Source organism: Exiguobacterium sp. s7 (assembly GCF_018618195.1).
In the GTDB taxonomy this organism is placed as follows: Bacteria; Bacillota; Bacilli; order Exiguobacteriales; family Exiguobacteriaceae; genus Exiguobacterium; species Exiguobacterium mexicanum_A.
In genome coordinates, this window is the sequence record NZ_JACSLO010000001.1 from 346,030 (window position 1) to 402,674 (window position 56,645).

The 56,645-nt window shown below is 53.0% G+C and carries 61 protein-coding genes (2 of these 61 only partly in view); 49 read left to right on the forward strand and 12 right to left on the reverse strand.

Going from position 1 to position 56,645, the window contains the following annotated elements; all coding sequences use genetic code 11:
• The 5 genes from KNP79_RS01790 to KNP79_RS01810 all read left to right on the forward strand — a co-directional run.
• A protein-coding gene (locus tag KNP79_RS01790) for a pyridoxal phosphate-dependent aminotransferase (protein ID WP_215190183.1) crosses the window boundary here: on the forward strand, positions 1–1,116 show its 3' portion. The gene continues 72 nt to the left of window position 1, outside the view; 1,116 of the gene's 1,188 nt are visible here — the last part of the coding sequence; the start codon falls outside the window, past its left edge; its stop codon occupies positions 1,114–1,116.
• A gap of 20 nt (positions 1,117–1,136) precedes the next feature.
• Complete coding sequence (asnS, locus tag KNP79_RS01795; protein WP_215191180.1) at positions 1,137–2,438, forward strand: asparagine--tRNA ligase; 1,302 nt, start codon at positions 1,137–1,139, stop codon at positions 2,436–2,438.
• Positions 2,439–2,497: 59 nt separating this feature from the next.
• Positions 2,498–3,085, forward strand: a complete 588-nt coding sequence (locus KNP79_RS01800; RefSeq protein ID WP_215190930.1) for a DnaD domain-containing protein — start codon at positions 2,498–2,500, stop codon at positions 3,083–3,085.
• The gene (nth, locus tag KNP79_RS01805) at positions 3,085–3,747 is read left to right on the forward strand and encodes an endonuclease III (RefSeq protein ID WP_034777352.1); all 663 of its coding nucleotides are present in this window, start codon (positions 3,085–3,087) and stop codon (positions 3,745–3,747) included. The genes KNP79_RS01800 and nth overlap by 1 nt, the downstream gene beginning before the upstream one ends.
• Before the next feature lie 104 nt (positions 3,748–3,851).
• Positions 3,852–5,072 (forward strand): MFS transporter, encoded by a 1,221-nt coding sequence (locus KNP79_RS01810; RefSeq protein WP_215190936.1) that lies wholly within the window; start codon positions 3,852–3,854, stop codon positions 5,070–5,072.
• Between the two features lie 40 nt (positions 5,073–5,112).
• Here the strand turns inward: KNP79_RS01810 and KNP79_RS01815 are convergent, their stop codons facing one another.
• Positions 5,113–5,964 (reverse strand): DUF3800 domain-containing protein, encoded by an 852-nt coding sequence (locus KNP79_RS01815; RefSeq protein WP_034777355.1) that lies wholly within the window; start codon positions 5,962–5,964, stop codon positions 5,113–5,115.
• A 352-nt stretch (positions 5,965–6,316) separates the two neighbouring features.
• On the opposite strand from KNP79_RS01815, the gene recU reads away from it, so the two are divergent.
• From recU to KNP79_RS01855, 8 genes are all read left to right on the forward strand, one after another.
• Positions 6,317–6,913, forward strand: a complete 597-nt coding sequence (gene recU / locus KNP79_RS01820; RefSeq protein WP_084592793.1) for a Holliday junction resolvase RecU — start codon at positions 6,317–6,319, stop codon at positions 6,911–6,913.
• Between the two features lie 21 nt (positions 6,914–6,934).
• Entirely contained in the window at positions 6,935–9,562 is a 2,628-nt protein-coding gene (locus KNP79_RS01825; RefSeq protein ID WP_215190944.1) for a transglycosylase domain-containing protein, read from the forward strand.
• 89 nt (positions 9,563–9,651) lie between these two features.
• Complete coding sequence (locus KNP79_RS01830; RefSeq protein WP_251132841.1) at positions 9,652–10,212, forward strand: hypothetical protein; 561 nt, start codon at positions 9,652–9,654, stop codon at positions 10,210–10,212.
• 14 nt (positions 10,213–10,226) lie between these two features.
• Complete coding sequence (locus KNP79_RS01835; protein ID WP_215190946.1) at positions 10,227–12,476, forward strand: DEAD/DEAH box helicase; 2,250 nt, start codon at positions 10,227–10,229, stop codon at positions 12,474–12,476.
• Complete coding sequence (locus KNP79_RS01840; RefSeq protein WP_215190952.1) at positions 12,473–13,630, forward strand: ribonuclease H-like domain-containing protein; 1,158 nt, start codon at positions 12,473–12,475, stop codon at positions 13,628–13,630. The genes KNP79_RS01835 and KNP79_RS01840 overlap by 4 nt, the downstream gene beginning before the upstream one ends.
• Positions 13,627–14,172, forward strand: coding sequence for an SLOG family protein (locus KNP79_RS01845; protein ID WP_034777364.1), 546 nt, complete (start codon positions 13,627–13,629; stop codon positions 14,170–14,172). Before KNP79_RS01840 ends, KNP79_RS01845 begins: the two co-directional genes overlap by 4 nt.
• Before the next feature lie 5 nt (positions 14,173–14,177).
• The gene (gpsB, locus tag KNP79_RS01850) at positions 14,178–14,474 is read left to right on the forward strand and encodes a cell division regulator GpsB (RefSeq protein WP_034777365.1); all 297 of its coding nucleotides are present in this window, start codon (positions 14,178–14,180) and stop codon (positions 14,472–14,474) included.
• A gap of 18 nt (positions 14,475–14,492) precedes the next feature.
• Entirely contained in the window at positions 14,493–15,068 is a 576-nt protein-coding gene (locus KNP79_RS01855) for a nuclease-related domain-containing protein (RefSeq protein ID WP_215190178.1), read from the forward strand.
• 28 nt (positions 15,069–15,096) lie between these two features.
• Here KNP79_RS01855 and KNP79_RS01860 read toward each other — a convergent pair whose 3' ends face one another.
• Positions 15,097–15,390 (reverse strand): hypothetical protein, encoded by a 294-nt coding sequence (locus KNP79_RS01860; RefSeq protein ID WP_232939446.1) that lies wholly within the window; start codon positions 15,388–15,390, stop codon positions 15,097–15,099.
• Between the two features lie 95 nt (positions 15,391–15,485).
• Between KNP79_RS01860 and KNP79_RS01865 the strand changes: the two genes are divergently transcribed.
• On the forward strand, positions 15,486–15,734 hold the full coding sequence (locus KNP79_RS01865) for a hypothetical protein (protein WP_034779838.1): 249 nt from the start codon (positions 15,486–15,488) through the stop codon (positions 15,732–15,734).
• A gap of 33 nt (positions 15,735–15,767) precedes the next feature.
• Here KNP79_RS01865 and KNP79_RS01870 read toward each other — a convergent pair whose 3' ends face one another.
• Positions 15,768–17,306, reverse strand: coding sequence for an FAD-dependent monooxygenase (locus KNP79_RS01870; RefSeq protein ID WP_235420188.1), 1,539 nt, complete (start codon positions 17,304–17,306; stop codon positions 15,768–15,770).
• 104 nt (positions 17,307–17,410) lie between these two features.
• On the opposite strand from KNP79_RS01870, the gene KNP79_RS01875 reads away from it, so the two are divergent.
• The 13 genes from KNP79_RS01875 to KNP79_RS01935 all read left to right on the forward strand — a co-directional run bounded on the left by KNP79_RS01875 (position 17,411) and on the right by KNP79_RS01935 (position 28,955).
• Positions 17,411–18,037, forward strand: a complete 627-nt coding sequence (locus tag KNP79_RS01875) for an NUDIX hydrolase (RefSeq protein ID WP_214709992.1) — start codon at positions 17,411–17,413, stop codon at positions 18,035–18,037.
• 65 nt (positions 18,038–18,102) lie between these two features.
• The gene (locus KNP79_RS01880; protein WP_232939448.1) at positions 18,103–18,279 is read left to right on the forward strand and encodes a DUF2187 family protein; all 177 of its coding nucleotides are present in this window, start codon (positions 18,103–18,105) and stop codon (positions 18,277–18,279) included.
• Positions 18,280–18,296: 17 nt separating this feature from the next.
• Positions 18,297–19,487 (forward strand): DUF2157 domain-containing protein, encoded by a 1,191-nt coding sequence (locus KNP79_RS01885; protein ID WP_215190176.1) that lies wholly within the window; start codon positions 18,297–18,299, stop codon positions 19,485–19,487.
• Entirely contained in the window at positions 19,484–19,948 is a 465-nt protein-coding gene (locus KNP79_RS01890) for a GDYXXLXY domain-containing protein (protein ID WP_034777369.1), read from the forward strand. The genes KNP79_RS01885 and KNP79_RS01890 overlap by 4 nt, the downstream gene beginning before the upstream one ends.
• Positions 19,949–20,171: 223 nt before the next feature.
• A complete protein-coding gene (locus tag KNP79_RS01895; RefSeq protein WP_214752792.1) occupies positions 20,172–20,915 on the forward strand; it encodes a 3D domain-containing protein in 744 nt (247 codons plus the stop codon).
• Positions 20,916–21,073: 158 nt separating this feature from the next.
• Complete coding sequence (locus tag KNP79_RS01900; RefSeq protein ID WP_214752794.1) at positions 21,074–21,808, forward strand: ABC transporter ATP-binding protein; 735 nt, start codon at positions 21,074–21,076, stop codon at positions 21,806–21,808.
• Entirely contained in the window at positions 21,801–23,306 is a 1,506-nt protein-coding gene (locus KNP79_RS01905) for an ABC transporter permease/substrate-binding protein (RefSeq protein WP_215190954.1), read from the forward strand. Before KNP79_RS01900 ends, KNP79_RS01905 begins: the two co-directional genes overlap by 8 nt.
• Positions 23,303–24,181, forward strand: coding sequence for a diacylglycerol/lipid kinase family protein (locus KNP79_RS01910; RefSeq protein ID WP_215190961.1), 879 nt, complete (start codon positions 23,303–23,305; stop codon positions 24,179–24,181). Before KNP79_RS01905 ends, KNP79_RS01910 begins: the two co-directional genes overlap by 4 nt.
• 121 nt (positions 24,182–24,302) lie before the next feature.
• The gene (locus KNP79_RS01915) at positions 24,303–25,655 is read left to right on the forward strand and encodes a sodium-dependent transporter (protein ID WP_034777374.1); all 1,353 of its coding nucleotides are present in this window, start codon (positions 24,303–24,305) and stop codon (positions 25,653–25,655) included.
• A 184-nt stretch (positions 25,656–25,839) separates the two neighbouring features.
• Entirely contained in the window at positions 25,840–26,556 is a 717-nt protein-coding gene (locus tag KNP79_RS01920) for a 5-bromo-4-chloroindolyl phosphate hydrolysis family protein (protein ID WP_034777375.1), read from the forward strand.
• Positions 26,540–27,769 (forward strand): toxic anion resistance protein, encoded by a 1,230-nt coding sequence (locus tag KNP79_RS01925; RefSeq protein WP_034777376.1) that lies wholly within the window; start codon positions 26,540–26,542, stop codon positions 27,767–27,769. The genes KNP79_RS01920 and KNP79_RS01925 overlap by 17 nt, the downstream gene beginning before the upstream one ends.
• Positions 27,770–27,822: 53 nt before the next feature.
• Entirely contained in the window at positions 27,823–28,398 is a 576-nt protein-coding gene (locus KNP79_RS01930) for a deoxycytidylate deaminase (RefSeq protein ID WP_215190963.1), read from the forward strand.
• Positions 28,399–28,598: 200 nt separating this feature from the next.
• On the forward strand, positions 28,599–28,955 hold the full coding sequence (locus tag KNP79_RS01935; protein WP_034777378.1) for a hypothetical protein: 357 nt from the start codon (positions 28,599–28,601) through the stop codon (positions 28,953–28,955).
• Between the two features lie 162 nt (positions 28,956–29,117).
• Here the strand turns inward: KNP79_RS01935 and hisJ are convergent, their stop codons facing one another.
• Positions 29,118–29,930, reverse strand: a complete 813-nt coding sequence (hisJ, locus tag KNP79_RS01940; protein WP_215190965.1) for a histidinol-phosphatase HisJ — start codon at positions 29,928–29,930, stop codon at positions 29,118–29,120.
• 109 nt (positions 29,931–30,039) lie between these two features.
• On the opposite strand from hisJ, the gene KNP79_RS01945 reads away from it, so the two are divergent.
• From KNP79_RS01945 to hisE, 10 genes are read left to right on the forward strand one after another with little or no spacing between them, the layout of a single operon-like run.
• A complete protein-coding gene (locus tag KNP79_RS01945; protein ID WP_215190971.1) occupies positions 30,040–30,963 on the forward strand; it encodes an ATP phosphoribosyltransferase regulatory subunit in 924 nt (307 codons plus the stop codon).
• A complete protein-coding gene (hisG, locus tag KNP79_RS01950) occupies positions 30,960–31,568 on the forward strand; it encodes an ATP phosphoribosyltransferase (protein WP_034777382.1) in 609 nt (202 codons plus the stop codon). The genes KNP79_RS01945 and hisG overlap by 4 nt, the downstream gene beginning before the upstream one ends.
• Positions 31,565–32,782: a histidinol dehydrogenase gene (hisD, locus tag KNP79_RS01955; protein WP_215190972.1), complete on the forward strand. Its 1,218-nt coding sequence runs from the start codon at positions 31,565–31,567 to the stop codon at positions 32,780–32,782. Before hisG ends, hisD begins: the two co-directional genes overlap by 4 nt.
• Positions 32,779–33,792 (forward strand): pyridoxal phosphate-dependent aminotransferase, encoded by a 1,014-nt coding sequence (locus KNP79_RS01960; RefSeq protein WP_215190974.1) that lies wholly within the window; start codon positions 32,779–32,781, stop codon positions 33,790–33,792. The genes hisD and KNP79_RS01960 overlap by 4 nt, the downstream gene beginning before the upstream one ends.
• Complete coding sequence (hisB, locus tag KNP79_RS01965; RefSeq protein ID WP_214752801.1) at positions 33,779–34,366, forward strand: imidazoleglycerol-phosphate dehydratase HisB; 588 nt, start codon at positions 33,779–33,781, stop codon at positions 34,364–34,366. The genes KNP79_RS01960 and hisB overlap by 14 nt, the downstream gene beginning before the upstream one ends.
• Complete coding sequence (gene hisH, locus KNP79_RS01970; protein WP_215190976.1) at positions 34,363–34,950, forward strand: imidazole glycerol phosphate synthase subunit HisH; 588 nt, start codon at positions 34,363–34,365, stop codon at positions 34,948–34,950. The genes hisB and hisH overlap by 4 nt, the downstream gene beginning before the upstream one ends.
• Positions 34,928–35,641 carry a 1-(5-phosphoribosyl)-5-[(5-phosphoribosylamino)methylideneamino]imidazole-4-carboxamide isomerase gene (gene hisA / locus KNP79_RS01975; RefSeq protein WP_215190982.1) on the forward strand — a complete coding sequence of 238 codons (714 nt, stop codon included), beginning with the start codon at positions 34,928–34,930 and terminating at the stop codon, positions 35,639–35,641. Before hisH ends, hisA begins: the two co-directional genes overlap by 23 nt.
• Positions 35,634–36,401, forward strand: a complete 768-nt coding sequence (gene hisF, locus KNP79_RS01980) for an imidazole glycerol phosphate synthase subunit HisF (protein WP_034777390.1) — start codon at positions 35,634–35,636, stop codon at positions 36,399–36,401. Before hisA ends, hisF begins: the two co-directional genes overlap by 8 nt.
• Positions 36,350–36,682 carry a phosphoribosyl-AMP cyclohydrolase gene (hisI, locus tag KNP79_RS01985; protein WP_034777391.1) on the forward strand — a complete coding sequence of 111 codons (333 nt, stop codon included), beginning with the start codon at positions 36,350–36,352 and terminating at the stop codon, positions 36,680–36,682. The genes hisF and hisI overlap by 52 nt, the downstream gene beginning before the upstream one ends.
• Positions 36,679–36,987, forward strand: a complete 309-nt coding sequence (hisE, locus tag KNP79_RS01990) for a phosphoribosyl-ATP diphosphatase (RefSeq protein WP_034777392.1) — start codon at positions 36,679–36,681, stop codon at positions 36,985–36,987. The genes hisI and hisE overlap by 4 nt, the downstream gene beginning before the upstream one ends.
• Positions 36,988–37,029: 42 nt before the next feature.
• Here hisE and KNP79_RS01995 read toward each other — a convergent pair whose 3' ends face one another.
• Positions 37,030–37,953, reverse strand: coding sequence for a DUF7916 family protein (locus KNP79_RS01995; RefSeq protein WP_034777393.1), 924 nt, complete (start codon positions 37,951–37,953; stop codon positions 37,030–37,032).
• Positions 37,954–38,043: 90 nt separating this feature from the next.
• On the opposite strand from KNP79_RS01995, the gene KNP79_RS02000 reads away from it, so the two are divergent.
• Positions 38,044–38,598, forward strand: coding sequence for a maltose acetyltransferase domain-containing protein (locus KNP79_RS02000; protein ID WP_214752807.1), 555 nt, complete (start codon positions 38,044–38,046; stop codon positions 38,596–38,598).
• A gap of 33 nt (positions 38,599–38,631) precedes the next feature.
• Here the strand turns inward: KNP79_RS02000 and KNP79_RS02005 are convergent, their stop codons facing one another.
• The 7 genes from KNP79_RS02005 to KNP79_RS02035 form a co-directional block, all read right to left on the reverse strand.
• A complete protein-coding gene (locus KNP79_RS02005; RefSeq protein WP_215190984.1) occupies positions 38,632–39,636 on the reverse strand; it encodes a pyridoxal phosphate-dependent aminotransferase in 1,005 nt (334 codons plus the stop codon).
• Positions 39,633–40,391, reverse strand: coding sequence for a transporter substrate-binding domain-containing protein (locus KNP79_RS02010; protein ID WP_034777396.1), 759 nt, complete (start codon positions 40,389–40,391; stop codon positions 39,633–39,635). Before KNP79_RS02010 ends, KNP79_RS02005 begins: the two co-directional genes overlap by 4 nt.
• 125 nt (positions 40,392–40,516) lie before the next feature.
• Entirely contained in the window at positions 40,517–41,044 is a 528-nt protein-coding gene (locus KNP79_RS02015) for a P-loop nucleotide/nucleoside kinase family protein (RefSeq protein ID WP_215190990.1), read from the reverse strand.
• 9 nt (positions 41,045–41,053) lie between these two features.
• Complete coding sequence (locus KNP79_RS02020) at positions 41,054–41,776, reverse strand: nucleotidyltransferase domain-containing protein (RefSeq protein WP_215190992.1); 723 nt, start codon at positions 41,774–41,776, stop codon at positions 41,054–41,056.
• Positions 41,773–42,294: a DNA topology modulation protein gene (locus KNP79_RS02025; protein ID WP_214752815.1), complete on the reverse strand. Its 522-nt coding sequence runs from the start codon at positions 42,292–42,294 to the stop codon at positions 41,773–41,775. Before KNP79_RS02025 ends, KNP79_RS02020 begins: the two co-directional genes overlap by 4 nt.
• A 13-nt stretch (positions 42,295–42,307) precedes the next feature.
• A complete protein-coding gene (locus tag KNP79_RS02030; protein WP_215190994.1) occupies positions 42,308–42,754 on the reverse strand; it encodes a GNAT family N-acetyltransferase in 447 nt (148 codons plus the stop codon).
• Between the two features lie 16 nt (positions 42,755–42,770).
• Positions 42,771–43,271, reverse strand: coding sequence for a hypothetical protein (locus KNP79_RS02035; protein WP_215190995.1), 501 nt, complete (start codon positions 43,269–43,271; stop codon positions 42,771–42,773).
• A gap of 142 nt (positions 43,272–43,413) precedes the next feature.
• Here KNP79_RS02035 and KNP79_RS02040 point away from each other — a divergent pair, with 142 nt between their 5' ends.
• The 11 genes from KNP79_RS02040 to KNP79_RS02090 form a co-directional block, all read left to right on the forward strand.
• Positions 43,414–44,877 carry a phytoene desaturase family protein gene (locus KNP79_RS02040; RefSeq protein ID WP_215191002.1) on the forward strand — a complete coding sequence of 488 codons (1,464 nt, stop codon included), beginning with the start codon at positions 43,414–43,416 and terminating at the stop codon, positions 44,875–44,877.
• Positions 44,878–44,893: 16 nt separating this feature from the next.
• Entirely contained in the window at positions 44,894–45,322 is a 429-nt protein-coding gene (locus tag KNP79_RS02045; protein WP_215191007.1) for a GNAT family N-acetyltransferase, read from the forward strand.
• A 101-nt stretch (positions 45,323–45,423) separates the two neighbouring features.
• Positions 45,424–45,855 (forward strand): YlbF/YmcA family competence regulator, encoded by a 432-nt coding sequence (locus KNP79_RS02050; protein WP_021067281.1) that lies wholly within the window; start codon positions 45,424–45,426, stop codon positions 45,853–45,855.
• Positions 45,856–45,909: 54 nt separating this feature from the next.
• Complete coding sequence (gene mutS / locus KNP79_RS02055) at positions 45,910–48,435, forward strand: DNA mismatch repair protein MutS (RefSeq protein ID WP_215191018.1); 2,526 nt, start codon at positions 45,910–45,912, stop codon at positions 48,433–48,435.
• Between the two features lie 4 nt (positions 48,436–48,439).
• Positions 48,440–50,242 (forward strand): DNA mismatch repair endonuclease MutL, encoded by a 1,803-nt coding sequence (mutL, locus tag KNP79_RS02060; RefSeq protein WP_215191020.1) that lies wholly within the window; start codon positions 48,440–48,442, stop codon positions 50,240–50,242.
• 163 nt (positions 50,243–50,405) lie between these two features.
• Entirely contained in the window at positions 50,406–51,065 is a 660-nt protein-coding gene (locus KNP79_RS02065) for a 50S ribosomal protein L25/general stress protein Ctc (RefSeq protein ID WP_034777406.1), read from the forward strand.
• 210 nt (positions 51,066–51,275) lie between these two features.
• A complete protein-coding gene (locus KNP79_RS02070) occupies positions 51,276–52,118 on the forward strand; it encodes a formate/nitrite transporter family protein (RefSeq protein ID WP_034779841.1) in 843 nt (280 codons plus the stop codon).
• A gap of 190 nt (positions 52,119–52,308) precedes the next feature.
• Positions 52,309–54,153, forward strand: a complete 1,845-nt coding sequence (locus tag KNP79_RS02075) for an anaerobic ribonucleoside triphosphate reductase (RefSeq protein ID WP_215191021.1) — start codon at positions 52,309–52,311, stop codon at positions 54,151–54,153.
• On the forward strand, positions 54,131–54,586 hold the full coding sequence (nrdG, locus tag KNP79_RS02080) for an anaerobic ribonucleoside-triphosphate reductase activating protein (RefSeq protein ID WP_215191023.1): 456 nt from the start codon (positions 54,131–54,133) through the stop codon (positions 54,584–54,586). The genes KNP79_RS02075 and nrdG overlap by 23 nt, the downstream gene beginning before the upstream one ends.
• Before the next feature lie 54 nt (positions 54,587–54,640).
• On the forward strand, positions 54,641–55,459 hold the full coding sequence (locus KNP79_RS02085; protein ID WP_215191025.1) for a fumarylacetoacetate hydrolase family protein: 819 nt from the start codon (positions 54,641–54,643) through the stop codon (positions 55,457–55,459).
• Positions 55,460–55,580: 121 nt separating this feature from the next.
• Positions 55,581–56,645: the 5' portion of a S1C family serine protease gene (locus KNP79_RS02090; RefSeq protein WP_034777411.1), read on the forward strand. Its footprint extends 198 nt past the window's final position; 1,065 of the gene's 1,263 nt are visible here — the first part of the coding sequence; the start codon lies at positions 55,581–55,583; the stop codon falls past the right edge of the window.

The window sequence follows — 56,645 nt, forward strand, 5'->3', positions numbered from 1 at the left end:
AAAGCGTTAAAAGCGTCGGGTCAAGACGTGATCGGGCTAGGGGCCGGTGAACCGGACTTCAATACGCCTGAACGCATCATCGAGGCAGCCTGTCAGGCGGCACGCGATGGCGACACGAAGTATACCCCATCTGGCGGGACGGTCGCACTCAAAGACGCGATCATCGAAAAGACGAAACGCGACAGCAACTTGACGTTCACACGTCCAGAGGTCATGGTCGCTTCCGGTGCGAAACACGCCCTCTATGCGCTGTTCCAAGCGATTTTAGATGAAGGGGACGAGGTCATCATTCCGGTACCATATTGGGTCAGTTATCCGGAGCAAGTGAAGCTGGCTGACGGGGTTCCGGTCTACGTCGACACGAACGAGACGACGATGTTCAAACTGACGCCGGAGCTGCTCGAGGCGGCCATCACGGATCGGACGAAGGCGGTCATCTTGAACAGCCCATCGAACCCGACCGGCATGATTTATACAAAATCTGAACTCTCGGCGCTTGCGGACGTCGTCAAACGGCATGATCTGCTCGTCGTCAGTGACGAGATTTATGAGAAACTCGTTTACGGTGAGGCGGAGTTCGTCTCCATCGCGACGCTTCCTGACATGCGGGAACGGACGATTATCATCAACGGTGTCTCGAAGTCGCATGCGATGACGGGATGGCGCATCGGCTATGCGGTCGGTGACAAGACGATCATCGAGGCGATGACGAACCTCGCGTCGCACTCGACATCGAACCCGACGTCGATCGCGCAAGCTGCGGCGGTCGAAGCCTACAATGGACCACAAGATGACGTCGAGATGATGCGTGTCTCGTTCGCTGAACGACTCGAGATCGTCTATGAACGACTCATTGCGATTCCAGGAATCACATGCTTGAAGCCACAAGGCGCATTTTACTTATATGCCAACGCCAAAGAAGCGGCCACGATGAGCGGTTACGACTCGGTCGATGCGTGGTGCGAGGCCGTCCTCGGTGAAGCGTACGTCGCCCTCGTCCCGGGTTCAGGTTTTGGTCAGGACGACTACGTCCGCTTGTCATATGCAACAGAATTAAAACGAGTACTAGAAGCGCTCGATCGAGTGGAAGACTTCATTACACGTAACGCTCGATAAGCGAAAGGATGGATATGAACATGACAACTATTTCAATCAGCCAATTTAAAGACTATGAAGGCCAGACGGTCCGGGTCGGAGCTTGGATCGCCAACAAACGTTCGAGCGGAAAGATCGCGTTCCTTCAACTTCGTGACGGGAGCGGCTTTGCCCAAGCGGTCGTCGTCAAAGCCGATGTGGCCGAAGATTTGTTTGCCCTCGCCAAAGGCGTGACACAAGAGACATCGGTCTGGGTGACCGGTACCGTCAAATCGGACGGTGGTCGCACGCCGCTCGGGTTCGAACTCGAGGTGACGCACATGGAAGTGATCGCGGAGTCGGTCGACTATCCAATCACACCGAAAGAGCACGGGACAGAGTTCTTGATGGACAACCGTCACCTTTGGCTCCGCTCGCGTCGTCAGCACGCGATCATGAAAGTCCGTAACGAATTGATCCGGGCGACGTACGAGTTCTACAACCAAGAAGGATTCGTGAAGATCGACCCACCGATCATCACGTCGAGCGCACCGGAAGGCACGACGGAATTGTTCGAGACAGATTATTTCGGACAGCCGGCCTACTTATCGCAAACGGGCCAACTTTATATGGAAGCCGCAGCGATGGCACTCGGGAAAGTATTCTCGTTCGGACCGACGTTCCGGGCCGAAAAATCGAAGACGCGTCGTCACTTGATCGAATTCTGGATGATCGAGCCAGAGATGGCATTCTTCGACCACGACATGAGCCTCGAGCTCCAAGAGCGTTACGTCTCATACATCGCCAAGTCGGCACTTGAGAACTGCCGCAACGAATTGGAACTGCTCGGACGTGACTTGTCAAAACTTGAAAAAGTTCAAGCACCGTTCCCGCGCGTCCGTTATACGGATGCGATCAAGTTCTTGAAAGAGGAAGGCTTCGACGACATCGAGTACGGTGACGATTTCGGTGCACCGCACGAGACGGCCATCGCCAACGCGCATGACCTCCCGGTGTTCATCACCCATTGGCCGAAAGACATCAAACCGTTCTACATGAAAGTCGACCCGGAGAACCCGGAACTCGTCCTTTGTGCCGATTTGATCGCGCCGGAAGGTTACGGCGAAATCATCGGCGGCTCGCAGCGTGAAGACGACTACGACCGCTTGAAAGAAGAAATCATCAAAGAAGGTCTTGATGAGACGGACGCGTACGACTGGTATCTCGAACTCCGTAAATACGGGTCGGTCCCGCATTCTGGCTTCGGCCTCGGCCTTGAGCGGACGGTTGCTTGGATTAGCGGTATCGAGCATATCCGCGAAGCGATCCCGTTCCCACGTCTCTTGAACCGCATTCACCCATAATCGCCGATCGGGGATGACTTTGTCTTCCCCGATTGATTTGTCTAGAAAGGATGTGCGACATGGATGCACATAATATAATCAAGCTGTTCGAACAAAATCCAGTCGTCGTTCCGAGGAAACTGTTCACCGAGGCACGTCGCCTCAACTTGACGCCGGTCGAGTTCAATCTCGTCATCCATCTGCTTGAAATGATCGGGGAAGGCATCGAGATGCCGCTCCCGAGTGAGCTCGGGGACCGGATGAACGTGGCCGAGAGCGAGGCCCGCGCCGTGTTGCTCGGCCTGCTCCAAAAAGAGTTGATCGCCATCGACGCGTCGGCCGAGGTCGAACGATACAGTCTGCTTCCATTGTTCTTGGCGCTCGAGGAAGGGGCGGCACCTGAAAAATCGGCCCATTCGTTGAATGAGAACATCATTCATACGTTTGAGCGCGAGTTCGGGACAATCACTCCATTTGAGATCGAGCAGATTGTCGGCTGGTTGACCGAGGACGGCTTCAGCGAAGAGCTGATCCTGGCCGCGCTTCGGGAAGCGAAACTACGCAACGTACGGAACTTCAAATATATGGACAAGATCCTCCGGGTGTGGCAAGACCATAACGTCGAGTCGCTCGAGGACCTCGTCGATTATCAACGGAGGAAAAAGTGATGTTGACGAGAGCCCAATTGAACGAAGTGTCGGACGAGATGCGCCGTATGTTCCCGGACGCCCACTGTGAGTTGACGCACCGCAACCCGTTCGAACTGGTCGTGGCCGTGGCGTTATCGGCGCAGGCGACGGATGCACTCGTCAACAAAGTGACGCCTGGTCTGTTCGAGGCCTATCCGACCGTCGAATCGATGGCCGCGGCAGACGTCGCCGACATCGAGGCGTTAATCAAGCGCATCGGTCTCTATCGGAACAAGGCGAAAAACGTGAAGGCGCTGTCGATGCAAATCGTGGAACGTCATAACGGAATCGTTCCGTCGGACCGCGAATCGCTCGAGGCATTGCCTGGCGTCGGACGGAAGACGGCGAACGTCGTCTTGTCCGTCGCGTTTCATGAACCGGCGTTCGCCGTCGACACACACGTCGAGCGCGTCTCGAAACGGCTCGGGATTTGTCGTTGGAAAGACAACGTCCGTCAAGTCGAGGACACGCTCATGAAGAAGTTCCCGCGCGAAGAATGGTCTCAGCTCCATCATCAGTTCATCTTTTTCGGACGTTACCATTGTAAAGCGCAACGTCCTGCCTGCGAGACATGTCCGTTGTTGCACATGTGCCGCGAAGGCAAGAAACGAATGAAGTCCAAGCAAGCGACCGGACAATGAACAAGCGTCTTCCTGATTACATTGATCAGGAAGACGCTTTTTATACGTAAGGGGGTATTTTTTGGTATACTCAATCCAGTTAGCAATCGGCAAGGAGGATGTATATGGGTGAAACCCGGATTGGAATAAAAGAAAATCAAATGAACTTTATCTTGCTCGTCGTGACGAACTTTTTCGTCGGGTCGATGGTCGGCCTCGAACGGACGATCTTGCCCATCATCGGAGAAGAGGATTTCGGTCTCGTCTCGACGAGTGCGGCGCTATCGTTCATCATCAGCTTTGGGTTCTCGAAGGCTGTCGTCAATTACTTCGCAGGAGCCATCGCCGATCGATTCGGGCGCAAGAAAGTGCTCGTCTTCGGCTGGGGGATCGGGGTATTCGTCCCCGTGCTCGTCATGTTGGCCCCGGCCTGGTGGATGATCATCGTGGCGAACGTCTTGCTTGGGATCAACCAAGGACTGACGTGGTCGATGACGGTCAATATGAAGATTGATTTGGCTAAACCGACGGAGCGTGGGCTCGCGGTCGGACTGAATGAATTCGCCGGTTATGTCGGTGTCGCCGTGATGGCCGCCGTCTCTGGGATGATTGCCGTCACGTACGGCAGTCGGCCGGAACCGTTTTATATCGGCGTCCTCGTCGCATTCATCGGTCTCGGGTTATCACTGTTCGTCCGCGATACGACGAATCAGGTACAGCTCCAACCGACGAGCGGGTCTGAGAAAACACGTTCCGCGAGAGACGTATTTATGACGACGACGTGGAAAAATCGATCGCTCTCGAGTCTGACGGTGGCGGGTCTGTCGACCAATCTGAAAGACGGCATGGCATGGGGCTTGTTCCCGATTTATTTCGCCGCACAAGGGCTCAGTCTAGCTGAAGTCGGATTAATCGTGGCAGTCTATCCGGCGGCGTGGGGCTTCTTCCAACTGTTCACCGGGGTATGGAGCGATCGCATCGGACGCAAAGGATTGATTGTCGCCGGGATGTGGGTCCAGGCCGGTTCGCTTTGGGCGATTCTCGTCATGTCCGACTATTGGCAATGGGTGCTCGCCGCGGTCATGCTCGGCATCGGGACGGCAATGGTCTATCCGACGCTCCAAGCCTCGATCAGTGACGTCGCCGAGCCATATTGGCGCGCCTCAGCAATGGGCGTCTATCGGTTTTGGCGCGACAGCGGCTATGCGTTCGGAGCCATCTTTGCCGGGGTATTGACCGACATATTGTCCATCGATTGGGCGATCGGGCTTGTGGCCGTCCTACCGTTCCTGGCCGGACTCAATGCGCTCGGTCGTTTGCGGGAGACACTTCCAGGTTTGCGTTAATCAAAAAACTGCCTTGCCGAAGATTTCGGCGAGGCAGTTTTTAATGGTTCCACGGATGGTCGCTCCATTCGCGGCGTTTTTTCGTGATGGGTACTTTTTTGAATCCCCAGTTACGGAAATCTTGGTCAGGACTTTCTTTACGAATGTAAATCTTGTCCTTGATGGCTTTGAAGATCCGGTTCTCATCCCCATAATGGACGAACCGTGGTTTCACTTCGATGACGCCGCGACGTACGCGCGAGAGCGGTAGACAGACGAGGTCAGCGATTTCAAGCCCAGACTGATAGATTGTGTTCTGTTTCTCCGAGAAGATGAAACCTTTAATCTTTTGTCGGCTTTTCTCGACGTCGAGATGGACCGTCCCTGAATTGAAGATATCGAAGAACGCTTTTTGGATGAGCAAGTTTTGATAGTCGTCTCGCGATTCCAAGACGACACGGGCGCTGACCGCTTCCGTCTCTTCTAAGAATGCATAAAACGATTTCATCAAGTGGGCGAAGGCGACGACGTACGGGTCTTTCGGCGTTGAATAGAAGTCGTGAAGTTTTTGTTTATCGACCTCGACGCTGATGATCGTACAGTTGATATCGCGTAGGAAGTCCGGCAACTTGTTCCAAAAGTCACGAAGCATATCGATCGTGATGCCATCCTCTTTTCCATACGGATGCTCGGCCTTTAAAATCTCTTTTAAATGGAGCGGGATATTCTCCGTCTTGAACACGTCGCGTTTGAAGGCATGTAACCGGCGCTTCAACTCGCACGGCATCCCGGCCTCGTCGGCATCGATTGCATATTTGTATTCCATCAATACGCCGGTGAGGTTGAACTGGGTATTTCCTTTTGGCGTGCCCGTCTCATCGACGAACATGACATACTTCTTTTGTGTTTCCATCTTACTCCTCCAACCATGGCTCAACTGTTTATCTAAGCGAGCCTGCTAATTGTTTTCCAACCTTGGTTTACATTGCTTATTGCGCACTTTTTCAAACTTACGTCAATCTGCGTTTAATCTGTCTTGATTATGGCTAATAAGTAGAAGACTTATTTCAGAAAAATAAATAGCTCTTCCGTAACAAGGTCGTGTCAATTTGACTACACAATGAACTACATACTAGTTTAACATACGGGAGTTTGGTACGATATGGATTGCGGAAAATCCACACAGGAGTCGAGCGACAGAACTCGACAATCAGACTTCAGACGGAAGGAACGGCTGGACCAACCTGTTAAACTAGAGACTAGGGGTGACGACATTGTTCCATTATCCGAACGGGAAAAAGCCGAAACCTGCGGCAACGCCGGTCCGCTCTAATCCGCAGACGTATGCGAATCGAGGCATGAACCTTGAGACGCTGCTGAACGACACGAATGAGTTTTACCGACTCCATGGACGAGCGGTCATCCATAAGAAGCCGACACCGCTGCAAATCGTGAAAGTCGATTACCCGAAACGGAGTGCGGCGAAAGTGACCGAGGCGTATTTCAAGCAAGCGTCGACGACCGATTATAACGGGGTGTATCGCGGGAAGTATATCGATTTCGAGGCGAAAGAGACGAACAATAAGACGTCATTTCCACTCGGAAACTTCCACGACCACCAAATCAACCACATGCGTGAGTGCGAGCGGCATGGAGGGGTTTGTTTTGTCATCATTCGGTTTAGCCGCTATAATACGCAATATGTGTTATCAACGGAGCAATTATTAGTTTGGTGGGAACAGCGCGAATCGGGACGGAAGTCGATTCCGCTCTCTTATATCGAGCAAGAAGCAATTGAAGTTCCAACCCGGGCGATGCCCGCCGTCGATTATTTGACGGCGATTGAGGCGTGGCTCGATTGAAATAGAAGGAGTGAAGCGTGAATGGAACGAAGTCGGATGGCACGTCGACAAGATACGACGAGCAATAAACGTAAACCAGCGGCCAAAAAGCCGAAACAAAAAACGAAGAAGTCGAAGTTTCGACGCATTTTAACGATTTTAGGGATTTTATTCATTATCGGCGTCATCGCCGGCGCCGCATACACTGCCTATGCGATCGCGACGGCACCGCCGCTCGATGAAGAGAAGTTGGTCGATACGTATCCGATCCAACTATTATCAGCTGAAGGCGAACCGCTCGAAGGAAGCGGACAAATTCGGGAGTATGTCTCCATCGATGAAATTTCAGAAGTGATGCAACAAGCGGTCATCTCGATCGAGGACCGTCGCTTCTATGAACATAACGGGATTGACTTGCGCCGTATCGGCGGCGCCGTTGTCGCGAACTTGACGGACGGCTTTGGGGCCGAAGGTGGTTCGACGATCACGCAACAGCTCGTCAAACAATCGTTCTTGTCGACCGACAAGAAATTGAAGCGGAAGCTGCAAGAACAGTGGCTCGCCATCAAACTTGAGCGCGAGTACACGAAAGAACAGATTCTCGAGATGTACTTGAATAAGAACTATTACGGTACAGGCGGATATGGTGTCCAAACGGCATCGAAACGCTACTTCAACAAGCCGGTCTCAGAAGTGAATTACCAAGAGGCGGCCATTTTGGCGGGTCTCCCGCAACGTCCGAGTGCCTATGACCCAATCAACGGGGACCAGGAACTGACGCGTTATCGTCAAGAGCAAGTGCTCTCAGCGATGAAGCGTGACGGTCATATTACGGAAGAAGAATACAACCAGGCGCTCGACGTCGAGATTGCGGACGTCATCTCGCCAGGTGAAGAAACAGAAGAAGAGACGTACACGCGCTCTATTTACGCTCGCGTCCAAGCCGAGCTCGAGGAAGACTACGGACTCGAGCAGGCCGACATTTACGGGACGGGCTTGAAAGTGTATACGTCAATCAATAAAGATTTGCATACGAAGTTCAATAACGACATTAAGAACGATAACGTCAACCTTCCAACAAGTGAGTTCCCAGAAGATCTTCGCATGGGCGCGACCGTGTTGAATACGAAGACGGGTGAAATCGTCGCCGTCATCGACAGTGAACAAGCGAAACAGGGCGATAAAAACTATCGCGACTATTCACGCGAGAAACGCCAAATCGGGTCGACGGCGAAGCCATTCTTCGATTACGGTCCAGGGATCGAGAACGCACAGTGGTCGACTGGGAAAATTTTGATCGATAAAGAGTTTGACGAAAGTGAAACCTTTAAACCAGGGAACTACTATCCAGGGTTCCGCGGTGCCAACACGATGCGTTACTATTTGACGGTTTCTGGTAATACACCAGCCGTCCGTGCCTTCTATGAAGTACAGGAAGAGTTCGGTTCGGAGGCGATTGAGTCGTTCGTCGAGAACGTCGGCATCGAGCCGGCGCGGGCGGGTGACGAGATGTTACCTGCGAACAGTCTCGGTGTAGCAGAAGCGAGCACGACGCAAATGGCGGCCGCTTATGCCACGCTCGGGACGAACGGGATGTACACGAAGCCGCACTTGATCCAAAAAATCGAGTTCAATGACGGCTCGACGATCAACTCACCGATCAAAGCGAAGCAGGCGATGGAAGACTATACGGCCTACATGTTGACGGATATGCTTCGTGACGTCGTCAGCGGTTCGAACGGGACGTACGAACCAGGCGCGTTCCCGTACGACGTCGCCGGGAAGACCGGGACGACGAACGATGAAAAGGGCGATGAGAATGATAAATGGTTTACCGGCTATACGACCGATTACTCAATTTCGGTATGGACGGCCCGTGCATCAAATGACATACCCGTATCGTTGTTTAAACCGAACTACGCCCAATATTACTTCGAGTATATGATGCAAGAAGTGACGAAAGCGACGGGTCAACCGGATCGCTTCCAGCAACCGGAATCGGTGCTCTCGCTCGGAAACGAGTTGTACGTCAAAGGGACGAAACCAAAAGACTTGCAGCCGGACAAACTCGCCGCGCCGACCGGCGCATCGATTGACTACGATGTGCCAGGCGAGACAGGTACGCTCTCGTGGTCATACGACAAGCAAGCAGTCGAAGCAGCTGGTTACCAAGGACTTTCGTTCACCGTGACGGAGACACGTCCGGACGGTAGCGAGCGTGTCGTCGGCACGACCGAAGACACGAGCATCGCCATTTCTGGCCTCGGTGAAGGGGAGACGACGTTCACGATTGTCGCCAACGCGACGAACGCGCTCGTCGGCGATCAACAGTCGAGCCCGCTCCAAACTTCCTACACGGTCGAACGGAGCGAGGAGCCTGCTGCCGAAGAGGAAGAAGAGCCAGCCACGGAAGAGACGCCTCCTGAAGAAGAAGGCGAGCAAACCGATGGTGAGAGCAACGAGAACAATGGCAATAACGAAAACAATGAGAATAACGGAAACGACAACAACACCGAAGACGAGAACACGGAAGAACCGACCGAAGAAGAACCGACAACCGATGAGACAGACGGGGAGTCGGATTCGGAGGGGGACGTCAGCCGTCAATCGACGTCAGACTCGGATGACCGTAACAACGGCAACGGGAATGGCAACGGGGGTCGTGACTAATCTGACTCACAGGAAACAGGGCGACATCAGCGCCCTGTTTTTCTGTTTCGTTTGCTATAATGAAAAGAAAGCGAATAGGATGGTGACACATGGTACAACTCTCATTGAAACGTAAGATGAAAGTATTGTTTGTGATCGACCGACTGCAAGAGGATGATTTAGGCATCCCGTTACATGGCGTCAATGGCTTGAAGATGGGCCGATTGCTCCTCGAGGAATCGATTCCGTTCGGACGCTTGATTGATGATCAAGCCGTGGCCGAGGCCAGTGGCCATCCCTATTTGAAACGAATCGGCGTTGAGACGATGTTTCTCGGCGACGAGTCATATTACCCTGAACTTCTGCGGGGCAAGCGCCAAGCGCTCGCGACGCATGAAGATTATCATAAAGCGGTGCAGCGTTACACGAAGCATTTACAAGCGGTCCACTCGAAGTGCACGAAGCTACATACCATCGTCTTGTTCGGACGGTCGACGCAACGGTTGTTTGACGATGCGATCACGCGTCTCGAAGAAGAGAATGAGCATGTCGCCGATTCGTTCAAAGCGATGGACGTGCTCCGTTTGCCGGCCGTCCATCGGCTCGTACATGACGAACGGATCAGCCAAGTCAAGGCTGTCGTGGAACGTCTTGCACCTTCGAAATCGTAAAGAAGGTGAACTCTATGCGGAAAAAACGTTCCGTGGAAGAAATGATTCAGACGCTCAAGACCGACCCGGGTTTCTCGGGCAACGTGACGCATTGGCACACGGTCGAGGCGAAGCCGGCCCGGTATGCGCCGATTCCATCGAGCGTCCCGCCAGATCTCGTCCGGGTGCTGCATGGCCGCGGAATCGAACAACTGTACACCCATCAGGCCGAAGCAATCGAGCAGACGTCTCGAGGCAACTCGACGGTCATCGTCACCCCCACTGCTTCCGGGAAGACGCTCTGTTACAATTTGCCGGTTTTATCGAAAATGATTGAACAACCGAATGCCCGGGCGCTCTACCTGTACCCGACGAAAGCGCTCGCCCAAGACCAAAACAGTGATTTGATGGAGATGGTCGAGGCGCTCGAAGGTGACCTCCGCTGTTTCACTTACGATGGGGACACGGCGCCAGCGGCTCGTACGAAAGTACGGGACGCCGGCAATATCGTCATCACGAATCCCGATATGCTTCACTCTGGAATCTTGCCGCATCATACGAAATGGATTCGCTTGTTCGAGAACTTGGAATATATCGTCGTGGACGAGTTGCACACGTACCGAGGGGTATTCGGTAGCCACGTCGCCAACGTGTTTCGTCGTTTGAAACGGATCTGTGCCTATTATGGGAGCCATCCGAAATGGATCATGACGTCAGCGACAATCGCCAACCCGGTCGAGCTGGCTGAACTGTTGACCGAAGAGGGCGTCGTCCTTGTCGACAACAACGGGGCGCCCCAAGGGAAGAAACATTTAATTTTCTACAATCCGCCCGTCGTCAATGAGGCGCTCGGGATTCGTCGGAGCGCCACGCTCGAGACGAAGCGGATCGCCTCAAAGCTCGTCGAAGCGGACATTCAGACGATCGTCTTCGCCCGCTCACGGGTACGGGTCGAGGTGTTGTTGACGTATTTACAAGAACTGACGCGGCGCGAGCTCGGACCAAAATCGATCGTTGGCTATCGGGGCGGCTACTTACCGTCGGAGCGTCGTGAAATCGAGCGTCGGCTCCGTAACGGTGAGATTAAAGCTGTCGTCTCGACGAATGCGCTTGAACTCGGCGTCGATATCGGCCAGTTGCAGGCGTGTGTCTTGAACGGCTATCCAGGCACGGTCGCCTCGATGTGGCAACAAGCGGGCCGGGCCGGACGCCGTCATTCCGAGGCGCTCGTCATTTTTGTCGCCTCGTCGTCTTCGCTCGATCAACTCGTCGTCGAACAGCCCGATTTGATTTTAGACCGGTCTCCGGAAGCGGCTCGTCTCGACCCGAACAATTTAATCATTCTCGTTGACCATATGAAATGTGCCGCCTTCGAACTGCCTTTCTCAAAAGGGGAACGATTCGGCACGGTCGAGACGGAAGAAATTCTCGATTTCTTGACGGACGCCCACATCTTGCATGAACGGGCCAATAAATATTATTGGATGACGGACGCATTCCCGGCTCACGACATCTCGCTGCGGACGAGTGACCAAGAGAATGTCGTCATCGTCGACCAGACCGCGAAAAACCAGGTCATCGGTGAGATGGATACGTTCAGCGCGATGACGTTACTGCATGACGAGGCCATCTATTTACATGGGGCCGAGCAATACCAAGTCGAACGACTCGACTTTGAAGAGAAGAAAGCTTACGTCCGACGTGTCGACGTCGACTACTATACGGACGCCAATTTGGCGGTCGAACTGAAAGTGTTGGAAGAGAACAAGACGACCGGCGTGAAGACGTTCGGAGAAGTATCGGTCATCGCGATGGCGACACTATTCAAGAAAATCAAGTTCGGGACGCACGAGAATATCGGTTCCGGGCCGATTCATTTGCCAGAACGAGAACTGCACACGACGGCGACGTGGTTCACGCTCGACGAACGGTTCGCCTACTCGGAGGCCGACATGGAAGATCAGCTCGAAGCGGTCAGTGATCTCTTGCGGCGGCTCGCCCCGCTCTATTTGATGTGTGACACGCTCGACTTGTTCACGACAATTCAAATGAAAGCGACCCATACGAACAAACCGACCGTCTATTTATACGACCGCTACCCAGGCGGCATCGGACTGAGCGAGGCACTTTATCGCGACGCCGATGAGGTCTTGGGTGCAGCCATCCGTACGGTCGAGGACTGTCCGTGTGAGAGCGGCTGTCCGCGGTGCGTCGGCATGATTGGGTACGGTGATTTCAAACAGCAGGTCGTCCAGCAGTTGCATGCATTGAAAGGATCGATATGAAAGCAAAACTATCACGACTCATCAAAACGAATGAACCGAAACAAACGGCCGTGACGCCGGACGACGTCGAACAAGCAAAATGGCGGGCCCGAGGTGGAGAAATCCTGACGTTCGAACAAGAGTGGTGTGTCCGCTTGAAGCAGATTTATCCGCTCGACGAGACGTACCACGACTTTACGTTCGGTTCCGCCAAAGCTTCGCTCGCGACATCGACCCATCCCTTTTTCCAAGTCGATGTCCCGTCCGAGCAGGTGTTGTTCATGGATACCGAGACGACTGGGCTCCGCGGATCGGGGACCTCGATCTTTTTGATCGGATTCGCGCGTTTCCAAGACGAGCATCTCGAGATGATCCAATACGTGTTGCCTCATCCCGCGTTCGAGACGGCGTTTTATTATCACTTCTTGAACGACATCGGCGACGAGGTCCGTTTCGTGACGTATAACGGAAAATCGTTCGACTGGCCCCAAATCAAGACACGGCACACGTTCGTCCGCTCGAAAGTCAAAGCGTTACCGGCCGTCGGCCATGTCGATTTGTTGCATGCCTCACGGCGATTGCTGAAACCGACGCTCGAATCGGTATCGCTCAAAGCGGTCGAGGCCCATTTCGGTCACGCCCGGACGGACGACTTGCCCGGCTTCTTGGCCCCGATGCACTATTTCCAATATGTGAAGGACCGGGAACCGGATATTTTACAGCCGGTCATCGAACACCATCATGCCGACTGTCTAAGCCTCGTCTCGCTCTACAAACGGCTCTGTCATCTCGTCGAAGCCGACGAGACGCCATTTGGTGAAGAACGGGCGCACTGGTTGAACGACCTCGGCAACGCCGAGGCGGCGCTTCAAGAGTACGAGCGGCTCGAACAGCCAACGAAGCGGGCCTTGATGCGTCAAGCGCTCTTGTTAAAACGGACCGATCAGATGGAGCAGGCGTTGCCGCTGTTCGAACAAGTCGGTACGGTCGAGGCGCTCGTCGAATTGGCGAAATACGCCGAACATCGCGAAAAAGACATCAATCGGGCCATCATCTATACCGAACAGGCCATCGCCTTGGCGGAACGGAAAGAGACGGTGCTTCGACAGACCGCTTTGACCGAGATGCGGGCGCTTCGGCACCGGATGAACCGGCTAGAAAGGAAGCAGTCATGAAAGTTGTCGCCATCACAGGATACCGGCCGCATGAGCTCGGCATCTTCAAAGCCGACCATCCCGGTATCGGCATCATCAAGGAAGCGTATGAGCGAAAAATTGTCGAAGCCATCGAGCTCGGAGCCGAATGGTTCATTTTTAGTGGCACGAACGGTTGTGAATTATGGGCTGGAGAAGTATTGTTAGAGTTAAGAGAAACTTATCCAATCAAAATCGCCGTATTTCCACCTTTTTTACAGATGGAAGAGAAGTATAAGCCGTACGAGCAAGAATTGTTCATTCGTTTGCAGCTCGAGGCCGACTTTTTTGAAGCACTGACCCAGCGTCCTTACGAGGACCCGAGCCAGTTGCGGGCAAAAACCGCCTTCTTTTTAGACAAAGCAGCAGGATTAATCACGCTGTATGACGAAGAGACGGGAGGAAGCCCACGCTTTCTCGTCGAAGGGGCTAAACGAAAACACCAGATGGAGTTATTCTTGATCACACAGGAAGAATTACGCGTGATCGAAGAAGAAAAACAATGGGAACAACATTGGGAGTGAAAATGATGCAAACTGAATTAACAGCCGAAGCCATTTATAAACAAGAATTCAAGACCGCCCTTCGTGGGTACTCACAAGAAGAAGTCGACCAGTTTTTGGACGTCGTCATCCGCGATTATGAGAAGATGACGAAAGAAATCGAACGGTTGCGCCAAGAGAACGAGTCGCTCCGCCGCGGTTCGAACGAACAAGCAGAACCGGTCAAACCGGCCCAGCCTGTCGCGTCGAACTATGACATGTTGCGTCGCATCTCGAATTTAGAAAAGGCCGTCTTCGGAAAACAGGTCGGCCCGAGCGAATAAAGTGAGGAGGTGGAGAAGATGTTACAAGTATTGACGGCCGTCAAAAAAGAACCTGAGAAACGACAGACGAAAGGCTTGTTCCGCACGAAAGAAGAAGTCATCGCACCGCCGAAGTCCTACACGGACGAGATCGTCGAGATTATCCGTCACACATGCCGGTTTGATTGGATGATGATCGAACAAGTCGAGCTTGGTGAGGATGTGCTCGATTATGTATTGGTCGGCCCGAAAGGCGTCTTTTTAGTCCGCATCAATCGGACGACGTCGGCCGTCCATATGACGAACCGTGACTGTCGTCTCGAGACGTCGCTCGGTTGGAAAAACATCTATCCGCATCCGATAGAAGAGCTTGAGCGGATGACGAAGCACGTCAGGAGCGCCCTGAAGAGGCAATGCGGACAAGCAGTCCCTGTCACGTCGTTCTTGATTTTCCCTGAGACATCCCGTCTAAAGGTCGAACGCATCAAAGCCAACTGTGCCGATACGTTCGATGTGATCGATGACGTCATCGCGAAAACGAAGCTCGAGCTGTTATCGGAGGCGACAATCAAACACATCGCCTACTATTGCTCGGAGCGTCAAGTACATAAATGAAAATGGCGCTGAAGCTTCAGCGCCATTTTCATTTCAATAATTGTCGGGCTTGTTCTGCATCTTTACGATGGACGTACAAAGCGACCCGGTCGTCCAAGTTTTTTGCGAGCGGGCGGAACAGGCGCCCGGTCGGCAAGCCGTGTTCGACGCGACACGTGATGCCTTGTTCCGTCAAATACGTATAGTCGTCGAGCAGCGCCTCGCCTTGCTTGCCAAACGCCTCGCCGAAGCGGACCCACTGTAAGTTGCGGACGGCGCGGATTGAGACGAGCACGACGAATGTGATGCCTAAGACGATAATCAATAGCGTTTCCAAATCCAAAGCGTTCAACCCCTTCTTTACATAATTTTAAGGGTGCAACCGCTTGAAAGCAACAACGATAGACCGGTATACTCAAAAGAAAGTGAGGGATGACGATGAAAACAACGATTCAATCGCGTCGCGAAGCCGTGACGCTGCTAGAAGACAAGCACGTGCTCTACATCCGCATCCATAACGGGCAGACCGGGATGATCAAACAAACCGAAGACGGAATCGTCGTCGCGATTCCGAATGAAGAGACGGACAAAGTCGATTTCCGCAAGTTAGAGGACATCGAAGCGTTTGAGGCGTTCTACGATTTGACGCTCTCGAAGCCAGGGACGCTTTATTATAACCAAGCGTAAACAAAGCTCCACTCATCTCGAGTGGAGCTTTTGTCATGGTGTCGGCAGCCAAGTGGACATCGTCTCTTGCAACGAATCAGGGCGCAGGTGCCGTTGTTTATGAAGCAAATAGCCGTCCGGTCGGATGACGAGCACGCCGCGCTTCATGAACAATGATTTCGCGAGCTCGTTGCCTTGGTCGAAGAAGGGACGACTCGTCTTCGAGAGCGTGATGATTTGGAAGAACGATTGATGATCGTTCAAATAATCATAGAGTGCGGTCGCATCACGTTTATCATCGTCGAGGATGAGCACTTGGAACCGGCCGTCCGCAATCTCTGAGATTTTGGTGCGCAACCCGTCATCGGTCCGGATGATCTCGATCTCCGGGAAGATCTTGCCCTTGGTGACACGCAAGAACGGAATTCGGGAATGCCCGGGATAAGACAAGTGCAGTTGGGCGATTCGTTCCGTTATTTTTTGGTTGACCAAGTTGACGCGCGTAAAGACGTCGGCGCCGAGCGCTTGGAACGGCAAGAGGACAGGCAACGTCGTCTGTAACACCTCAGTCGCCACGTTCGTCGTCTGAAGTACGTTACGAGCCACGTGTTCACGTTCGTCGCGATACGAGGCGACGACGCGGAACGGGGCACCAGCCTTCAAATGAAGCCACAACTTCCACCCGAGGTTGAACGAGTCGGCGATGCCGGTGTTCATCCCTTGTCCGCCTACGGGTGAGTTGATATGGGCGGCGTCTCCCATTAAAATGACTCGATTGTGGATGAACGAGTCGACCATGCGGTTGTGGACCCGGAAGAGCGAGAACCACTCAACTTCGTCGATCTCGACATCCATATGGCTTCGCTGTTCAATCAACTTGCGCAGTTCCGACTCATTGAACGACTCGTCGCTCGCGAGGTTCCCTGTGATGCGAATCGTGTCATCCGTGAGCGGGAAAACTTCTAAGACGCCCCGGTCGGAAAAGAAAATATGCACTTCTTCGCGCGAGATGTTCCATTTGGCTTTCATATCGGCGAGCACCCATGACTCTTTGAACGATTTTCCGCTAAACGGAAGGGCGAGCATCCGGCGAATCGAACTGTTCGCCCCATCGGCCGCGACGACGTATTTGGCTTCGATCGTCCGGTTTGATGCATCTGACTCAAGGTGGGCGAGCACTCGAGACGGGTAATGTGTCAACGAGACGAGCGATTCACCGCGCTGGACGGAATGACCGTGTCCGTTTAACGCATCCTCTAAAATCGCCTCGGTCTCGTTTTGGCGTAGCAGCGTCACGAACGGGTACGGCGTGACGAGGCGAGAAAATTCAAGTTTGGCCGTCCATTGACCCGAGAAGTATAGATTGCCTTTCTCGATGGTCCGTGCCCGGCCGAGTACTTCCTTGGCGACATCGAGACGAGAGAACACTTCGATCGTTCGCGGTTGAATCCCGATGGCCCGGGAATTGTTCGAAGGGGTCGTCTTACGATCAATGATTTCAAATGAGATCCCATATCTGGCTAACGTCAATCCGAGCGTGAGTCCGGTCGGGCCCGCTCCGACGATCAATACATCAACTTTTTTATCCACCACATCCACCAACTCCTATCGTTAATAATGATATTTCCGACATTTGATGCGTTTAAACGAGGAGACAACGGTGGAAGTGTAGAAACAAAGAGAACGAGGTGGAGAGAATGGACAAATCGTGGATCACGGAACAACAACTACGTGACAGTTTCTCGATGGAAGAAAACTATGAACAGACGGCAGCCGTTTTGATCCCGTTGACCGAGGTCGACGGGACGTGGCACGTCGTCTTTGAAGTACGCGCCCATACAATGCGGCGTCAACCCGGAGAAATCTCATTTCCGGGCGGCCGTCTCGATCCCGGTGAGACACCGGTCGAGGCCGCTGTTCGAGAGACGAGTGAGGAGTTATTACTCGCCTTATCCGATATCGAGGTCATCGGTCGCCTGCAGCCACTCGCGACGCCGCACCGGCAACTGATCTATCCGTTCGTCGGGGTAATTCCACTGCTACCGGACGTGCATCATACGGATGAGGTCGACCATTTATTTTCAATCCCGGTCGAGACGTTGCTTTTGCTAGACCCGTTCCATGGGGAGATGGAATGGACGATGAACCCGGATCAAAATATCCCATTTGAACGGATGGCGAATGCTAAAGCGTACGAAAAACGGGTAATTAAAATGAGAGAACCTTTTTATGAACATGAAGACTACATTATTTGGGGATTGACTGGAAAAATTTTGACACAATTTATTAAACGGCTTAAAGAAAACGTATTCAAACCGATATAATTTCGTTATAATGATAGAAACAAATTTAAGATTGGAAGTGAATGGGTGTGTCTGTAGAATTCGTTGTGGGTGATATCGTCAAGTCAACTCGTGAAGGTTGGGTCGCAGAAGTGACTGCCGTATTGACCAATACGGTCATCGGGGACGTTTCCATCATGGAAGAATTTCAACAGCTTGGTCTCGAATTTGAGAAGCAAGTTTTACTGAAAAAAGATTTGGAATTGATCGAACGCGCCAGCTGACCTTTTAATCGAAAGGGATGATTCAGGTGTCCATTGACAAAAAAGTTCGTGAATGGGAAGAGGCCGGTTTACTTGATGAAGTGACCGGTCAGCGCTTGGTCGAATATGAACATAAGAAATTGGCGGTCGGTGACAAACGTGAGCACAAACCGCCTATTCTTGTGATCATCGGTTCTATTTTGCTCGCACTCAGTCTATTCAGCTTTGTCGCGGCCAATTGGCAAGCGATTCCTGACCTTGTGAAAGTCGCTATTTTCCTCGTGTTTATGGTCGGGATGTATGTGACCGCCGAACGCCTGCAAGTGAAGGCGTCACGCTATGTCACGCTGTTCCGGCTTTTAGGCGTCGCTTTCTTCGTCGCCACGATGATCGTCATCTTCTCCACTTATAATCTGTCCTCGCAAATCCCGCTCTTATTTTGGCTCTTCCTTGCCGTCGCTGTCCTGCATAAATTGATCTATAAGCATCCCATCTACACGTTCCTGGCCGCGCTCGCTGCCTTTTTGGCGGTCACGAACAGTTTTCAAGGCATCGGCATCACGTTGATCGCGTTCGGGTTCCTCGTGACCTGGGTCTGGTTCCATTACGGAGACAACGAGCTCGATCGTATCTTCGCCTGGTTCGGCTTTTATGGCCTCCTCATCACAATCGGTCAATATGCCGGCTACGAAGGACGCTTTTGGCCGCTATGGGCCCTTGCTGCCTTACATGTCCTATTCCTTATCTATCGTGAGCGGGCCCAGTGGAATTATTTGTACCTCTTCGTCGCAGCCGTCCTATCGATCGGTTATTTAATCAATGCGACGGAAGGCTGGTTGTCGCAACGAACGCCCTCGGTCATCGAGGCGACGATCCTTTCGGTCGTCCTCGTCGCCGTCTATTTACTTCACCGACGCCAGGACTTGATGTGGGTCAGTTTACTCGCTGTCATCCCGTTCTCGTTATTCGAAGACTCCGGCATCTTGCTAGCGGTGCTACTTGAAGTGGTCGCACTCGCCTATCTCGTCTATCAAGACCACAATCGCAAACCGATCGTGCTTGCTTTCATTTATTTCTTGCTCGTCCAAATGACGATTTATTTCATTTACGTTTGGGATCGACTCGACATTTCGCTGTTCTTCCTCATCGGAGCATTGATCGTCTTCGCATTGTCGCTCGCTTTGTGGTGGCGCAGCCGTAGCCGTACGAGAGGGGATGCTCAGACATGAAACGATTGACGCCTTGGCTAGTGCCGGTTTTGCAAGTAGTGATCGCTGTCGGTTTTATTCTGCTCGTCTATGCGGTCTCCTGGTTCGGAGAGACGTATACGTTCAAAGCGACCTCCTATGAGCCGTACGATCCGTTCTTTGGAGACTTTGTCTATTTGGAATACGATTCGTTTGACGGCAGACAAGATGTCGAATCAGGGACGGTATACGTGTCGTTCAAAACGGGGGACGACGGTTACGCGACCATTGATCGGGTCAGTTCACGGCCGTTCTTCGGTGGCACTCGTGCCAATTACTATGACCGGCAAGTGTATATCGATGACATGAGTTCGTATCGGGTCGCCGAAGAAGAAACGTCGGCGATCGAAGGTGCGAAAACGTTCGAAGTGGATGTCGACGTGGCACCTTGGGGCATGGTTCGCCCCCATGATTTACGCTCGATTGAAGCTGAAACAGAATGACAATCAGATTACAGATTTGTTACACGTTATGTTGTAACGAATCTGTAATTTTTTACGAAAACGGTTGGAAACACTAGGTTTATTGTAAATGTTACAGATTGTAACCAGTTCTTTCTTGATGTGTCAGAAATATTTCACTTCGTCAAAATCCCTTCTCGTGATTGAAACGACATGGTAAATTTACTCCTGTTCGTTAGATGACGAGAAAGGTGCTGACCTATTAATGCATTCCTTAAAATATATAATCGCGATTTTATTTGCCGCTGTTGGAACATTCGTGTTTGCTGCGAATGCCGATGCCGCCCAAATTGGAATCGGGACTGAACAGAAAATTGTCCAAAACCCACTTGAATTAGAACGTCAGGCCATTGAGTTGGAGCGTCAACAAGAAATCGAACGCAAGAAACGTCTTGCCGAAGAGAAACGGCTCGCTGAAGAAAAACGTTTAGCCGAAGAAAAGCGCTTGGCAGAAGAGAAAGCCAAACGTGAACAGGCCGAGCGTGAAGCGAAAGCGAAAGCAGAACGTTTGGAAGAAGAAAAGCGCGTCGCTGCCGAACAGGCACGACAAGAAGAAGCGAAACGCCAAGCCGCAGCAAAAACCGAGAAGAAGCAACAAGCGGCATCGAGTGCGACCGTGACACCGGTCTCGACACAAGGACGTGTCATTCAAGCCGAGTCAACGGCCTACACGAACGATGCAGCTGACAACGGTTCTTACGGGGGGCGCGTCTTGACGGCGACAGGCCATGACGTGACAGACTCGATTTATTATAACGGCATGCGTATCATCGCCGTCGACCCATCTGTCATCCCGCTCGGTACGGTCGTTCAAATCGACGGCATCGGCCAAGCGATCGCCCTTGATACAGGAGGACGCATTAAAGGGAACATCGTCGATTTACTCGTCGACACGAAGAGCGAGGCCATCAATTGGGGTCGTCGTCATATCACAATCACATTGCCATAATCTAAAGGTTCTCCTGCGGGGGAACCTTTTTTGTCTCGCCTCGTGGGTTGGCAGTCTTTCGACCGCGTCCCAGCACGTTTCATTGTTTAACAATCGTTGGAAACGGGCAAACTAATATTTGACTTTCATGAAAAGTTACGAGCCGAGGAGGGGTAGAGTTGATAGAATTCCAAAGTGTATCTAAACGTTACGAAGACGGGACGTTAGCCGTCAAAGATTTGGATTTAACAGTACGAAGAGGCGAGATTTTTGTCTTGATCGGCCCATCAGGGTGTGGCAAGACGACAACCATGAAAATGGTGAATCGACTGATCGATCATACCGACGGGAAAATTTTGATTGATGGGAAAGAGATTTACCAATTCGATATTTATGAGTTACGCCGCAATATCGGTTATGTACTTCAACAAATTGCCTTATTCCCTCATTTAACGGTCGAAGAAAATATTTCTGTTGTTCCTGAACTATTGAAGTGGCCAAAGCAAAAGACGAAAGACCGCGTGACCGAACTCATGGAAATCGCCGGATTAGATCCCGTCTTGCGGGCTAAAAAGCCGACCGAGCTATCCGGTGGACAACAGCAACGCGTTGGGGTGCTCCGTGCGCTCGCGGCCGATCCTGACGTCATCTTGATGGATGAGCCGTTCTCGGCACTCGACCCAATCAGCCGGGGCCAACTCCAAGACGATATTAAACGCTTGAACGATGAGCTTGGGAAAACGATTTTGTTCGTGACCCACGACATGCAGGAAGCGATGAAGCTCGGAGACCGTATCGCGTTGATGCGTGACGGCGAGTTGGTCGTCGTCGGGACACCAGATGAAATCAGAGCGAGCACGGACCCGTTCGTCCTCGACTTTACACAACGCGGAAGAGGTGAGGTTGATGCTTGAGACATTCCAAAACCGACGAGGGGAACTCGTCGAGGCGCTCATCGAGCACTTGCAGCTCTCCGTCGTCTCCTTATTGATCGCGGTCTTGATTGCCGTCCCGCTCGGTATTTGGTTGACGCGCCGTAAAAAAGTGGCCGAGACCGCCATCGGTGTCACTGCCATCATTCAAACGATTCCTTCTTTGGCGCTCCTCGGACTGATGATTCCACTTGTTGGGATTGGCGCCTTGCCGGCGACGATCGCCCTCGTGTTGTACGCCTTACTCCCAATTTTACGAAACACGTTCACCGGACTGAACGAGGTCGACAAATCGCTCATCGAAGCGGCACGAGCTTGCGGCATGAAGCCGAACCAGAGTTTGATGAAAGTCGAGCTCCCGCTCGCCTTGCCGGTCATTATGGCCGGGATTCGAACGGCGATGGTTCTCATCGTCGGGACGGCGACGCTCGCTGCCCTCGTTGGAGCAGGTGGGCTCGGGACGCTGATTCTTCTAGGAATCAACCGGAATGACAACTATTTGATTTTACTCGGTGCCATCCCGGCCGCCATCCTTGCTCTCTTGTTCGATTTCCTGCTCCGACAAATGGAAGGCGCGACAGCTACGCGGAATAAGACAAAATTGATTGCTGTCTCTACCGTCTTGGCGTTAATCGTCGCGGCACCGCTCGCGCTCGGTCGCACGCAACAGACCGATCTCGTCGTCGCCGGAAAACTTGGACCAGAGCCTGAAATTTTAATGAACATGTATAAATTATTGATCGAGGAAGAGACTGATTTGACTGTTTCTGTCCGACCAAACTTTGGCGAGACGACATTCGTCTGGGGTGCGCTCCAATCTGGTGATGTCGATATTTACCCAGAATTCACAGGGACGGTACTCGCCAGTCTCGTGAAAGAGACACCGAACTCAAATGACGCTCGCGAAGTGTATGAACAGGCTCGTGATGCGCTGGCAGACGACGGCTATGCCTTGCTTGAGCCGATGCAGTTCAACAACACATATGCCATCGCCATCCCACGCGACTACGCCGAAGAGGAAGGCATCACATCGATTTCTGATTTACGGAACGTGCAAACGGAGATTAAAGCTGGCTTCACGCTCGAGTTTACGGACCGGGAAGACGGATACCCTGGACTTCAGCAAGCCTACGGTCTCGACTTCCCGTCGGTCGTCTCGATGGAACAGAAACTCCGTTACCGCGCCATCTCTCGTGGTGACGTCAACCTTGTCGATGCATACGCGACGGACCCGGATATCGCCGAGAATGATTTGCTCGTCCTTGAAGATGATCAACAGTTCTTCCCGCCATATCAAGGGGCACCGTTGCTCAAGCAAGAGACATTAGACGAGCACCCTGAAATCGAGGACGCGCTCAATCAATTGGCCGGTAAAATTACAGATGAAGAAATGTCTGAACTCAACCGCCGCGTCGCGTATGGGAATGAGCGTGCTTATGACGTCGCACAAGACTTCTTGGAGCAGGAAGGTCTCCTATGAGAGCAATGATTATCTCGAATCCAACATCCGGTGCAAGTGAAACGATGCTCGGTGAGGTTGTCGGGACGGTCGAATCCTTGTATGACGAGATTCTGATTCGAAAGACGCTCGGACAAGGAGATGCTGCCCGTTTTGCCGAGGCGAGTGGGTCGTTCGAGCATTTAATCGTCATCGGTGGGGACGGCACCCTGCATGAGGTCGTCAACGGCCTCATGTCACTTCCGAAGGACGAGCGTCCGACGGTCGGCCTCGTCCCCGGTGGTACGTGCAACGACTTTGCCCGTGCGCTCGATTTACCAGTCGAACCGATTGAGGCGGCCCGGTTATTTAAGATGAGTCATGTCCAGCCCGTCGACGTCATGCGGGTCAATGATCGATATGGCCTCAATTTTATTGGGGTCGGCCTGATCGCCGACGCATCGCGACAAATCGATCCGCTTCAAAAAGAATCTCTTGGTTCCATCGGCTACTTTTTAGCGACGATTCGTCAATTTAGAGAGCTCGACCCGTTCGACGTCCGCATCGAGCAGGACGGAGAAGTCGTCCATGATGGGCCGGTCAGTTTTTTGTACGTCGGAAACGGGGCATATCTTGGTACGGTACCGACGAAGTTACCGACCCAATCGTTCACCGACGGACTCGTCGAAGTCGTGCACAGCTCGGCCATCGGCTTTCCAATGATTCGACAATTGTTGACCCAACAACTCGGACTCGAACAGTCGTCGCCGGAGTGGGTCCATCTACAGATGTTTCAACTGACCGTCCACTTGAGCGAATCACAGATCATCGACGTCGATGGGGAACATTTTGAGGCGGACCGATTACACATCGACGTCTTGCCAAGTGAACTGACATTCCTTGTCCCATCCCACTAAAAACCAGACAGAGAAAAGAATTCAGACTTTTCTCTGTTTTTTGTTGTTCTCATTTCTGAACCGTGTTAGTATTTCACTATTATTATGAAAATAGATATGAAAATAGGAAGTAGGGATGGTAATGGCGCAAAACTCGTTCGCCTCAAAAATTGGATTCATCTTAGCGGCCGCAGGGTCAGCGATTGGTCTCGGTGCGATCTGGAAATTTCCGTATGTCACCGGCACAAGTGGAGGCGGCGCCTTTTTGCTCATGTTTTTAGCGTTTACGCTCTTACTCGGTCTCCCGTTATTGATCGGTGAGTTCATCGTCGGACGCTCGACACAAAAAACGGCACTGCTCGCATTCAAAAAATTAGGACACGGCCGTTGGACGCTCGTCGGTTACCTTGGTGTCATCGCATGTTTCTTATTGCTCTCATTCTACAGTGTCATCGGTGGTTGGGTCTTAATCTATGTCGGTCTCGGCTTGAGCGGGACATTGAACGGCCGATCGCCTGACGAATTCGGTGCCGTCTTCGGAGATGTCGTCTCGTCACCAGGCATCGCCGTGTTCGGTCAATTCTTATTCTTATTGATCACGCTCTTAATCGTGCTAAAAGGCGTCGAAGCTGGAATCGAGCGGATGAGCAAGATCTTGATGCCGCTCTTGTTCGTCAGTTTCATCGTCCTCGTCATCCGTTCGTTGACGCTCGACGGGGCGATGGAAGGGGTTCGCTTCTTCTTGCAGCCTGACTTCTCTGCCTTGACGGGGGAATCGGTCTTGTTCGCCCTCGGTCAAGCGTTCTTCTCGCTATCACTCGGGGTTGCGGCCATGTTGACGTATGCGTCCTACATTAAAACGAAAGGCACGCTCAATCGCTCGGCGAACATGATTGTTCTATTGAACATCGCCGTCTCGCTGTTGGCGGGTCTCGCGATTTTCCCGGCCGTGTTCGCATCAGGTCTCGACCCGGCTGAAGGCCCGGCGCTTCTCTTCGTCGTCTTGCCGGCCGTCTTCAATCAAGTCCCGCTCGGTGGTTTCTTCATGGTATTGTTCTTCTTGCTGTTCACGTTCGCCTCGATCACGTCATCGATTGCGATGCTTGAAGTCGTCGTCGCCGGTGTGACCGACCGACTGAACGAAAAGAAACAGACGATGTCGAAACGGAACGTCACACTCTTGTCAGCAGCGATCGTTTTTGCGGTTGGTATCCCTTCGGCCCTCTCGTTCGGAGTGATGAGCGAGATGCAGTTCTTGAACGGTCGTACGTTCTTCGATTCGATGGACTATATCGTCAGCTATGTCTTGATGCCGGTCGGTGCGCTCTTGACATCGATTTTCGTCGGGTATGTCGTTGATCAACGCATTCTTAAAGAAGAGATTCAAACATCGGGCGCTGGTGTCAAGCTGTACCCGGTCTGGCACTTCCTCATTCGTTATGTCATTCCGGTGACGGTCGCCATCGTCATGGTGACAACGTGGGTCACGGTGTAACGTGACGAACTCCTCCTGATTCATTGAATCAGGAGGTTTTTTTACATTCGAGCGACCCTGACTTTTCGTTCTTGCGACCGAGAGAGCGTGCGGCGTCATTATGCTAAGCTTATAAAGATGACGAAACTTTTTTTGAAGGGTCACGTAAGGTACAATAGAAGTATCATGAGACGAGGTGAAACGGATGAAAACATGGATGAAATGGGCCCTGACCGGGGCGATCCTATATTTTGCCATAAACGTTTTTGATTTCTCTTGGTTGTTTATCATCGTCGGGGCGCTCGTATTAAACGAAGTGTGGTCGACCAATAAACGCCGGAAGCGGGCACCGGCCCCCGTTGCCAAACGGGCCAAGAAAAAGCTGTTGCTCGATGAAGACGAACCGTTCGTCGGCTCGCGTATCTTGAAACCGCTTGAAGAAGCGGCGCCGGTACGTCAGTTCGAGGCGACCGACGATTTAGAGCTTCAATTTTTGCAACGGACAATTGAACAAGGGTATGAGAAACTGCAACAAATCGACCGCGTCTTGCCGGAAATCAAAGACATCGAGGTGCGGCGTGAGATGAAGGCCGTCTCGAAGGAAGCGCACGAACTGTTCGCTGAACTGTTCGAGAATCCACAAGACGCGAAACATGTTCGTGATCTCTTCACGTTCTATTTGGATTCGCTTGTGTCGGTCGTGTTGAAATTTAAAGAACTAGAAGGAAAACGCGTCGTCATTCAAGAAGAGACACGTGAACAGTTGATTACCAATATGCGACTCATCGTCGACAAGTTCAAACAGCAACGCAGCCGTCTCTTAGAAGACGATGCGGTCGACTTTGAACGAGAGTTGATTATGATGGAAAAAGTATTGGCCGATCAACCAGAAGGGAGAAAAAAACATGACTTCATCGAATGAAACGAACTGGCAGTCATGGCCAGAAGAAGAGCTCACTTCACAGACGAAAACGAAGACGGAAACCGATGCGATTTCGGACCCGTCCGTGGACTGGTCATCTATGACAGAGAAACATGAGGTGCCGGCGATTCAAGTGAATCCAGATGTCCCGCAGGAACACCGGGAACGAATCACGCGCATCGCCGAGTCGATCGATATTAAAAAGACAGATTCCGTCATGTTGTTCGGATCAAACGTGCAACGCGAACTGTCGCAATTCTCGGACCAAATCTTGACCGAGGTCCGGATGAAGGATGGCGGTGACGCCGGAAAGCTATTGTCCGACTTGATGCAGAACGTACGCAAGATGGACCCGGACATGTTGCAGCCGGAGAAGAAGAGTTTTATGGACAACTTGCCGCTCATCGGACGGGCCAAGAAGAAAGCCGAGAACTACAAACTCCAGTTTGAAAAGATGAGCGTCTATTTAGAAGAAGTCATCCATAATCTAGACCGGGCCAAGTTCGGTTTGATGAAGGACATCACGATGCTCGATCAGATGTACGATAAGAACAAGCGTTATTTTGAAGAGCTTAACGTCTATATCGCCGCCGGTGAGACGAAACTTGATCACGTGCGCAGCTATGAGATTGCCCCACTTCGTCAAGAAGTGGAGATGTCGAAAGACCAGGTCAAACTTCAACAGTTGAACGACATGATTCAACTCGCGGACCGATTCGAGAAAAAATTGCACGATTTGAAACTGAGCCGGACAATCAGTCTGCAGATGGCACCGCAAATCCGGGTCATCCAACAGAACAACCAGATTCTAGCCGAGAAAATCGAGTCGGCGGTCGTCAATACGATTCCGCTCTGGAAAAACCAAGTCGTGCTCGCGCTCAGCTTGACACGACAAAAGACGGCGCTCCGCATGCAGCAAGACGTCACGAAGACGACGAACACGTTGCTCGAGCAGAACTCGAAGATGTTGAAAGACTCATCGATCGAGATCGCCACAGAGAACGAGAAAGGCATCGTTTCGGTCGAATCGCTCAAAGTGGCGCACGAGAACTTGCTCTCGACGCTCGACGAGACGCTCCGGATTCAACAAGAAGGACGTCAGAAGCGTCGTGAGGCCGAACGTGAACTCGATCGCATGGAGCACGAGTTGAAAGAAAAAGTCATCGAGATCGCTTCAAAAAACAAAGAGTTGCCAAAAGAGACTGGATATTGAACGAGGAAAGTCTGAGCCCTCAGACTTTCCTTTTCTTTGAGGAGGATAAGAAAATGGAAAAACAACGGCTATGGGATGAGACGTGGTTGCAGTTCGCTGATATGATGGCGGTACGCCATTCGAAATGCGCCTCGAAAAGTGTCGCTTGCGTCATCGTCAAAGATGAGAAGCCGATCTCGATTGGGCTCAATGGGACGCCACCCGGGCATACGAACTGCAATGAGATCTTTTTAAAACGGGAAGACGGTTTTTATAAACGGGCCGAGTACGTGTCAGAAGATGCGGTCGATTTGCTCGAGGCATCGGTTTCATTCATCCATGAGGGTGTGACATTTATTAGATGTTCGGACCCATACGACCACCATAATTGGTCGAAGCAACATGAAATCCACGCCGAAATCAACGCGATTGGTAAGCTCGCCGCGGATTCGACGAACGCCTTCGGCGCGACAGCCTATGTGACCCACTCACCATGTCATGCCTGTTCGCTCGCTTTGATTGCGTCACGCGTAGCCCGTGTCGTCTATGCGGTCGGCTATGAGCACGGTGACGGCCTCGATTTGATGCGTGAGAGTGGGATTGACGTGGTACATATGCCACTCGAAAAAAGTTTCAAAAACACATTGTAAACGTTTACATTCGATGTTATATTATTAATGTACTGCCAATGGTGTTTTACTCTTCCATTATTCGTCTCTCTTCGGAGGGACCTTTTTTTATGGCTAAGCACAGGTGAGACAAAGTTTACACATAATGTTCAATATTTCACAATCTTTTCGTGGGTTTCTTTCTTATAATGAAAGTAGATTAACGAGAGGGGAAATGTTACATGGAAAAACAAGTTCGTTTCACAGATGGTGCCTATGATGTGGAAGCGTTGATCACACTCGAAGAGGTGTGGGAAGATAAATTTGCCATCGGGACGCATAAAGAGCTCGCCGTTAAGTCATTAAAGATCAACGGAAATGAGGTTTCGGAGTTGAAGCACGTTCGGGCGTTGCTTCGCTACTATCCGACGCTCGGTGTCTCGGGCATCTTGCTAGCGCTCGATGGTGCCGCAGCTGAGATCGTCGCCTTGTCAGGGGATACGGATCCGGCGCTCCGGTTTGTTGAACTCGTGGCGTTACAAATGGACGAGGCAGCGACGGAAGAGTTGAAAGACCTATACGCCGAGATGGCGGTCTAACTTTGTAAGGATGACACCCACGTCATCCTTTTTTCATTTTCGGGTTGCAATGCGGGTTCAGTATGGTATTATTGTCAATAGATGAAGAAATGGAACGCCATATCGTTATCGACAACCAAAAATGGGGATCTAGATAGCTAGATCGCTGTGAAAAAGCCACGTTCATAGGAACGTGGCTTTTTTTTGTATAATTTCGAACCCGGCGCCGACATCGAAGGCGATATGGGCGTCTGAACCGAGCACGAACGGGATGCCGAGTGCGGCCGCCTCGGACGCGACGTCAATGGCGTAAGGTTGGCCGCAATCGGGCTTGCGGAGCCCGGCCGTATTCAAATCGAGACCGAAACCGCGCGTGGCGATCGTTTGTAGCAAGCGCGTCTGTTCGTCCTGCACGTTCGAGCGGTCCCACGTGTAATTGTGTTGATACTTGATCGGTAAGTCGATATGTCCGATGCGGTCCACTTTCAGGCGCTCCCAAGGGAATGCGAGCCCGGCAGCGAGCGCCGTATAATATTGTTTCATCACGGTCTCGAACGAGCCGACACGTTTGACGAGCACATCAAACGTCTCCGCCGAGAAGTCGATAGGCAGGAGCTCGTCGTCGACGAGGAGAAAGTGTTGGGACAAGATTGCTTCGTCTAATACGTCGGCATACGGCTCGAGCAACGCCAGCGTCTCGGACTCATATCCGGGCAAATAGTCGATCTCCAAACCGATGCGGAGATCAAGTTCGGGATACGACCGCTTCAACGTCTGCAAAGCTTCTATATAACGTGGGAGCAAATCGAGCGCCATCGCTGAATCTTGTTCTGGCGTCGGGTCTTGAAACCGGGCCGGGAGCGGCGCATGCTCCGTGAACGTGAGCGTCTTGATTCCTTGGTTCAAGGCGCGCTTTACATACGCTTCGAGCGAATCGGATGAACCATGCGGACAAAATGGGGTGTGAAGGTGACCATCACGGGTAAAGTCAATCATCAGTCGACATTCCTTTCGAGTTCGCCGGTTGACAGCAACGGCTTGGTTTGATAAATTTAACACACTACTTTAGTTTGGTAAAGTGATAATAAGATAAAGGGTGATATTGATGATCTGGTTCAATACAAAAGGATCCATCCCGGAAGGATGGCACGAATTGCAAGGGGAAGACGTTCTGCGTCCAAAGCAGTGGATGTTGTCATTTTTAGAACGAGCCGAGTCAAATGGCTACAGTGTCATTGAGCCACCGCTCGTGGAATATTATTCGCACTATCAAGACTTGGCCTTGTTCGATGAGTCGGCCTATTATCGTCTGTTCGGGAATGACGGCGAGTTGCTCGTCATGCGTCCGGACTATACGTTGCAAATCGCTCGGAAGCTCGCCGATGGTCATGAACCGATGCGGGTCGCCTATGCCGGTGCCGTCTATCGGCGTACCCCGAAACATTCGGGTCAGCCGCATGAGCGTCAACAGCTCGGGCTTGAATGGATTGATGGTGATGCACCCGATATGGAGCTGATTGAATCGTTCCTCAGTATGACCGAGCGGGTGTTGCCGCAAGACGGGCTTCGGATTCAAGTCGGCTCGGCTGCCTTGGTCGCGGCCGTGGCGGAAGAGGCCGGGATCCCAGAGCGGACGCTCCGTCAATATTTGGCGCTCCGTAACTTGGAATCACTCCGTGACCTCGCGGATACGTATCAATACCCGTTAATCGCGAAGCTACCGTTCTTAATCGGTGATTCGGCACTCGCTGAACTACGAGAAGTCGCCGAGCTAGGATTGACGGCTGCGATCAATGAAGTCGAGCGGGCGGTCGAACATTTACGCGCCATCGGTTTGAACGTATCGTACGACTTTGGACAGACCGGCGATTTTGATTACTATTCAGGATTGACGGTGACAGGAAGCATCGATGGACGGCGCGTCCTCTCGGGCGGTCGCTATGATTCGCTATACGGACATTTCGGTCAATCGCGACGGGCGTTCGGATTGTCGCTCGATTTAGAACAGTTAGGTGAGGTGATTTTATGAAAGTGGCCATCGCGAAAGGACGCATTGAAAAAGCGGCCCGAGACTATTTCGAACAAGTCGGATTAACCGTCTGGCCCGAAAAACGCGGCCGGGAACTGACCGTCGAAGTCGACGGGCATGAGTTCATCTTCGTCAAAGGGGATGACGTCTATAAATATGTCATGCACGGCGCGGCTGATGTCGGCGTCGTCGGTGGCGACATCTTGCGAGAGAAGACGCCTGGCGTCCTCGAAGTCGTCGATTTGCCGTTCGGCCGTTGCCGGATGGCGGTTTGCGGACCGAAAGAACGGAAGAACGGGACGAAAAAATTGAAAGTCGCGAGCAAGTATCCGAATATCGCCATCTCTCACTTCGCTTCGAAGCGACAGAACGTCGAAGTGATTGCGTTGAACGGTTCGGTCGAACTCGCACCGCTCACAGGACTCGCCGATTGCATCGTCGATATCGTCGAGACGGGGGCGACGCTTCGTGCGAACGACCTCGAGGAATACGAAACGATTTTCACGGTGAACGCCAAGTTCATCACGAGTGAGACGGCGCTCGCTAACGATCCTGATGAATTGAAGGCCTGGATTCGTCGTTTAAGCAAGGAGGAAGCGAAATGAGCACGGAAACGAATCGGAGCCGGCGTGAAAGCTGGGCGGAAGCGGTTAAGCCAATTCTTGAGGCCGTGGAGTCGAACGGAGATGAGGCGCTCCTAGAATTTACAAAGAAATTTGACGGTGTCGACGTAATCGAAACGGTCGACTTGACGGCCTTCACGCCACCTGAAGCTTACGGGGAGTTGACCGAGGCGTTGACGCTCGCCGCCGAACGCATTCGCACGTTCCACGAGCGTCAGCGTCGTCAAGACGACGCGTATGAAGATGGCATGTTCAGACTCGGACGTCGCTTCATGCCGCTCGACTCGGTCGGCGTGTACGTACCGGGTGGGACGGCCGTCTATCCCTCGAGCGTCTTGATGAACATCATCCCGGCGAAAGTGGCCGGTGTGAAACGGATCGTCATGGTGACGCCGCCAAAACCAGATGGCATCGACTTGTCGCTATTGATTGCGGCAAAAATCGCAGGGGCAGATGAGTGTCATCTCGTCGGCGGGGCACAAGCCGTGGCCGCGCTTGCGTTTGGCACTGAGACGATCAAACCGGTCGACAAGATTGTCGGACCTGGTAACGCCTATGTCGCGACTGCAAAATCGCTCGTCTCCCACATCGTCGGCATCGACTCGGTCGCTGGACCGTCTGAAGTACTCATCATCGCCGATGCGACGGCTAATCCGAAATGGGTCGCCGCCGACTTGCTCGCCCAAGCCGAACATGACGTCGAAGCGACGGCACTCGCTCTCGTCACGTCAGACGAGTTGGCCGAACGGATCGAACAGGAATTGGCACGCCAGCTGGCCGAGCTACCACGCCGTGACATTGCGGTCGAGGCATTGAAACGAGGCGGGGTACGCATCATGTCGAGCGAACGTGCAATCGAAGTCGCCAACGAGATGGCAGCCGAGCACGTGCAACTTGCCGTCTCCGACCCGGAAACCTATATGCAAGCCATCCGTCACGGTGGTTCGTTCTTCCTCGGTCATGAAGCCGCGGAAGCGTTTGGCGATTACATCGCTGGACCAAACCACGTCTTGCCGACGAGCGGGACGGCCCGCTTCTCGAGCGGTCTCTCGGTCGATGATTTTTACCGGAGACAGACGTTCCTTCAGATGACGGAGCTCGATGAACGTGTCACACGCGCCGCGATTCGCATCGCGCAACAAGAACAACTTGACGGCCACGCCCGAGCGATGGCGGTTCGATTGGAGGACGTATGAGACAGAACTATGAGACGATTCCCCGCTACGTCCCGCAGGCGGTCAAAGGACATGCGTTGAATCAAAACGAGAGCCAATATGAGTTCCCAGAGCGGTTAAAGACGGCAATCCGAGAGCTTCCGCTCGATTTGAGCCATTATCCGGTCGATGAGTTGGCAGCGCTGAAACAAAGTTATGCGACATATGCTGGTGTGGATCCGCAACAACTCATGGTCGGGAGCGGCAGTGACGAACTGCTAGCCATTTTATGTCAGGCAATTCTTGACGCCGATGACGTCGTCGCCGCTCCGATTCCCGATTTTTCGATGTACGGCATTTATACGCATATTGCTCGCGGGAATTTTGTGCAGCCGGATGCGGACGGATTGTCGATTCAATCATTGCTCGAGACGATCGAGGCGGAACGGCCGAAACTTGTGCTCGTGTCGAACCCGAACAATCCGACGGGAAAGATGTGGTCACTCGATGAACTCGAAACGGTCGCCAGCCGTGTTCCATATCTCGTCGTGGACGAGGCATATATCGATTTCACGATGGAAGATTCATTCAAAGACCGACTCGCGGACCACGCGAACGTCATCATTCTCCGTACGTTATCGAAAGCGTTCGGACTCGCGAATCTGCGCATCGGTTTCATGATTGCCGACGAGCGCTTAATCGAGAAGATTGATCGGTTCCGTTCGCCATTCAACGTGAGCGGGCTGAGTGCGGCCGTGGCGACGGTCGTGTTGAACGACTCCGAATATATCGAGGAGTCGATCAGCTTCCATCAAACGCAACGACAAAAGCTTGAAACGTTGCTCGCACCGATTGGAAACGTCTTACCGAGCCGTGCCAATTTCCTATACGTCAAAACACTGGACAGCGAAGCTTGGGCCGCCCGTTTCTTAGAAAAGGATGTCCATGTTCGCGCGTTCGCAGACGGGATTCGTGTCAGTGCCGGCACGGACGAGGCGTACCGCTTGCTTCAACAAACGATAGAAGAGGTGACTTCACTTGAGAACAGCTGAGACGAAACGAGAGACAAAAGAGACGAACATCGAGCTCAAGCTTGATTTGAATGGGACAGGACAAAGTGACATCAAGACAGGTGTCGGCTTCTTTGACCATATGCTGACACTGTTCGCGTTCCACAGCCAAATCGATTTGACGGTCCATGTCGAAGGGGATACGTGGGTCGACGCTCACCATACGGTCGAAGACGTCGGAATCGCCCTTGGGCAGATGATCAATCAAGCGCTCGGCGACAAAATCGGCATTCGCCGCTACGGCACGAGTTATTTGCCGATGGACGAGACGCTCGCGCGTGCCGTCGTCGACGTGTCGGGCCGTCCGTTCCTCGTCTACCGGGCCGATATTAAAAATCCGAAACTCGGAGACTTTGACACCGAGCTCGCCGAAGAGTTTTTCCGGGCCGTGGCGATGAACGCCCGGTTGACACTGCACCTAGAGGTCCTCTACGGGTCGAACTCGCACCACATGATTGAAGGGTTGTTCAAGGCGTTCGGTCGCTCCCTCGCCGAGGCGATTGGGCAAGACGGGTCGAATCGATTGCCGTCGACGAAAGGACTGATCGAAGGATGAAAATCGCGGTCATCGATTATGGAATGGGTAACGTGTTCAACGTCGAACGGGCACTCCAAGCTATCGGCTGTTACGTCATCATCACGAACGATCCAGTGGAAATCGAGGCAGCTGATGCCATCTTGCTGCCTGGGGTCGGAGCGTTCCCGCAGGCGATGCAATCGCTGAGCGAGACGGGGCTGATTCCGCTGTTGAAACGATCGGCGAATGAAAAGCCGTTCCTCGGCATCTGTCTCGGCATGCAACTCTTGTTTGAATCGAGTATGGAAGGCGTGCCGACGGAGGGACTCGGTTTGATTGAAGGGCGCGTCGAGCGGATGCGGGCGAAACGTCTGCCACACGTCGGATGGAACTCGATTTTGCGCGACGAGGACGTCTATTTCGTCCACTCGTATCACGTCGTGACTGATCCAGTCCACATCGTCGCGTCTGCCGATTATATGGGTGAAACCGTGCCAGCCATCGTGCAAAAAGGACTCGTCACGGGGATGCAGTTTCATCCCGAGAAGAGTGGCGCGTTCGGATTACGTTTATTGACAGAATGGAAGGAGGCGGTCGAACGTGAGATTACTACCGGCCATTGATTTGATTGACGGAAAAATCGTCCGCTTGACGGAAGGCGATTTCAATACAGAAGAACAGTACGGAGACCCGTATGAGAAATTGAAGGAATGGCAAGGGCGCGTTCCGATGCTTCACTTGATTGATCTCGAGGGAGCGAAAGCCGGCGAACCGAGACATCTTGATGTCGTCCGATTCGCCAAATCGTGCGGCTTCTTCGTCCAGACCGGCGGAGGCATCCGTTCCGAGGAAGCGCTCGATGCGGTTATGGCGACCGGCGCCGACCGTGTCTTGCTTGGGACAAAGGCGTTCACAGATTCGGATTTCTTGGACCGGGCGCTCGCGAAGTACGGTGATCGGGTCGCCGTCGCCCTCGACGCCTATGATGGCATCGTCGCCGTCAACGGATGGCAAGAAGCGACCGACTTAAAAGATATCGATGCCGCGAAAGAACTCGTCGACCGTGGGGTCAAGACGATTCTCTATACGGATATCGGTTCGGACGGGAAATTGAACGGACCGAACCTTGAGCGGATGAAGGCGCTCCGTGAGGCTGTTTCGGTCACGATCATTGCCTCGGGTGGCGTGACGACCGAGGCTGACGTCGAGGCGCTTCAAGCGGCCGGCATCGACGAGGCGGTCGTCGGGAAGGCACTACTCTCCGGACAAGTCAGTCTCGATGACTTGATCGAGTGGGAGGCGCGCCATGCTTAAACGTCGCATCATTCCGTGTCTTGATGTGAAAGACGGTCGTGTCGTCAAAGGGATCGAGTTTGTCGCGTTACGTGACATCGGCGACCCCGTCGAGATTGCCAAGTATTATGACGCCTCCGGTGCGGATGAGCTCGTGTTTCTCGATATCACTGCGAGTACGGAACGCCGCCAGACGATGCTTGACGTCGTCAGTGCCGTCGCCCGGAAAGTGTTCATTCCGCTCACGGTCGGCGGCGGTATTCGGTCGCTTGAGGATATTTCCTCGCTCTTAAAAGCTGGGGCCGATAAAGTGTCGCTCAACACGCTCGCCGTCGAATCACCCGATTTGATTAAACGAGCGGCCGAGCGGTTCGGGTCACAATGTATCGTCATCGCCATCGACGTCAAGTTCGAAGACGACGATTACTTCGTCTATACGTATGGCGGGAAGAACCGGACCGAGTTGCGGGCCGTCGATTGGGCAAAGCAAGTGGCCGCACTTGGGGCGGGTGAACTGCTCGTCACGTCGATGAATCAGGACGGAAAGCAGAGCGGCTACGATTTGCGAATCCTTGATTTGCTCCGGGACGCCGTCGATATCCCGATTATCGCCTCTGGCGGTGCCGGGAACGCGAATCACGTCGTCGACGCGCTCGAGAAGGTCGATGCGGCGCTACTCGCCTCGATTTTGCATGACCGGAAAACGACAGTGGAAGAGGTGAAACACGTATGCAGCGAGCACAACTTGCCGATGCGGTTCGTTACGACGAAAACGGATTGATTCCAGCCATCATCGTGTCGACAGAGGACGACGCCGTCCTCATGTTAGGCTACATGAACGACGAGGCGATTCAGAAGACGCTCGAGACGAACACGGTCACGTTCTGGTCACGTTCGAAAGGGCGACTCTGGATGAAAGGGGAGTCGAGCGGAAATACGCTCGAGCTCGAAAGCATCCACGTCGATTGCGATCAAGACGCGTTGTTGGTCCGTGTCCGCGCCAATGGGCCGACGTGTCATACAGGAAATCGAAGCTGCTTTTTCACGGAGGTGGAAGGATGATTCACGAATTAGAGAAGTTGATTCAAGAACGACAGGCATCACCGAAAGAAGGGTCGTATACATCTTATTTATTCGACCAAGGTGTCGACAAGATTGCCAAAAAGTTTGGGGAAGAGTCGTTCGAGGTCGTCATCGCGGCGCTGAACGATAAAGATTTGGTCGAAGAGTCGGCCGATCTCTTGTACCACCTGCTCGTCTTGCTCGCCACCAAAGGCGTGTCATTAGAAGACGTTGAGGCGCTCCTCGCCAAACGGCACGGGACGACGACTCCGGCGAAACCACGCCGAGACGTCACCGACTGGTAACACAAAAAGGAACGAAGCCACAATCGGCTTCGTTCCTTTTGATTAGCGGTTGACCGAGGCGGCCATACGGATGTACGTATGGCGCCGTCCCCGAATCGCAATCGATAACGCCTGGATATTCTCCGGTGTGGCGATTCCGGACAGCCCAGCATCGCCGATATGGAAGATGTCCGTCCCACCGCGCTTCGAGGACAAGGCGATGTCACGAATCGTCGCTTCATCGGACCCTTCCTGTGATGTGCCGATGGCGGCGACGACGAGTTTATCCAACGCTTGAATCTCGCGCGTGACTTCATAGAATTCATCTTCACGGACGCCAGGAACGGTGCCGGGCGCTGGAATCAAGATAATATCGGCCCCGGCTTCAGCAAAACGGACGTACGCCTCTTGATCAAGTACACGGCCGACGCCGGCTTGATGCATCTTCCCGGCGATGATGACGCCCGCGAACTCTTGGCGCGCGTTGATGATGGCTTGCTCGATCGCCTCGTTCGTCACCCCGGTGTTCGGGTTTCCGGTCAGGCAGATGAAGTCGATCCCGAGCTCTGACGCTCTGGCGAACGCTTCCCGTGTCGCGAGCCGTCCTTGTTTCACATCATACATGTCCTCCGATTTCTCGGAAAAGTCGACCGGCTCGAGGTTGACCCCGAGCGGCAAACCGACGAGCCGCTTCAATTCCATGATGGGATTGTCAGACATCGTCTCGCCCGGCATGTTTCCGAACAAGGCGTGGCTTTCGAGACCTTTTATGTACGGGTGGAACACGTCGAGCATGTTCAAAAGAATCATGTCAGCACCGAACGCCCGCGCGAGTTCGGCGTTCGTCACTTCCGGATAGAGTGGTTGTACGGTCGGGATGACTTCGGCGAGTACGGTCCGGCCTTCGGCTTTGCGAATCGATCCAATCAAATCCGAGCGGTTGAACGTCAAGAAATCACTGGCTCTACAGTCAAGAATTCGTTTCATCTGTCTATTCCTCCTCTAGTTCGTCATGTTCCTATTCCCCATTTCGCTAGAAATTCCTCTATAATGATGACAGAATAGGGGGAGATGCAGATGACTGAAAAAGAAAAGATGATTCGGGGCGAGCTTTACTTGGCCGGAGACGAGGAACTCGTCGCCGACCGGCGTCAGGCCCGGCGTTTGACGGAACGATTTAATCGATCCGGGATTGATGAACTCGACGACCGAAAAGCAGTGTTAGCGGAGCTGTTCGGCTCGACCGGAAGTTCGTTTTATTTGGAGCCGACGTTCAAATGCGACTACGGTTATAACATTCATCTCGGAGAACGGTTCTTCGCTAACTTTGATTGCGTATTCCTCGACATCTGTCCAATCACATTCGGTGACGATTGCATGCTCGGTCCGGGTGTGCACGTGTATACAGCGACGCATCCGCTCGACCCGATCGAACGAATCTCGGGTCTTGAATACGGGAAACCGGTCACGGTCGGACATCGGGTATGGATCGGCGGCGGTGCCATTCTAAACCCAGGGGTGACAGTCGGGGACGATGCCGTCATCGCCTCTGGCGCCGTTGTGACGAAAGACGTGCCAGCCCGTGCCGTCGTCGGGGGGAATCCAGCAAAAGTGCTCAAGTTCATACCATGACGAAACGACCCGACATCACGTCGGGTCGTTTGCTTATGCTGTCGGTTGTGACGCGAAGGTGACTAGTGCCTGACGTGTTGCTTCGAGAGCAGATTCATTGCCGAGCGTGATGCGAATCCCGTTCGGTTGTTTCGATGTGTGAACGCCATGCGCGACGAGGTGGGCCCAAACGGCCTCCGGCTCATCGAGCGTGACGTAAATGAAGTTCGCCTCGGCGGGATGGACGTGTCCGATGGTGGCGAACAAGTCGGTCCACTGTCCGCGCATGTCGGCGTGCCATGCGATGGCCTCATCGAGATACGTCGCATCTTGTAAGAACATGTTGGCGATTTTCGCGCTGACACCGCTAATGTTGAACGGCGGGACGAACTGACGGAAATAAGCGGCGAGTTCGGTCGTCGTGACCATGAAACCGAGGCGGACGTTGGCCAGGCCAAACGCCTTCGATAACGTCCGCAGTACAATCACATTCGCAAATGAATCAAGATGGGCCACCATGCTCGACGTCGGTGCGAAGTCGATATAGGCTTCGTCGACGATCAAGTACGGCACGAGTCCCGCGAGTTCGGCCAATTCAGCGACGCTCCACAATTTACCGGTCGGATTGTTCGGGTTCGACAACAGCAACAGCTTCGGTGTGTGTTGCGTGATCGCCTGGACGAGTGCGTCATACGACAGGTCATCGGCTTGCACGTGCCGGCCGTGCGCGATTGTCGTGAAGATCGGATAGAGTGCGAAATCCGGGCTCGGTGACAAGACGACGTCTTCCGGTGCCAACAGCGCCTGGGTGACGACGTGAATCATCTCGTCACTGCCGCAACCGACGAGCAATTGATTCGGGTCGACACCGGCATAGGACGCATAACGGGTGAACAACTCGTCAATCGGTTGGACCGGATACTCATGCAAGTCTTGGAACGAGATCGTCGCGAGCTGGTCATAGAGGCGGGACGGCACCGGGAACTGACTCTCGTTTTGATTCAAACGGTAACCTTCTGGATAGGTGACTGGATAAATCGGCAGCGAGACTGGTCTCATTCCGTCGGCTCCATCGAGAACCATTTTTTGGCGAGTTTGTCGATTTCACCTGAGTCGATCATCTTGTTCAACTCTTCGTTGAACTGATCGCGAAGGTCGTCCTCCAATTTAAAGGCGGCTGCAGAACCTTTCTCGCCATCTTCTTTAAGCGCGAACGTGTAGAGCCCTGCGTCTTGATCCAAGTATTTTTGGGCGACCGTGTCCTCGATGACCATCGCGTCGATCCGACCCGTATTCAACTCTTGGACGATCTCTGGAATCTTGTTCAATGAGACGAGCTCTGCCTCCGGAGCTTGGTCTTTGGCGATGTTTTCTTGAATCGAAGCGGTTTGGACACCGATTTTCTTGCCGGCGAGCGCTTCAATCGATTCGAGTGACTCATCTTTCGTCATGACTAAGTTCGTCGCCGACAAGTAGATATCCGAGAAGGCGGCATTTTCTTTCCGCTCTTCGGTCGGCGTCATACCGGCCATAACGAAGTCGACACGTCCGGCGTTTAGTGCCCCGAGCAGGCTGCCGAAGTCCATGTCTTCAATTTTGAGTTCGTAGCCGAGGCGTTCCGTGACGGTTTCGGCAATCTCGATATCAAATCCGACAATCTCGTCCCCGTTCGCCGTATCGACAAACTCATACGGGAAGTAATCGGCGCTCGTCCCCATGACGAGTGTTTTTTTCTCTTCGCCCGTCGTCTCTTGGCTACATCCTGCTAGTAATGCACTTGCCACTAATCCCCCTGTAATGACCCACTTTTTCATGTATGAATTCCTCCTTCAAGATATGAGACTAAGTGTATATGTATGATTATTAATTGTAAAGCATAAAAATACAAAAATGATTAAAAAAATACATCCAGGAAAAAGTCACAGGATGCATCAGGTGGTCAATCAATCGCTTGCAGATAGGCGATGGCGTCGGGTAAATACGTCTCGAGGGGGCGATTCGTATCGATTGTAAGCGTATGCATAAACGGCGGTTTTTTACTGGCTGCGACGGTCTGTTGGAAATCTTCTGGCGAGACGCTGCTGATTTGACTGAGCTTCCGCTCGCGTTCCCGTAAACGGCGATTGATTTCATCGATGTCATCGATGAGACATTCGATGTAACGATACGTGGCCCCGTTATTTGCCGCAATCGCCAAACCGCGGTCGATCATCACGTCATATAGACAAGGGCTATCTAAAATGACGTTCCGACCTAAAGCAAGATGGAACTCGACGAGCGCCCAATCGATATCATAGGCAATTTTTCCGGCGAGCACCGGGTCAAGCGGGTGTTGTGAAGTCGATTCAAGCAGTGCCGTCTTCGTGACATCGTGATCGACGATGATCGCATCCAGTCGTCGAGCGATTTCCCGAGACAGCGTCGATTTGCCGGACCCAGGGAAACCGGACATTTGAAGAAAGAACATGGGATACCCTCACGTTTCGTTTGATTTCCCGCGGCTGAATCCGGCGAACAACCGGCCGCCGAACGGGGAGAGCGTCTCATCGACGTAACGGATGAGCGCGTCGGGTTCGTTCGTTTGATAATACGCCTCAAGGGCAGTGACGAGTTCTCGGGCTGCTTGCGCATCGTAGCGGTCGAGAGCGCGGTATGTCCATTTGGAGGAGCCCATCCATTGTCGATTCGTGCGCAGGATGAACTCACAGACCAACGTGGCGAGAGTGCCCGCGATGAATAACCCTTCTGCCCGAGTGGTGCATCCAATCAAATCCTCGAGTGCATCGGTCAGGAAGTATCGCTTCATCTCAATCGTCTCGTCCGACCAAACCTCGGGCCCGCTGTCGAGCAACGCTCTCGCTTCACGTTTGATGTCTTCGACGATGTCTGTGTCCTTCAAGATGATGCCTTCGGTGACCATTCTCGGTAACGACGGAATGGCACGCTGGCAATCCTGCTCGAAGAACGTCCGATACGACGTCAAGTTATGGGCGAATAGTTCGATGGGCCATCCGGACTCGATGAACGATTCTCGATAAGACGAGCCGAGGGTGTCGTCGAAGATGATGATGTCTAAATCCGACGTTGCGGTCGCCTCACCACGGACGACGCTCCCGGCGAGCAGTGCGGCCCGACAGTGGGGGAAACGCGTTGTGACGAACGTCTTCGCTGCTACAATTGGTTCAAGTTTAGGAATCATAGGTGTTGCTCCGTACCGACGCGCGTTATAAAGTCACGAACCTCTGTCCGTGAATGCAATATGATGACTTGTTTGTTATCAGGAAGGGCTTGCAATCGGTTGATCACAATCGGGCGTTGCGATTTCGGATAATCCCACACCCATTTCAAGAACTTCGGGTCAAACCGTTCCTCACAACCTGGGCCCATGTCCGGACGTGTCTTGCCACGATAGGAAAGCATGCGCTTCAAGACGCGATACGTACAAATAATCCTCGGCAAGTCGAGAAAAACAATCGTGTCGGCAGCATGAAGGCGCAAGTCGAGCGTGCCCCCGTAATTGCCGTCGATGATCCATGAATCGCGTCCAATCAATGCGGACTGCGTTTTAATTTGTTCTTGCCGTGTGGCGGGTGACCAATTTGGTTTCCATAGTAAGGCGTCTAAGTGATGGACGTCGATGCCGAGTTGGGTTCCCAACACGCGGGCGAGCGTCGATTTGCCCGAACCGCCTGAGCCGATGAGAAGTATTTTTTGCATCGAATACCACCTTTCAAATGTCAATCTTCATAAATTTACTGACGTCGGTGAAACCGAGTTGTTCATATAGTCGCATCGCCGTTTGATTGTGAGCATACACGTTCAGGCGCACATCGGTATGGCCCATCTGTTTGAACGTATCGAGTGCTTCTCGCATCAATAGTTTGGCATAGCCGTGACCGCGAAACGAGGGCTTGATATACAGGTCGTTCACCCAGCCGACCTCTGCACCCGTCAAAAAGTCGAACGCTTTATCGATTTGCGTCCAGCCGACGAGCGTCTCACCATCGACGAGACAGAGGAAATAGGCACCAAATTTCGCAGAGTGTTCGTACGCTTCAATCATCTTTTCCCGGCTATCAGCCGAGACGTGATTGGTTGCTTCTTCGCGGTTGACGCCTGCAAGACTATAAATTTCGGTCAGTTGTGATTCGGTTGCTCGTTGAAACGTGAGATTCATATCGATTCCGCCTTTGTTAGGAGTCTGTGGATTCAAGGATACGCCATTTTTCAATGACACCGTCCTCTTCGTATAGGACGCGTACTTCCATCTGGTTCAATACGAGCCGCTGCTCGCTGGCGAAGAGCACAATTGGATAACCGATTGACAGCGGTTCGTCCGCTTCAAAGACGGGGCTGTGCGCTTGCATGGCATAATAGCCGTCCGAGCGCGTGTTGGCCGCCCCAGCATCGACTTGAATCACCGTATCGAACCCTTGGAGTCGTAACACGTAACTATAAGTCGTGCGCGCCCCGCGTTCGAGTCGCCACTCCTCGATAATTGCCTCGCGGCCATCGTTCACTTCCTTGAGTAACACTTTTTGTGCCGTGTACTCGCGTTCATACGGAATCATCTCTTGAATGTTGACAGCCGTCATCGTGGCGACTTTTTGTGATTCTTCGGATGGAGGTGTGATCAAAATACCGATAAAAATTAAGATAGGGATGAGCAGATAAATGATGACCCGACTTCGCATATAGTTTCACCTGTCCTTTATCGATTTTTTTCGCCATCTTCTGGCAGAACCCTGCCTAAAGCTTGAAATATGTTGCCGAAACACGTCGAAACATCTCGGATACAAGGAACCCATGTATGATGAAGTCAGGAGGGGATGAGGAATGAGAATCGGGATTATCGGCGGTGGGATTGCCGGGTTGACGACCGGGGCGTTGGCAAGTCGGATTGGTCATGACGTGACGGTGTTTGAATCATCGCGGGAGTGGGGTGGTTGCGCCGGTAAGTTCGAGCGCGGTGACTACCGATTCCCAGCCGGGGCAACGCTCGGGATGGGATTTGAACCGGGCGGACTACACGAACGAGTGCTGACGTATTTGGGTGAGTCGATCGACGTTCGGGTGTTAGAGGAAGTGATGCAGATTCATGTGGACGGGAAAACGGTCCGCTATTATCAAGACCCGACTCGTTTTTTACTTGAACTTGAATCGACGTTTCCCGAACTCGCTCCGCGGATTCGTGCCTTCTTGAATGAAGTATGGACCGATTTTGAGACGATTCGTCCTTTGTTTGAGACGCTACCGGCGTTGCCGTTTCGAACGATTCATTACGCATCGGTTGCGATACGTGGTTTTCGACCGACGCAACTACGTGCGTTTCGGAAGTTATACCGGTCGCTCGGTACAACGTTAAAACGGCATCGATTGGACGGGACGGCGTTCGAACGGGTCATCGACGGGATTTTGCTCGATAGTCTTCAGACCGGAGCTCGCGAGGCGAGTCACTTGCTCGCGGCCGTCGCGTTATCGATTTACCACGAAGGGGCATTTTACGTCGATGGCGGCTTGTACACGCTCGCTCACGCCTTGGAGCGCTCGATTCAAAAAGACGGCGGACAAACCCTTCTCGGACGACAAATCGTCAAACTCGAGCGCGTGGCGGACGGTTGGCTCTTGACCGATCGGCGGGGCCGGCTCGACCTCGTCGATGTCGTCGTCTCCGCCATCCCGCTCGAGGCGACCGCTCAACTGCTGAGCGGAGATACGTCACGTCAATTCAGCAAGCAGTACGGGCGTCACTTAAAGCGCTCGCAATGGGGAACGTTCAGTCTGTACGTCACGTTACCTGAAGCGATATGCATGAACCGTCCGCTGTTCCAACAAGTGTATAGCGATGACTTACCGTCAGGACACGCCTTCATCTCGATGTCAGCCGCAGATGATTCGCTCCGGACCGAGCGGCCGGAACGGACCGTCACCGTCTCGACCCATATCGATTTGACAGAGTGGCAGGCTTGGAAAGACAAGGTGACGTATGAGAAACTAGAGACAGATTGGACCGAGCGTCTCGTCTCGGTTGTGAGTCGAGCGTTCCCGGACTGGAACGGCGAATCGTCTGTCATGTTGCCCGGGGGACCAGGGGCGTGGGTGAAATATACGAAACGTCCGCACGGCGCGGTCGGTGGTTATGCCCAAACACCGCAACAAGCTTTGTTCCATGCGGCGAGCTACCGGACAACCTTGCCGAACCTGTATGTCTGCGGGGATACAGTATTTCCGGGGGCAGGCACAATCGGGGCGATGACGAGCGGGCTTCATGTCGCTCGAGCGCTCGGTTCGAAGTTATGAGGGGAGACAAGTGGAGATGCATAAAAAACGGTTTGACGAATTGACGACGAAAGAACTCTATGAGTTATTGGCGCTCCGGACCGAAATCTTTGTCGTGGAACAAGATTGCCCATATCAAGAAGTCGATGGGAAAGACGTGGCGGCGGTCCATTACTGGATTGAGGCTGATGGTCGTCCGATCGCGGCGCTACGTGTCCTCGAGGAGGAGTCGCCGGTTGCCATCGGCCGTGTCGTCACGAAATCGACGCATCGGGGACAAGGCCATTCGCGGCGTTTGATGCAAGAAGCCGTGGCTGACTTTGGGGATCGCGATTTGTACTTGCAAGCACAGACATACGTGGAGCCGTTCTATGCGAGCTTCGGGTTCACACGAACGAGCGAGGATTACTTAGAGGACGGGATTCCTCACGTCGATATGGTTCGGACGGCGACCGTCTCGAAGTGAATCGATGCGGTACCGTTTGCCATAAGTTCGTGGTAGAATGATGAGGAATACTTGCGTGCGTCAAGGCGTGCGTTCAATCATAGAGAGCAAAGGGGTTTACGATGGTGACTGATCAAACTGTGATTCAAAAAGCGAGAGAATTAGCCGACTTATTGGCGAGCACGCCGGAAGTGGCCCGCTTCAAAGAAGCGGAAACGAAAGTGAACGAAAGTGAACGCGTTCAAACGTTGATTAAACGTATCAAATACTTACAAAAAGAAGCCGTCAACTGCAAGCACTACGGGAAGACGGAAGCGCTCGCCAAAGTTGAGCTGAAAATCGACAAGGCGATGGACGAACTCGATTCGATCCCGGTTGTCCAGGCGTTTCAGGAGACGCAAGTCGAAGTGAACGATTTGCTTCAATACGTGACGGTCACACTCGCCAACTCGGTGACAGATCGCATTATCGAGTCGACGGACGGTGACGTTCTCGCCGGTAAAACAGGAAGCGGTATGGCAGCGGAGAAATCACGCGGCGGCTGCGGATACTAACAAACAGACAGCTGGCCTTTGGTCAGCTGTTCTAATTTCTAGAGGTGAACACGAATGGAAACGATACATCAAACCCCGATGATGAAACAATACTTTTCAATCAAGGCCGATTATCCAGACGCCTTTCTCTTCTACCGGCTCGGTGACTTTTACGAGCTGTTCTTTGAAGATGCCCAAATCGTCGCCAAAGAACTTGCGTTGACATTGACCGCGAAAAACGGGAAGAACGCTGAGCACCCGATTCCAATGTGTGGCGTACCACATCACTCGGCCGCTATCTACATTGAACAACTGATCGAAAAAGGATTCAACGTGGCCATCTGTGAACAAATGGAAGATCCGAAAGCGACTAAAGGGCTCGTCAAACGTGAAGTCATCCAAGTCATCACGCCAGGTACATACATGGCTGCACTCGGTGAGAAAGAGAACCGGTATTTACTATCGGTCGTGAACGTAGCAGGCCGTTTCGGGATTGCCCGCGGCGATGTGACGACAGGTGAATCTTGGTTGACGACCTTACCGTCGCGTGAGGCCGTCCTACGTGAAGTCGAAGGGTTGGTCCCGAGTGAAATCATCGTTGATGACGCCGAGTTGGCAGACCATCTCTCATCACTCGGCATTCCGTTGTCGGTGCAGACAGAGCGGCTAGCGAGCCCGTTGTCGAGCGGAGCGAAAGACGAGGCGCAAGTGAGCGCGTTTGAATTGCTGTTCGCTTATTTGACGCGCACGCAAAAACGCGCCCTCGATCATCTCCAACCGGCCGTCGCCTATGAAGTCGAGGCCCATATGCAACTCGATGCCAACACGGCCAGGAACTTGGAATTGTTCCGGTCGGCTCGGTCCGGTGAACGGAAAGGGTCGCTTCTCGCCTTGCTTGATGAGACGACGACGGCGATGGGGGGACGGTTGCTGAAACGTTGGCTCGAACAGCCGCTCTATACCGAGCAGGCGATTCGGGACCGACAAGATGCGGTCGAGAACTTGGTCGATGACTTCATGCTTCGTGACCAGTTGCGTGAACAGCTACGTCACGTCTACGATATCGAACGGCTCGTCGCCAAAGTCGGTTACGGGACGGCCAACGCCCGTGACCTCGTCCAACTCCGGAACACCCTCGAGCGCATCCCGGCGGTGCGGGCCTTGCTCGAAGGCGTCACGGCCTCACGGCTTCGTCAAATCGATGATACGCTCGACACATTCGACGACTTGGCCAGCATTCTCCAGGCAGCGCTCGTCGAGGCGCCACCGATCTCGATTAAAGAGGGTGGGATGATTCGTGCCGGCTATTCGGCCGAACTCGACGAACTGCTCGAGGCGAAAGCGAACGGAAAGACATGGATTGCCAATCTCGAGCAACAAGAGCGGGTCGCTACCGGCATCAAGTCGCTGAAAATCGGCTATAATCGTGTCTTCGGCTATTACTTGGAAGTAACGAAAGCGAACGCCCGTCTGCTCGAAGAGGGACGTTACGAACGGAAACAGACGCTGACGAACGCCGAGCGTTACGTCACACCCGAGCTAAAAGAGAAAGAAGCGCTCATTCTCGGGGCTGAAGAGAAGAGTTGTACGCTCGAGTATGATTTATTCGTCGCCTTGCGTGACCAAGTCAAGCAAGAGACGAAACCGCTCCAACAACTGGCGCGCTCGCTCAGTGAGCTCGACGTCTTGCTCGCGCTCGCCATCGTCGCCGAAAAACGTGACTATGTCCGGCCGACGACGTCGACGAACGTCCAAATCGATCGTGGCCGCCATCCGGTCATCGAGACGGTGCTACCACGCGGTGAATACGTCGCCAACGATTTGACGCTCGACGACACGCGGCGCATGCTCTTAATCACCGGACCGAACATGTCCGGTAAATCGACATATATGCGTCAATTCGCCTTGATTGCCATCTTGCATCAAATCGGGTCGTTCGTGCCGGCTGAAGCGGCTGAGATTCCATTGTTTGATCGAATCTTTACCCGCATCGGTGCGGCCGATGACTTGGTGAGCGGCCAGTCGACGTTCATGGTCGAGATGACGGAGACACGCCAAGCGGTGACAGAGGCGACCGAACACAGCCTCATCTTGCTCGATGAGATCGGTCGGGGGACGTCGACGTATGATGGCATGGCGCTCGCCCAGGCTATCGTCGAATACATCGCTTCGACAATTGGAGCGAAGACGTTGTTCTCGACCCACTATCACGAGCTGACCGTGCTCGAAGACACGATCCCTGCTCTTGAGAACGTGCACGTCCGTGCCATCGAGCGAGACGGGCGTGTCGTGTTTCTACATGAAGTACATCCGGGGCGGGCCGATAAGTCGTACGGGATTCATGTCGCTGAGCTCGCTGAATTGCCCCGTGATTTGATTGAACGGGCGCGGACCATTTTGTCTCAACTTGAGACGGACTCGAAACCGGAACGGGCAGCTGTTGAACATCCGGGAACGGCAGAACCCGTGGCCCAACTATCGCTCTTTGAGGCGGAAGACGAGATTAAACGACAATTGCTCGAACTCGATTTGTTGGCGATGAACCCGATCGAGGCGATGCAAGCGCTCTATGCGCTCCAACAATCCGCGAAGAAGGGGTGAGTCGATGGGAATCATTCAAGAGTTACCGGAACAACTGGCCAACCGAATCGCGGCTGGCGAAGTCGTCGAGCGACCGGCCTCGGTCGTGAAAGAGCTCGTCGAGAACGCGATTGACGCCGGCGCCACCAAAATCGAAGTCGATTTGGAGGAAGCGGGCATCCGTCTCATTAAAGTCCGCGATAACGGGCACGGGTTTTATGAAGAGGACGCCCCGCGCGCCTTTTTACGTCACGCGACGAGTAAGATTCGGGACGAGCACGACTTGTTCCGGATTCGCACGCTCGGCTTTCGGGGCGAGGCGCTCGCCTCGATTGCTTCGGTCAGCCATGTAACGCTGAAGTCACGCCGGGCCGAGGAAGACGGGTTCGAGATGACGCTTCAAGGCGGCGTTGTCACGGCGCAAACACCGGCCGCGGCGAACGTCGGGACGGAGATAGCCGTCAGTCAATTGTTCTATAATACACCAGCCCGATTGAAGTATTTGAAAACGTCCGCGACGGAACTGGCGAGCATCACCGACACGTTGAACCGAATCGCCTTGTCCCACCCGGAAGTTCGCCTCACGGCGTTCCATGAAGACAAGGAACTGCTCAGGACGAGTGGGAACGGCGACATCAAGCAAGTCATGCTCGCCATCTATGGCCGACAAGTCGCGGCACAAATTGTCACGGCGTCGAGTAAGACGAACGACTATAGTTTGAGCGCCCATCTTGTCCGTCCGGAAGTGACGCGTTCGAACAAGCAGTACGTGACGCTCATCTTGAACGGTCGGAGCATCAAGAACTTTGCGTTGACCCAAAGTGTGCTCGAAGGCTACCACACGCTACTACCGATTGGTCGTTATCCGATCGCTGTCCTCGAAGTGAACATGGACCCGATGCTGATCGATGTCAACGTCCATCCGACGAAACGAGAAGTTCGGCTTTCAAAAGAGAAAGAGCTCTGTCAATTGATTCGCGAGACGGTCCAACTGACACTCCGGGAACAGCGTTTAATCCCGTCGGTCAAACCGAAAGAGCGACCGGTCAATCGGACCGAACAAGAGCGACTTGATTTCACGGTTGAACGGGCGCCGGTCACGGATGAAGCGCCGACGTGGAACTATCCAATTCCACGTGAGCCTGTCACGTCACCGAGTCGATGGTCGCCGACCCCGCTCGTCAATGAAGCGCCTGAGCCGATAGCGTCGACGGTCGAATCGGAAACAATCGAGACGAAACGAGAGCGGTTGCCGCCGCTCGACGTCATCGGTCAATTGCATGCGAGTTATATCGTCTGTGGTGCCGAGGACGGGATGTACGTCATTGACCAACACGCGGCCCAGGAACGAATCAAATATGAGTTGTTTTACGAGCAGCTCGGGAATCCTGACAAGGAATACCAGTTGTTGCTGCTTCCGCTCACGCTCGAGTTCACGCAAGAAGAGGCGCTCGCGATTGAAGAAGTCACTCCGCTTTTAAAAGAAGCAGGTCTAGAATTGGAGCCGTTCGGCGGCAACACGTTCCTCGTTAGAGAGATTCCGACGTGGTACCCGCAACACGATTTAGAAGGAACGGTCCGTGATTTGATAGAGATGGCGATCCGGGATCGCTCCATTGACATCGCTAAATATCGGGAAGATGCGTCGATTTTGATGGCGTGCAAACGGTCGATTAAAGCAAACCATCCGTTGAACCACGAGATGATGCGGCAATTGCTTCACGATTTGAATCAGACGACGTCTCCGTACACGTGTCCGCACGGACGTCCGATTTTAGTGAAGTGGAGCACGTACGAGCTCGAGAAGCTATTTAAACGCGTTATGTGACACGCCTGTAATCTTTTCTTAACCTCCTGTTACGTTTATGGATAGGTGGCTATGGGAACAATATACACATGTCACTCAACGCATCGAGGTTGAGAGGTGGCTTTTTCACTGCCTCACCCTCAAGATGTAGACATGATCGATAAACCAGTAGGGGGAAAAGATTATGGCAGACACGCTTAAAGTAACGAAACGAGAATTACGACCACGTTCGGTCCGCGCTAACTTGCGTAAAGAAGGAAAAGTGTTAGGTGTCGTTTACGGCTACAAAGTTGAAAGCACACCGGTCGCATTCGAAGAGATGGCACTTCGTAAGATTCTTCGTGAACACGGCGACAACGCTTTGATCGAACTCAATATCGATGGTAAGAAAGTGAACACACTCGTTCACGGGACAGAAGTCGACCCATTTACGAACGAATACAAGCACGTCGAATTTATGGCAGTGAAGATGGACGAAGCGACAGAAGTCGAAGCGGACGTCACACTTGTCGGCGACGCGAAAGGCGTCAAAGAAGGCGGCTACTTGGCACAGACGCTCTATAAAGTAACGGTCTCGGCAACACCAGCCAACATTCCGGAGCGTATCGAGCTTGATGTTTCTGAACTCGGCATCGGTGACTCGCTCACTGTCGCTGATATTCCAGAGAACAAAGATTACGAAATCGTATCTGAGGGTGATCTTCAAATCGCATCGGTGAATGAACCGGTGGCGGTCGAAGACCTTGAAGCTGATACAGCGACAGAAGGCGAAGTTGAAGCGACTGAAGAGGCGTCAGAAACTTCAACGGAAGAGTCGGAAGAGGCTTCTGAAAACAAAGAATAATCATTTCGAACGGCCCTTTGCAAAGGGTCGTTTTTTTCTAGTCACAAATCCGACAAATGTAAACGATTACGATGTGAAAAATGTGTCAACATGTGGAAGGGGCGATTGCAATTTATTCGTTTCGGGCTTATATTGTTAATGATTTCACATGTTCGTTCTTATTATAATGGTTTCATTCAAACAGAAAGAAGGGTTTGTGACATGGCATCAATGGAAATCCATGCACTCGAATCGTTGCGGAAGAAAGCACAGGCATCTTCGCAAATGATTCATTATCGGCCAATGGAGTACTTTTTACGAGCAATGCTCGCGGGGATCTTTATCGGATTCGCTTCAATTTTCACACTGAAAGTCGTCAACGGAATGTATTTGATCGATTCTCCGTTCACAACGCTCATCGGAGGATTCTCATTCGGGATCGCCCTCGTCATGATCATCTATGGCGGAGCCGAACTGTTCACCGGGAATACGATGTACTTCACAACCTCGACGATGCGGGGGTACACGACGCTCAGCGACACGATGCTCGTCTGGTTGCTCTGCTTTGTCGGGAATGCGCTCGGTGGCGTTTTGTTCGCCTTGCTGCTCGCGCCGACCGGTGTCATCCAAGAACTTGGGATGGACAACTGGCTGTTCTCGGTCGTCGAAAGCAAGATGCACCACACGACGGTCGAAATTTTCTTCCGCGCGATCTTCTGCAACTGGATGGTCTGTCTTGCCATCTTCTTGCCGAAGCAAATGAAAAACGAGTTCGCCCAAATCTTCTCGATGATCTTTCTCGTCGCCGTTTTCTTCGCCTCAGGATTTGATCACGTCATCGCCAACTTCGTCTTGTTCGCCCTCACGCTCGTCGTCCCGCATCCTGAGGCGATCAGCTTTGCCGGCGCGATCCACAACTTGATCCCAGCCACGTTCGGGAATATCATCGGTGGCGCGTTGTTCATGGGTGCGATCTATACCTGGTTAAACGCGAAAGGCTTGCGTGAAGCCCAAGAATCGGAAGCAACGGAAGAAGTCGAATTGAAAATTGTGAAACCTGCCAAAGAAGTATAAGGTAGCTCACGACAACGAGCAGTCGAGTCCACGTCAGTGGCTCGACTGTTTTTGCGTTTTTATCACAAGCATTGATCACAATTTCGACTTCACATCTCAATAGCAAAACATGACATAATCTATATATGGAACTTAAGCGAGTAATTAACTCGCTTGTAATCAATATATAGTGAGGTGATGCGGAGTGAATATGCTCCAGCTTTATGAAGATGTCTGTGTTCTCCCAGATCAGGACCTCGTACAAGAGAACGCCAACGTCGACGGGAAATCACCACTTGGAAAATTGGCACGATTATCCTCAGAAGTATCAAAACAATTGTCGACGACATATCTATTATCAGAACGGTCACGTCAAGCCGTCGAGGATAATTTTTTGTATATCCATGACGCCGACTACTACGTGACAGGATCGACGACGTGTTGTCAAATCCCACTCGGTGAGCTACTCACGAACGGATTTCATACCGGGCACGGGACGATTCGACCGCCACAGGATATCCGCTCGGCGATGGCGCTCGCTTCGATTATTCTTCAAGCGAACCAAAACATGCAGCATGGCGGTCAAGCTTTCCCGATGTTTGATGTCGACCTCGCACCGTATGTCGAAAAGACGTATGAACGTCAGCTCGAGCGGCTCAAAAAGCTACCAGTCGAATGGACGACCGAGCAACTTTTTGAAACTGCCGAGTCTGAAACAATCGCGACGACGTATCAAGCGTGTGAGGCGTTCATCCACAACGCCAACTCGATGCACTCACGTGGTGGCGGACAAGTACCGTTCGTTTCCATCAATTACGGCACCGACACGAGCCGGTGGGGACGCGTATTCATTCGAGAGTTGCTGCGCGCGACCGAGCGAGGGCTCGGTAACGGGGAGACGCCGATTTTCCCGATTCAAATCTTTAAAGTGAAAGAAGGGGTCAACTTCCATGAGGACGATCCGAACGTCGACTTGTTCCGTCTCGCCTGTCGTGTGACGGGCAAGCGGTTATTCCCGAACTTCTCGTTCGTCGATGCTCCGTTCAACCTTCAATACTACGACGGGACGCACGGCTCGGAAGTCGCCTACATGGGTTGTCGGACAAGGGTGATGGGGAATCGGCATGGTGCCGAGACGTCGATTGGACGAGGCAACTTATCATTTTCGACGTTGAACTTGGTCAAAATGGCACTCGTCTCCTCGGATATCCATACTTTTTATGAGACGCTCGACGCTTACGTCGACGTCGCCATCGATCAATTGCTCGAACGATTCGACTATCAAGCGAAGCGGCACGCCGACGAATTTCGGTTCCTCTATGCCCAACACGTCTGGCGGGGGGGAGAGAGACTCGGGCCAGAAGACGATCTTCGCGAGGTACTGAAGCAAGGGACGCTCTCGGTCGGATTTATCGGTCTCGCCGAAGCGCTTCGTGTTCTCACAGGTGGCACGCATGCCGAGTCACGAGAGGCGGAACGGCTTGGGCTCGATATCGTCACTCATTTACGTGATCGAATGAAGCAGGCATCGGAACGATACGATTTGAACTTTTCTCTCTTGGCGACCCCGGCCGAAGGATTGTCGGGTAAATTTGTGACGAGAGATCAGCAATCGTTTGGGATGATCGAAGGTGTGACCGACCGCGCCTTTTATACGAACTCGTTTCATGTGCCCGTGTATCAATCGGTCTCGATTCGCGATAAAGTCCGTCTCGAAGCGCCTTACCACGCGCTCTGTGATGCGGGTCATATCACGTATGTCGAAGTCGACGGATCGCTCGCCCATAATGCGGAAGCGGTCGAAGCGATCGTCCGGCTCATGCGGACCGAGAACGTCGGCTACGGGTCGATCAACCATCCGGTCGACCGTTGTGGCAACTGCGGCCTTGAAGGGATCATCGACGAAGCGTGCCCGACATGTGGCGAACATGAACGAATTGAACGGATCCGTCGCATCACCGGCTACTTGGTCGGGACGATGGACCGGTGGAATTCGGCAAAACGAGAAGAAGAACGAGCGAGGGTGAAGCATCATGCGCGTCCTATCCGTACTTGAAGAATCGGTCGTCGACGGTCCAGGCATTCGCACGGTCATCTTTACGGCGGGCTGCCCGCACCGTTGCCCCGGGTGTCATAATCCAGAATCTTGGAATCCGCGTGGAGGACAAGACGTCTCGGTCGCGGACTTACTCGCTCAAATCGAACAATCAGGCTGGGACGGGGTGACGATTTCAGGCGGGGAACCATTTCTGCAACCGGAAGAATTGGCACGGCTCGTCGACGGATGTAAGGTCCTTCAGAAAAACGTTTGGGTGTATACGGGCTATACGCTCGAACAGTTGCAAGCCATGCACGACGAATTCGTCACAAGGGTGCTCGACCGTGCCGATGTGCTCGTCGATGGGCGTTTCGAACAGCCGCTCATGGACCGGTCGCTCCGGTTTCGGGGATCGAGCAACCAGCGGATTATTTTCTTAAACAAAGCGTAATCGGGGCCGTCGCGTCCCGATTTTTTGTATACTAGCAAAAAAGGGGGAATTTTGATGAAATGGTGTAGTTTTCAAGTTGAAGGAGAGCAAAGGGTCGGTGTCGTGGCAGGAGAGTTCGTCTATGACGTCAGTGACCAATTACATACGACTTCGTTGTTAGAAGTCATCGCGCGTGAGTTTGAACCGGATGTCGATCTAGATGTCGCGCCAAGGCTGGCGCTTCAAGACGTCACGTTCGTCGCACCGTATCGTCCGCTCAAAAATGTCATCTGTATCGGGAAAAATTACGAAGAGCATGTGAAAGAGATGGATACGGCCGGGGCCGGTAAGCTCGTCATCTTCACGAAAGCGCCGACCTCGGTCGTCGGCCCAGAGGCTGTCGTCGAACGTCACCCCGAATTGACCGACCAGCTCGACTATGAAGGCGAACTCGCCGTCATCATCGGGAAATCAGGCCGGGATATTGACGACGTCGATGCCCATATTTTTGGTTACACGATTCTGAACGACATCACGGCCAGGGATGTGCAAAAACAACACGTCCAGTTTTTCCGCGGCAAATCGTTCGATACGTTCTGTCCGATGGGGCCATATATCGTCACACCGGATGAGCTCTCGTTCCCACTGACGATTCAAACGGTCGTCAATGGCGAGACACGTCAAGATGGGTCGACGGCGGATATGATTCGCCCGATCGAAGAGTTAATTCGGACTTTGTCAAAGGGCATGACACTTGAAGCAGGAGACATCATCGCGACCGGCACACCGGCCGGGGTCGGCCACGGCATGAAGCCGCCCGTCTATCTCCAATCAGGAGACACGGTCGAAGTGAGCATCACGGGACTCGGGACGCTCCGTAACATCATCGTCTGACCCAATTGACGCAAATTGTGAAGAATCTTGTAATCGATGCTTCATTTCCGCAAAACGATGACTATGCCTCTTATACTAAGGGTAGAACAAAGAGGAAACATCATATAGGAGATGATTACACATGGAACGCAATGATCGTCCAACAGAATCAAATGAACAAAATCACCGCGAGGATTGGCTCGATACCGAGCTCGGCTCGTCAGAACAACGACAAGAACCGTCGCGCGCAGAGCAACCGGCCCGACCATCGTTCGTCGGCCGGATGTTCCCTGGGTTTGTCGGCGGCGTGATTGGTGCCGTCTTGACTGGCGCCATCGCTTTTCCGTTCATCGATCAAGTGCCGACAAATGTGTCTGATACGAACGTGACGTCGGAAGGGTCGCCGGTCCAGACGACGTCTACGACAACGGACAGCTCGGTCACCGATGCGGTCGCGACCGCACAGCCTGCTGTCGTGACGGTGAACAATTTCGCGTCAAACGGTTTTTCAAGTGAAGCTGTCGAAGCCGGGGTCGGCTCGGGTGTCATCTATAAAAAAGACGGCGACTCGGCTTACATCGTCACGAACCATCACGTCGTCAACGGTGCTGACCGTTTGACCGTGACATTCAATGACGGATCGACAGCGGACGCCAAATTGATGGGTAGCGACGCCACGTATGACTTGGCCGTGCTCGAAGTCGATGCGGACAAAGTCTCGTCCGTCATCTCGATTGGAAAGTCGAGCGAGTTGAAACCGGGGCAAACCGTCGTCGCCATCGGGAACCCGCTCGGGCAGTTTGAGAACTCGGTCACACGCGGCGTCGTCTCGTCGACGTCACGTCTCGTCCCGGTCGATACGGATGAGAACGGACAAGCCGACTTCAACGCCGAAGTCATTCAGACGGACGCGGCCATCAACCCGGGTAACTCCGGTGGCGCGTTAATCAACGAATCAGGACAATTGATTGGGATCAACTCGATGAAAATCGCGACCGACTCGGTCGAAGGGGTCGGCTTCTCCATCCCGGTCGATATCGCTTTGCCGCTCATCAATCAAATCGAGCAGACGGGCGAAGTGAATCATCCGTCGCTCGGTGTGTCGCTCCGAGACGTGTCTGAGTTCCCACCGGGGTACTTGACCGAGCAAATCAATTTGCCGGAGTCGGTGACGTCGGGCACGATCATCGTTGAAGTGCAAGCGAAC

Bases quoted from the DNA above. Each gene is read 5' to 3' on its own strand.
- asnS (WP_215191180.1), top strand. From the start codon at position 1,137: ATGACAACTATTTCAATCAGCCAATTTAAAGACTATGAAGGCCAGACG.
- KNP79_RS01800 (WP_215190930.1), top strand. From the start codon at position 2,498: ATGGATGCACATAATATAATCAAGCTGTTCGAACAAAATCCAGTCGTC.
- nth (WP_034777352.1), top strand. From the start codon at position 3,085: ATGTTGACGAGAGCCCAATTGAACGAAGTGTCGGACGAGATGCGCCGT.
- KNP79_RS01810 (WP_215190936.1), top strand. From the start codon at position 3,852: ATGGGTGAAACCCGGATTGGAATAAAAGAAAATCAAATGAACTTTATC.
- KNP79_RS01815 (WP_034777355.1), bottom strand. From the start codon at position 5,964: ATGGAAACACAAAAGAAGTATGTCATGTTCGTCGATGAGACGGGCACG.
- KNP79_RS01825 (WP_215190944.1), top strand. From the start codon at position 6,935: ATGGAACGAAGTCGGATGGCACGTCGACAAGATACGACGAGCAATAAA.
- KNP79_RS01830 (WP_251132841.1), top strand. From the start codon at position 9,652: ATGGTACAACTCTCATTGAAACGTAAGATGAAAGTATTGTTTGTGATC.
- KNP79_RS01835 (WP_215190946.1), top strand. From the start codon at position 10,227: ATGCGGAAAAAACGTTCCGTGGAAGAAATGATTCAGACGCTCAAGACC.
- KNP79_RS01840 (WP_215190952.1), top strand. From the start codon at position 12,473: ATGAAAGCAAAACTATCACGACTCATCAAAACGAATGAACCGAAACAA.
- KNP79_RS01845 (WP_034777364.1), top strand. From the start codon at position 13,627: ATGAAAGTTGTCGCCATCACAGGATACCGGCCGCATGAGCTCGGCATC.
- gpsB (WP_034777365.1), top strand. From the start codon at position 14,178: ATGCAAACTGAATTAACAGCCGAAGCCATTTATAAACAAGAATTCAAG.
- KNP79_RS01855 (WP_215190178.1), top strand. From the start codon at position 14,493: ATGTTACAAGTATTGACGGCCGTCAAAAAAGAACCTGAGAAACGACAG.
- KNP79_RS01865 (WP_034779838.1), top strand. From the start codon at position 15,486: ATGAAAACAACGATTCAATCGCGTCGCGAAGCCGTGACGCTGCTAGAA.
- KNP79_RS01875 (WP_214709992.1), top strand. From the start codon at position 17,411: ATGGACAAATCGTGGATCACGGAACAACAACTACGTGACAGTTTCTCG.
- KNP79_RS01885 (WP_215190176.1), top strand. From the start codon at position 18,297: ATGATTCAGGTGTCCATTGACAAAAAAGTTCGTGAATGGGAAGAGGCC.
- KNP79_RS01890 (WP_034777369.1), top strand. From the start codon at position 19,484: ATGAAACGATTGACGCCTTGGCTAGTGCCGGTTTTGCAAGTAGTGATC.
- KNP79_RS01895 (WP_214752792.1), top strand. From the start codon at position 20,172: ATGCATTCCTTAAAATATATAATCGCGATTTTATTTGCCGCTGTTGGA.
- KNP79_RS01905 (WP_215190954.1), top strand. From the start codon at position 21,801: ATGCTTGAGACATTCCAAAACCGACGAGGGGAACTCGTCGAGGCGCTC.
- KNP79_RS01910 (WP_215190961.1), top strand. From the start codon at position 23,303: ATGAGAGCAATGATTATCTCGAATCCAACATCCGGTGCAAGTGAAACG.
- KNP79_RS01915 (WP_034777374.1), top strand. From the start codon at position 24,303: ATGGCGCAAAACTCGTTCGCCTCAAAAATTGGATTCATCTTAGCGGCC.
- KNP79_RS01920 (WP_034777375.1), top strand. From the start codon at position 25,840: ATGAAAACATGGATGAAATGGGCCCTGACCGGGGCGATCCTATATTTT.
- KNP79_RS01925 (WP_034777376.1), top strand. From the start codon at position 26,540: ATGACTTCATCGAATGAAACGAACTGGCAGTCATGGCCAGAAGAAGAG.
- KNP79_RS01930 (WP_215190963.1), top strand. From the start codon at position 27,823: ATGGAAAAACAACGGCTATGGGATGAGACGTGGTTGCAGTTCGCTGAT.
- KNP79_RS01935 (WP_034777378.1), top strand. From the start codon at position 28,599: ATGGAAAAACAAGTTCGTTTCACAGATGGTGCCTATGATGTGGAAGCG.
- hisJ (WP_215190965.1), bottom strand. From the start codon at position 29,930: ATGATTGACTTTACCCGTGATGGTCACCTTCACACCCCATTTTGTCCG.
- KNP79_RS01945 (WP_215190971.1), top strand. From the start codon at position 30,040: ATGATCTGGTTCAATACAAAAGGATCCATCCCGGAAGGATGGCACGAA.
- hisG (WP_034777382.1), top strand. From the start codon at position 30,960: ATGAAAGTGGCCATCGCGAAAGGACGCATTGAAAAAGCGGCCCGAGAC.
- hisD (WP_215190972.1), top strand. From the start codon at position 31,565: ATGAGCACGGAAACGAATCGGAGCCGGCGTGAAAGCTGGGCGGAAGCG.
- KNP79_RS01960 (WP_215190974.1), top strand. From the start codon at position 32,779: ATGAGACAGAACTATGAGACGATTCCCCGCTACGTCCCGCAGGCGGTC.
- hisH (WP_215190976.1), top strand. From the start codon at position 34,363: ATGAAAATCGCGGTCATCGATTATGGAATGGGTAACGTGTTCAACGTC.
- hisF (WP_034777390.1), top strand. From the start codon at position 35,634: ATGCTTAAACGTCGCATCATTCCGTGTCTTGATGTGAAAGACGGTCGT.
- hisI (WP_034777391.1), top strand. From the start codon at position 36,350: ATGCAGCGAGCACAACTTGCCGATGCGGTTCGTTACGACGAAAACGGA.
- hisE (WP_034777392.1), top strand. From the start codon at position 36,679: ATGATTCACGAATTAGAGAAGTTGATTCAAGAACGACAGGCATCACCG.
- KNP79_RS01995 (WP_034777393.1), bottom strand. From the start codon at position 37,953: ATGAAACGAATTCTTGACTGTAGAGCCAGTGATTTCTTGACGTTCAAC.
- KNP79_RS02000 (WP_214752807.1), top strand. From the start codon at position 38,044: ATGACTGAAAAAGAAAAGATGATTCGGGGCGAGCTTTACTTGGCCGGA.
- KNP79_RS02005 (WP_215190984.1), bottom strand. From the start codon at position 39,636: ATGAGACCAGTCTCGCTGCCGATTTATCCAGTCACCTATCCAGAAGGT.
- KNP79_RS02010 (WP_034777396.1), bottom strand. From the start codon at position 40,391: ATGAAAAAGTGGGTCATTACAGGGGGATTAGTGGCAAGTGCATTACTA.
- KNP79_RS02015 (WP_215190990.1), bottom strand. From the start codon at position 41,044: ATGTTCTTTCTTCAAATGTCCGGTTTCCCTGGGTCCGGCAAATCGACG.
- KNP79_RS02020 (WP_215190992.1), bottom strand. From the start codon at position 41,776: ATGATTCCTAAACTTGAACCAATTGTAGCAGCGAAGACGTTCGTCACA.
- KNP79_RS02025 (WP_214752815.1), bottom strand. From the start codon at position 42,294: ATGCAAAAAATACTTCTCATCGGCTCAGGCGGTTCGGGCAAATCGACG.
- KNP79_RS02030 (WP_215190994.1), bottom strand. From the start codon at position 42,754: ATGAATCTCACGTTTCAACGAGCAACCGAATCACAACTGACCGAAATT.
- KNP79_RS02035 (WP_215190995.1), bottom strand. From the start codon at position 43,271: ATGCGAAGTCGGGTCATCATTTATCTGCTCATCCCTATCTTAATTTTT.
- KNP79_RS02040 (WP_215191002.1), top strand. From the start codon at position 43,414: ATGAGAATCGGGATTATCGGCGGTGGGATTGCCGGGTTGACGACCGGG.
- KNP79_RS02045 (WP_215191007.1), top strand. From the start codon at position 44,894: ATGCATAAAAAACGGTTTGACGAATTGACGACGAAAGAACTCTATGAG.
- KNP79_RS02050 (WP_021067281.1), top strand. From the start codon at position 45,424: ATGGTGACTGATCAAACTGTGATTCAAAAAGCGAGAGAATTAGCCGAC.
- mutS (WP_215191018.1), top strand. From the start codon at position 45,910: ATGGAAACGATACATCAAACCCCGATGATGAAACAATACTTTTCAATC.
- mutL (WP_215191020.1), top strand. From the start codon at position 48,440: ATGGGAATCATTCAAGAGTTACCGGAACAACTGGCCAACCGAATCGCG.
- KNP79_RS02065 (WP_034777406.1), top strand. From the start codon at position 50,406: ATGGCAGACACGCTTAAAGTAACGAAACGAGAATTACGACCACGTTCG.
- KNP79_RS02070 (WP_034779841.1), top strand. From the start codon at position 51,276: ATGGAAATCCATGCACTCGAATCGTTGCGGAAGAAAGCACAGGCATCT.
- KNP79_RS02075 (WP_215191021.1), top strand. From the start codon at position 52,309: ATGCTCCAGCTTTATGAAGATGTCTGTGTTCTCCCAGATCAGGACCTC.
- nrdG (WP_215191023.1), top strand. From the start codon at position 54,131: ATGCGCGTCCTATCCGTACTTGAAGAATCGGTCGTCGACGGTCCAGGC.
- KNP79_RS02085 (WP_215191025.1), top strand. From the start codon at position 54,641: ATGAAATGGTGTAGTTTTCAAGTTGAAGGAGAGCAAAGGGTCGGTGTC.